The organism is Rhodococcus tibetensis (genome assembly GCF_024438035.1).
Lineage (GTDB): Bacteria > Actinomycetota > Actinomycetes > Mycobacteriales > Mycobacteriaceae > Rhodococcus_F > Rhodococcus_F tibetensis.
In genome coordinates this window covers 1-56,106 of record NZ_JANFQF010000001.1, presented here as the reverse complement: position 1 = coordinate 56,106, position 56,106 = coordinate 1, and the positions used below count along the sequence as shown (strand labels likewise).

The 56,106-nt window shown below is 65.8% G+C and carries 58 protein-coding genes and 2 pseudogenes (1 of these 60 only partly in view); 25 read left to right on the top strand and 35 right to left on the bottom strand.

Annotated elements, in window-relative coordinates:
- Together NOF53_RS00300 and NOF53_RS00295 are read right to left on the bottom strand one after the other, a co-directional pair.
- On the bottom strand, positions 1-195 hold the 5' portion of the coding sequence (locus tag NOF53_RS00300) for an ABC transporter permease (protein WP_255964976.1). The gene continues 627 nt to the left of window position 1, outside the view; 195 of the gene's 822 nt are visible here — the first part of the coding sequence; its start codon is at positions 193-195; the stop codon falls past the left edge of the window.
- Positions 192-1,148, bottom strand: coding sequence for an ATP-binding cassette domain-containing protein (locus NOF53_RS00295; RefSeq protein WP_255964975.1), 957 nt, complete (start codon positions 1,146-1,148; stop codon positions 192-194). The genes NOF53_RS00300 and NOF53_RS00295 overlap by 4 nt, the downstream gene beginning before the upstream one ends.
- Positions 1,149-1,342: 194 nt before the next feature.
- On the opposite strand from NOF53_RS00295, the gene NOF53_RS00290 reads away from it, so the two are divergent.
- Complete coding sequence (locus NOF53_RS00290; protein ID WP_255964974.1) at positions 1,343-2,989, top strand: response regulator transcription factor; 1,647 nt, start codon at positions 1,343-1,345, stop codon at positions 2,987-2,989.
- A 112-nt stretch (positions 2,990-3,101) separates the two neighbouring features.
- The gene (locus NOF53_RS00285; RefSeq protein ID WP_255964973.1) at positions 3,102-4,232 is read left to right on the top strand and encodes a flavin-containing monooxygenase; all 1,131 of its coding nucleotides are present in this window, start codon (positions 3,102-3,104) and stop codon (positions 4,230-4,232) included.
- On the opposite strand, the gene NOF53_RS00280 is transcribed toward NOF53_RS00285, so the two are convergent.
- The 6 genes from NOF53_RS00280 to NOF53_RS00255 all read right to left on the bottom strand — a co-directional run bounded on the left by NOF53_RS00280 (position 4,183) and on the right by NOF53_RS00255 (position 11,212).
- Positions 4,183-5,352, bottom strand: a complete 1,170-nt coding sequence (locus tag NOF53_RS00280; protein WP_255964972.1) for a lipid-transfer protein — start codon at positions 5,350-5,352, stop codon at positions 4,183-4,185. The genes NOF53_RS00285 and NOF53_RS00280 overlap by 50 nt on opposite strands.
- Positions 5,349-5,771, bottom strand: coding sequence for a MaoC family dehydratase (locus NOF53_RS00275; RefSeq protein WP_255964971.1), 423 nt, complete (start codon positions 5,769-5,771; stop codon positions 5,349-5,351). The genes NOF53_RS00280 and NOF53_RS00275 overlap by 4 nt, the downstream gene beginning before the upstream one ends.
- A complete protein-coding gene (locus NOF53_RS00270; protein WP_255964970.1) occupies positions 5,771-6,775 on the bottom strand; it encodes a bifunctional MaoC family dehydratase N-terminal/OB-fold nucleic acid binding domain-containing protein in 1,005 nt (334 codons plus the stop codon). Before NOF53_RS00270 ends, NOF53_RS00275 begins: the two co-directional genes overlap by 1 nt.
- Positions 6,776-6,789: 14 nt before the next feature.
- Positions 6,790-7,941 (bottom strand): acyl-CoA dehydrogenase family protein, encoded by a 1,152-nt coding sequence (locus NOF53_RS00265; RefSeq protein WP_255964969.1) that lies wholly within the window; start codon positions 7,939-7,941, stop codon positions 6,790-6,792.
- Positions 7,926-8,966 carry an acyl-CoA dehydrogenase family protein gene (locus NOF53_RS00260; RefSeq protein ID WP_255964968.1) on the bottom strand — a complete coding sequence of 347 codons (1,041 nt, stop codon included), beginning with the start codon at positions 8,964-8,966 and terminating at the stop codon, positions 7,926-7,928. Before NOF53_RS00260 ends, NOF53_RS00265 begins: the two co-directional genes overlap by 16 nt.
- 83 nt (positions 8,967-9,049) lie before the next feature.
- A complete protein-coding gene (locus NOF53_RS00255; RefSeq protein ID WP_255964967.1) occupies positions 9,050-11,212 on the bottom strand; it encodes an acyl-CoA dehydrogenase family protein in 2,163 nt (720 codons plus the stop codon).
- Positions 11,213-11,305: 93 nt separating this feature from the next.
- Between NOF53_RS00255 and kstR the strand changes: the two genes are divergently transcribed.
- Both kstR and otsB read left to right on the top strand, forming a co-directional pair.
- Positions 11,306-11,944 carry a cholesterol catabolism transcriptional regulator KstR gene (kstR, locus tag NOF53_RS00250; RefSeq protein ID WP_109326538.1) on the top strand — a complete coding sequence of 213 codons (639 nt, stop codon included), beginning with the start codon at positions 11,306-11,308 and terminating at the stop codon, positions 11,942-11,944.
- Positions 11,945-12,012: 68 nt separating this feature from the next.
- Complete coding sequence (gene otsB, locus NOF53_RS00245) at positions 12,013-14,553, top strand: trehalose-phosphatase (RefSeq protein ID WP_255964966.1); 2,541 nt, start codon at positions 12,013-12,015, stop codon at positions 14,551-14,553.
- Between the two features lie 18 nt (positions 14,554-14,571).
- Here the strand turns inward: otsB and NOF53_RS00240 are convergent, their stop codons facing one another.
- Complete coding sequence (locus NOF53_RS00240; RefSeq protein WP_255964965.1) at positions 14,572-15,660, bottom strand: LacI family DNA-binding transcriptional regulator; 1,089 nt, start codon at positions 15,658-15,660, stop codon at positions 14,572-14,574.
- A gap of 137 nt (positions 15,661-15,797) precedes the next feature.
- Here NOF53_RS00240 and NOF53_RS00235 point away from each other — a divergent pair, with 137 nt between their 5' ends.
- From NOF53_RS00235 to NOF53_RS00225, 3 genes are read left to right on the top strand one after another with little or no spacing between them, the layout of a single operon-like run.
- Entirely contained in the window at positions 15,798-16,781 is a 984-nt protein-coding gene (locus NOF53_RS00235) for a metal ABC transporter solute-binding protein, Zn/Mn family (RefSeq protein ID WP_255964964.1), read from the top strand.
- A 55-nt stretch (positions 16,782-16,836) separates the two neighbouring features.
- The gene (locus NOF53_RS00230) at positions 16,837-17,676 is read left to right on the top strand and encodes a metal ABC transporter ATP-binding protein (RefSeq protein WP_255965411.1); all 840 of its coding nucleotides are present in this window, start codon (positions 16,837-16,839) and stop codon (positions 17,674-17,676) included.
- Positions 17,673-18,563: a metal ABC transporter permease gene (locus tag NOF53_RS00225; RefSeq protein WP_255964963.1), complete on the top strand. Its 891-nt coding sequence runs from the start codon at positions 17,673-17,675 to the stop codon at positions 18,561-18,563. The genes NOF53_RS00230 and NOF53_RS00225 overlap by 4 nt, the downstream gene beginning before the upstream one ends.
- Before the next feature lie 77 nt (positions 18,564-18,640).
- On the opposite strand, the gene NOF53_RS00220 is transcribed toward NOF53_RS00225, so the two are convergent.
- The 8 genes from NOF53_RS00220 to NOF53_RS00185 all read right to left on the bottom strand — a co-directional run bounded on the left by NOF53_RS00220 (position 18,641) and on the right by NOF53_RS00185 (position 23,750).
- Positions 18,641-19,168 carry a DUF3558 domain-containing protein gene (locus tag NOF53_RS00220; RefSeq protein WP_255964962.1) on the bottom strand — a complete coding sequence of 176 codons (528 nt, stop codon included), beginning with the start codon at positions 19,166-19,168 and terminating at the stop codon, positions 18,641-18,643.
- On the bottom strand, positions 19,165-19,578 hold the full coding sequence (locus NOF53_RS00215) for a hypothetical protein (RefSeq protein ID WP_255964961.1): 414 nt from the start codon (positions 19,576-19,578) through the stop codon (positions 19,165-19,167). The genes NOF53_RS00220 and NOF53_RS00215 overlap by 4 nt, the downstream gene beginning before the upstream one ends.
- A gap of 156 nt (positions 19,579-19,734) precedes the next feature.
- A complete protein-coding gene (locus NOF53_RS00210) occupies positions 19,735-20,238 on the bottom strand; it encodes a DUF3558 domain-containing protein (protein WP_374212555.1) in 504 nt (167 codons plus the stop codon).
- A 29-nt stretch (positions 20,239-20,267) separates the two neighbouring features.
- Positions 20,268-20,681 carry a hypothetical protein gene (locus NOF53_RS00205; RefSeq protein WP_255964960.1) on the bottom strand — a complete coding sequence of 138 codons (414 nt, stop codon included), beginning with the start codon at positions 20,679-20,681 and terminating at the stop codon, positions 20,268-20,270.
- 156 nt (positions 20,682-20,837) lie between these two features.
- A complete protein-coding gene (locus tag NOF53_RS00200; RefSeq protein ID WP_255964959.1) occupies positions 20,838-21,347 on the bottom strand; it encodes a DUF3558 family protein in 510 nt (169 codons plus the stop codon).
- A 23-nt stretch (positions 21,348-21,370) separates the two neighbouring features.
- Entirely contained in the window at positions 21,371-21,784 is a 414-nt protein-coding gene (locus NOF53_RS00195; RefSeq protein ID WP_255964958.1) for a hypothetical protein, read from the bottom strand.
- Between the two features lie 50 nt (positions 21,785-21,834).
- The gene (locus NOF53_RS00190) at positions 21,835-22,596 is read right to left on the bottom strand and encodes an ESX secretion-associated protein EspG (protein ID WP_255964957.1); all 762 of its coding nucleotides are present in this window, start codon (positions 22,594-22,596) and stop codon (positions 21,835-21,837) included.
- Positions 22,593-23,750 (bottom strand): hypothetical protein, encoded by a 1,158-nt coding sequence (locus NOF53_RS00185; protein WP_255964956.1) that lies wholly within the window; start codon positions 23,748-23,750, stop codon positions 22,593-22,595. Before NOF53_RS00185 ends, NOF53_RS00190 begins: the two co-directional genes overlap by 4 nt.
- A gap of 129 nt (positions 23,751-23,879) precedes the next feature.
- On the opposite strand from NOF53_RS00185, the gene NOF53_RS00180 reads away from it, so the two are divergent.
- Positions 23,880-24,638 carry a LamB/YcsF family protein gene (locus tag NOF53_RS00180; protein WP_255964955.1) on the top strand — a complete coding sequence of 253 codons (759 nt, stop codon included), beginning with the start codon at positions 23,880-23,882 and terminating at the stop codon, positions 24,636-24,638.
- Positions 24,638-25,249, top strand: a complete 612-nt coding sequence (pxpB, locus tag NOF53_RS00175; RefSeq protein WP_255964954.1) for a 5-oxoprolinase subunit PxpB — start codon at positions 24,638-24,640, stop codon at positions 25,247-25,249. The genes NOF53_RS00180 and pxpB overlap by 1 nt, the downstream gene beginning before the upstream one ends.
- Positions 25,250-25,317: 68 nt before the next feature.
- Here the strand turns inward: pxpB and NOF53_RS00170 are convergent, their stop codons facing one another.
- The gene (locus NOF53_RS00170) at positions 25,318-25,965 is read right to left on the bottom strand and encodes a ZIP family metal transporter (RefSeq protein WP_255964953.1); all 648 of its coding nucleotides are present in this window, start codon (positions 25,963-25,965) and stop codon (positions 25,318-25,320) included.
- Positions 25,966-26,030: 65 nt separating this feature from the next.
- Here NOF53_RS00170 and NOF53_RS00165 point away from each other — a divergent pair, with 65 nt between their 5' ends.
- Positions 26,031-26,912, top strand: a complete 882-nt coding sequence (locus NOF53_RS00165) for a 5-oxoprolinase subunit C family protein (RefSeq protein WP_255964952.1) — start codon at positions 26,031-26,033, stop codon at positions 26,910-26,912.
- Between the two features lie 59 nt (positions 26,913-26,971).
- Here the strand turns inward: NOF53_RS00165 and rlmB are convergent, their stop codons facing one another.
- From rlmB to carD, 5 genes are read right to left on the bottom strand one after another with little or no spacing between them, the layout of a single operon-like run.
- A complete protein-coding gene (gene rlmB, locus NOF53_RS00160; RefSeq protein ID WP_255964951.1) occupies positions 26,972-27,940 on the bottom strand; it encodes a 23S rRNA (guanosine(2251)-2'-O)-methyltransferase RlmB in 969 nt (322 codons plus the stop codon).
- A gap of 2 nt (positions 27,941-27,942) precedes the next feature.
- Entirely contained in the window at positions 27,943-29,337 is a 1,395-nt protein-coding gene (gene cysS / locus NOF53_RS00155; RefSeq protein WP_255964950.1) for a cysteine--tRNA ligase, read from the bottom strand.
- 11 nt (positions 29,338-29,348) lie between these two features.
- The gene (gene ispF / locus NOF53_RS00150) at positions 29,349-29,825 is read right to left on the bottom strand and encodes a 2-C-methyl-D-erythritol 2,4-cyclodiphosphate synthase (protein WP_255964949.1); all 477 of its coding nucleotides are present in this window, start codon (positions 29,823-29,825) and stop codon (positions 29,349-29,351) included.
- Positions 29,825-30,505 (bottom strand): 2-C-methyl-D-erythritol 4-phosphate cytidylyltransferase, encoded by a 681-nt coding sequence (ispD, locus tag NOF53_RS00145; RefSeq protein ID WP_255964948.1) that lies wholly within the window; start codon positions 30,503-30,505, stop codon positions 29,825-29,827. Before ispD ends, ispF begins: the two co-directional genes overlap by 1 nt.
- A gap of 17 nt (positions 30,506-30,522) precedes the next feature.
- Positions 30,523-31,011: an RNA polymerase-binding transcription factor CarD gene (gene carD, locus NOF53_RS00140; RefSeq protein ID WP_109326516.1), complete on the bottom strand. Its 489-nt coding sequence runs from the start codon at positions 31,009-31,011 to the stop codon at positions 30,523-30,525.
- Positions 31,012-31,274: 263 nt separating this feature from the next.
- On the opposite strand from carD, the gene NOF53_RS00135 reads away from it, so the two are divergent.
- Together NOF53_RS00135 and radA are read left to right on the top strand one after the other, a co-directional pair.
- Positions 31,275-31,910: a copper chaperone PCu(A)C domain-containing protein gene (locus NOF53_RS00135; protein ID WP_255964947.1), complete on the top strand. Its 636-nt coding sequence runs from the start codon at positions 31,275-31,277 to the stop codon at positions 31,908-31,910.
- A gap of 47 nt (positions 31,911-31,957) precedes the next feature.
- Positions 31,958-33,343 (top strand): DNA repair protein RadA, encoded by a 1,386-nt coding sequence (radA, locus tag NOF53_RS00130; RefSeq protein WP_255964946.1) that lies wholly within the window; start codon positions 31,958-31,960, stop codon positions 33,341-33,343.
- Positions 33,344-33,346: 3 nt separating this feature from the next.
- On the opposite strand, the gene NOF53_RS00125 is transcribed toward radA, so the two are convergent.
- Positions 33,347-33,910, bottom strand: coding sequence for a PaaI family thioesterase (locus NOF53_RS00125; protein ID WP_255964945.1), 564 nt, complete (start codon positions 33,908-33,910; stop codon positions 33,347-33,349).
- An 86-nt stretch (positions 33,911-33,996) separates the two neighbouring features.
- Between NOF53_RS00125 and disA the strand changes: the two genes are divergently transcribed.
- A complete protein-coding gene (gene disA, locus NOF53_RS00120) occupies positions 33,997-35,082 on the top strand; it encodes a DNA integrity scanning diadenylate cyclase DisA (protein WP_255964944.1) in 1,086 nt (361 codons plus the stop codon).
- A gap of 36 nt (positions 35,083-35,118) precedes the next feature.
- Here disA and NOF53_RS00115 read toward each other — a convergent pair whose 3' ends face one another.
- The gene (locus NOF53_RS00115; RefSeq protein ID WP_255964943.1) at positions 35,119-35,838 is read right to left on the bottom strand and encodes a FadR/GntR family transcriptional regulator; all 720 of its coding nucleotides are present in this window, start codon (positions 35,836-35,838) and stop codon (positions 35,119-35,121) included.
- 192 nt (positions 35,839-36,030) lie between these two features.
- Here NOF53_RS00115 and NOF53_RS00110 point away from each other — a divergent pair, with 192 nt between their 5' ends.
- From NOF53_RS00110 to NOF53_RS00100, 3 genes are read left to right on the top strand one after another with little or no spacing between them, the layout of a single operon-like run.
- Positions 36,031-37,476 (top strand): aspartate ammonia-lyase, encoded by a 1,446-nt coding sequence (locus tag NOF53_RS00110; protein WP_255964942.1) that lies wholly within the window; start codon positions 36,031-36,033, stop codon positions 37,474-37,476.
- The gene (locus tag NOF53_RS00105) at positions 37,473-38,963 is read left to right on the top strand and encodes an amino acid permease (protein ID WP_255964941.1); all 1,491 of its coding nucleotides are present in this window, start codon (positions 37,473-37,475) and stop codon (positions 38,961-38,963) included. The genes NOF53_RS00110 and NOF53_RS00105 overlap by 4 nt, the downstream gene beginning before the upstream one ends.
- On the top strand, positions 38,964-39,911 hold the full coding sequence (locus NOF53_RS00100) for an asparaginase (protein WP_255964940.1): 948 nt from the start codon (positions 38,964-38,966) through the stop codon (positions 39,909-39,911). It abuts the gene before it with no gap.
- A gap of 6 nt (positions 39,912-39,917) precedes the next feature.
- On the opposite strand, the gene NOF53_RS00095 is transcribed toward NOF53_RS00100, so the two are convergent.
- Both NOF53_RS00095 and NOF53_RS00090 read right to left on the bottom strand, forming a co-directional pair.
- On the bottom strand, positions 39,918-40,676 hold the full coding sequence (locus NOF53_RS00095; RefSeq protein WP_255964939.1) for a hypothetical protein: 759 nt from the start codon (positions 40,674-40,676) through the stop codon (positions 39,918-39,920).
- Between the two features lie 59 nt (positions 40,677-40,735).
- Positions 40,736-41,362: a carbonic anhydrase gene (locus NOF53_RS00090; RefSeq protein WP_255964938.1), complete on the bottom strand. Its 627-nt coding sequence runs from the start codon at positions 41,360-41,362 to the stop codon at positions 40,736-40,738.
- A gap of 99 nt (positions 41,363-41,461) precedes the next feature.
- Here NOF53_RS00090 and NOF53_RS00085 point away from each other — a divergent pair, with 99 nt between their 5' ends.
- The gene (locus NOF53_RS00085) at positions 41,462-42,373 is read left to right on the top strand and encodes an HhH-GPD family protein (RefSeq protein WP_255964937.1); all 912 of its coding nucleotides are present in this window, start codon (positions 41,462-41,464) and stop codon (positions 42,371-42,373) included.
- A 155-nt stretch (positions 42,374-42,528) separates the two neighbouring features.
- Here the strand turns inward: NOF53_RS00085 and NOF53_RS00080 are convergent, their stop codons facing one another.
- The 3 genes from NOF53_RS00080 to NOF53_RS00070 all read right to left on the bottom strand — a co-directional run bounded on the left by NOF53_RS00080 (position 42,529) and on the right by NOF53_RS00070 (position 43,692).
- Complete coding sequence (locus tag NOF53_RS00080) at positions 42,529-42,735, bottom strand: hypothetical protein (RefSeq protein ID WP_255964936.1); 207 nt, start codon at positions 42,733-42,735, stop codon at positions 42,529-42,531.
- Between the two features lie 172 nt (positions 42,736-42,907).
- Positions 42,908-43,168, bottom strand: a complete 261-nt coding sequence (locus NOF53_RS00075; RefSeq protein WP_255964935.1) for a hypothetical protein — start codon at positions 43,166-43,168, stop codon at positions 42,908-42,910.
- An 11-nt stretch (positions 43,169-43,179) separates the two neighbouring features.
- On the bottom strand, positions 43,180-43,692 hold the full coding sequence (locus tag NOF53_RS00070) for a hypothetical protein (RefSeq protein ID WP_255964934.1): 513 nt from the start codon (positions 43,690-43,692) through the stop codon (positions 43,180-43,182).
- 291 nt (positions 43,693-43,983) lie between these two features.
- On the opposite strand from NOF53_RS00070, the gene NOF53_RS00065 reads away from it, so the two are divergent.
- The gene (locus NOF53_RS00065) at positions 43,984-44,106 is read left to right on the top strand and encodes a hypothetical protein (protein WP_255964933.1); all 123 of its coding nucleotides are present in this window, start codon (positions 43,984-43,986) and stop codon (positions 44,104-44,106) included.
- A gap of 868 nt (positions 44,107-44,974) precedes the next feature.
- On the opposite strand, the gene NOF53_RS00060 is transcribed toward NOF53_RS00065, so the two are convergent.
- The 3 genes from NOF53_RS00060 to NOF53_RS00050 form a co-directional block, all read right to left on the bottom strand.
- On the bottom strand, positions 44,975-45,976 hold the full coding sequence (locus NOF53_RS00060) for an NADP-dependent oxidoreductase (protein WP_255964932.1): 1,002 nt from the start codon (positions 45,974-45,976) through the stop codon (positions 44,975-44,977).
- A gap of 46 nt (positions 45,977-46,022) precedes the next feature.
- On the bottom strand, positions 46,023-46,931 hold the full coding sequence (locus NOF53_RS00055; protein WP_255964931.1) for an SDR family oxidoreductase: 909 nt from the start codon (positions 46,929-46,931) through the stop codon (positions 46,023-46,025).
- Between the two features lie 102 nt (positions 46,932-47,033).
- Entirely contained in the window at positions 47,034-47,735 is a 702-nt protein-coding gene (locus NOF53_RS00050) for a TetR/AcrR family transcriptional regulator (RefSeq protein ID WP_255964930.1), read from the bottom strand.
- 177 nt (positions 47,736-47,912) lie between these two features.
- On the opposite strand from NOF53_RS00050, the gene NOF53_RS00045 reads away from it, so the two are divergent.
- The 5 genes from NOF53_RS00045 to NOF53_RS00025 all read left to right on the top strand — a co-directional run bounded on the left by NOF53_RS00045 (position 47,913) and on the right by NOF53_RS00025 (position 53,603).
- Complete coding sequence (locus tag NOF53_RS00045; protein ID WP_255964929.1) at positions 47,913-48,881, top strand: enoyl-CoA hydratase/isomerase family protein; 969 nt, start codon at positions 47,913-47,915, stop codon at positions 48,879-48,881.
- Between the two features lie 8 nt (positions 48,882-48,889).
- On the top strand, positions 48,890-49,837 hold the full coding sequence (locus tag NOF53_RS00040; RefSeq protein WP_255964928.1) for an alpha/beta hydrolase: 948 nt from the start codon (positions 48,890-48,892) through the stop codon (positions 49,835-49,837).
- Positions 49,838-49,848: 11 nt separating this feature from the next.
- Positions 49,849-51,318: a class I adenylate-forming enzyme family protein gene (locus tag NOF53_RS00035; protein ID WP_255964927.1), complete on the top strand. Its 1,470-nt coding sequence runs from the start codon at positions 49,849-49,851 to the stop codon at positions 51,316-51,318.
- Positions 51,319-51,347: 29 nt separating this feature from the next.
- Entirely contained in the window at positions 51,348-52,592 is a 1,245-nt protein-coding gene (locus NOF53_RS00030; protein WP_255964926.1) for an NADH:flavin oxidoreductase/NADH oxidase family protein, read from the top strand.
- A gap of 144 nt (positions 52,593-52,736) precedes the next feature.
- Positions 52,737-53,603, top strand: coding sequence for an alpha/beta fold hydrolase (locus NOF53_RS00025; RefSeq protein WP_255964925.1), 867 nt, complete (start codon positions 52,737-52,739; stop codon positions 53,601-53,603).
- 48 nt (positions 53,604-53,651) lie between these two features.
- On the opposite strand, the pseudogene NOF53_RS00020 reads toward NOF53_RS00025, so the two are convergent.
- Positions 53,652-54,083, bottom strand: a pseudogene (locus NOF53_RS00020) (helix-turn-helix transcriptional regulator); the annotation flags it as partial.
- A 38-nt stretch (positions 54,084-54,121) separates the two neighbouring features.
- Here NOF53_RS00020 and NOF53_RS00015 point away from each other — a divergent pair.
- Together NOF53_RS00015 and NOF53_RS00010 are read left to right on the top strand one after the other, a co-directional pair.
- Positions 54,122-54,740, top strand: a pseudogene (locus NOF53_RS00015) (SDR family oxidoreductase).
- Positions 54,741-55,532: 792 nt separating this feature from the next.
- A complete protein-coding gene (locus tag NOF53_RS00010; protein WP_255964924.1) occupies positions 55,533-55,688 on the top strand; it encodes a hypothetical protein in 156 nt (51 codons plus the stop codon).
- 226 nt (positions 55,689-55,914) lie between these two features.
- Here the strand turns inward: NOF53_RS00010 and NOF53_RS00005 are convergent.
- Positions 55,915-56,106: hypothetical protein (locus NOF53_RS00005; RefSeq protein ID WP_255964923.1), on the bottom strand; the 192-nt coding region annotated here is incomplete at its 5' end.

Sequence of the window (56,106 nt, the reverse complement as noted above, 5' to 3'; positions counted from 1 at the left end):
GCGGTACGACATTCCGGGAACTTCGATGGCACTGCCGAACACGTACGCGAACAACAACACAAACATGATCGGCGACAGCGTGGTGAAGACGATCAGGTCGGGGACGCGTTTGATCTTGATCATGTTGCGCTTGGCAATGGTGAGACCGTCGGCGAGTGCGGTGTGCGTCGGGGCGCTGGCGGGTGGTGCGGTCATGAGACTTGCTCCTCCTCGGCCTCGTGCCCGGTGAGGGTGAGGAACACGTCGTCGAGCGTCGGCCGGCGCAGCCCGACATCGAACACCTTCACCCCACGATTCGACAGCCGCGACAGCGCCTCGACCAACGCGTCCGAACCTCCGGACACGGGGACGGTGACACGGCGGACGTTGTCTTCGATCGTGATCGCCCCTGCGGCCAGAGGCGTGAGCTCGTCGCGCACCACCGCGAGGTCGACACCCTCCCTGACGGTCAGTTCGATGCGCTCACCACCGACGCGATCCTTCAGCTCGTCGGCGGTCCCACGCGCAATCACCATGCCACGGTCGATGACCGCGATCTGGTCGGCGAGCCGCTCGGCCTCCTCCATGTATTGCGTGGTGAGCAGCAGCGTGGCGCCTTTGGCGACGAGGCTGTCGATGACGTCCCACAATCCCAATCGAGCCCGGGGATCCAGTCCGGTGGTGGGTTCGTCGAGGAAGAGCACCTCGGGCTCGGCGACCAGTGCGCCCGCCAGGTCGAGGCGGCGTCGCATGCCGCCGGAATACCCCTTGACGGGCCGGTCTCCCGCTTCCACCAGATCGAATTGCTCGAGCAACTCACGAGCCCGGGCTTTACTTCGCTTGGCCCCGAGGTGGTAGAGCCGGCCCACCATCTCGAGGTTCTCGAAACCGGTGAGGTACTCGTCGACGGCGGCGTACTGGCCCGACGCACCGATCCGGGACCGCAGAGCGCGGGCGTCGTGGACGACGTCGAGACCTGCCACCCGGGCGTGCCCTTCGTCCGGAACGAGGAGGGTGGTGAAGACACGTACCGCAGTGGTCTTGCCTGCACCGTTCGGCCCCAGCAGGGCCATGACGCTTCCCGCGGGAACCGCGAGATCGACACCACCGAGCGCGGTGACCTTCCCGTACCGTTTCACCAGCCCCTCGGCTGCGATCGCGTCGACCATCAGAACTCCCCGTTCTTCGCATGTGAACCCAGTGTGACTCGAGCCGCCGACAGGGTGAACGAAATAGGGGTCCCGCCTCTTGCGGACCCGGTGACGACGTCTCGAGACTCGATGGCAAGAGCTCAATGGCAAGGACCGCGGCGGTAACCTGGATGCAAGCACCTCGGCGAACTGCGAAGCGGCAGGAGAAGGTGATGTCCGACGACATGTCGGCGCTCCGGGCCGGCCGCGAGGCCTTCACCCGGCGAGACTGGAGCGTCGCCTACACCCGCCTGTCGAGCGCCGACCGGCAGGAGCCGCTCGGGGGTACGGATCTCGAGCGTCTCGCAGTCGCCGCCTATCTGATCGGTGAGGACGACGCCGCCACGCAGTGGTGGACAAGGGCGGTGCAGCAATGGGGACGCGGCAGCGATCCGGTGAGGGCGGCGCGCTGCGCATTCTGGCTCGGACTCGCCTTGTCCCTCCGGGGCGAGCAGGTCCGGGGTGGCGGCTGGTTGGGCAGGGCCCAGAGGCTGCTGGACACCGCGGATGTCGACTGCCCCGAACGCGGCTACCTCCTGGTTCCACTGGGACTCCAGCGCCTGGCCGAGGGAGACGGCGCCGCTGCGCGGGAGGTGTTCTCCACTGCCGCGGAGATCGGTGAACGGTTCACCGACCCGGACCTCATCGCGCTGGGCGCGCTGGGGACGGGCCACGCACTGATCGTGCTGGGACGCCACCGAGACGGCATTGCCGCCTTCGACGAGGCCATGATCGGAGTGACATCCGAGGAGGTGTCTCCCATCGTCACCGGGATCGTGTACTGCGCGGTGATCGAGCAGTGCCAGCGGATCTTCGACCTGCGCCGCTCCCGGGAATGGACTGCCGCACTGACGCAGTGGTGTTCGGCGCAGCCCGACCTCGTGCCCTATCGCGGCCAGTGCCTCGTCCACCGCGCGGAGATCCTGCAGTTGCAGGGCGCATGGGCAGAGTCCATGGAGGTGGCCAGGCGTGCACACCGACGACTCACGCGACCGACCGTGCACGCCGCGGTGGGGTCTGCCAGCTATGTGATGGCCGACCTCCATCGTCTGCGCGGTGAGTTCGCGCAGGCCGAGAAGCTGTACACGGAAGCGAACCGGTGGGGCAGGCCGCCGCGGCCCGGGCTCGCCCTCCTCCGGATGATGCAGGGCAGGATCGGCAGTGCGGTCGCCTGCATCCGGCGTGAGGTGGACGAGACGGTCGATCCACTCGAGCAAGCACGACTCCTCCCGGCATGCGTCGAGATCATGCTGGCCGCCCACGATGTCGCGTCGGCGGATGCTGCCGCTGCGGCCCTCGGTGCGCTCGCCGCGAGCCTCGACATCCCGTATCTGCACGCTGGGGCGGCGCAGGCTTCGGGGGCGGTCCTGCTCGCCGAATCCCGGACGCAGAGTTCAGTGACCGTACTCCGCGAGGCCTGGGAGCGCTGGAACCTGATCGGGGCGCCGTACGAGGCGGCGCGCGTGCGGGAACTGATCGGGCGGGCGTGCCGCGTCCTGGGTGATGAAGACACTGCGCGTATGGAGTTCGACCTCGCCGCGGCGATCTACCGCGACTTGGCCGCCGCTCCCGATCTGGGGCGTGTGCGGACAGAACTCGGAGCCGAGTCCTCGGCATCTCCGCTGACGCCGCGTGAACTGAACGTGCTCCGCCTCGTGGCCGCAGGGAAGACCAATCGGGCCGTTGCCGAAAACCTGTGCCTCAGTGAGAAGACGGTGGCCCGGCATCTGAGCAACATCTTCGTCAAACTGGGAATATCCTCCCGCTCCGCTGCGACCGCGTATGCCTACGAGCATCGTCTCGTCGAGCCGTCTGCATAGAACTACCCATGCCGGGTGGAGCGCTCTGCATCATTCTCCCGAAGCGCCCTGGCCGGGTGCGGTCATAGCGTCGTAGCTGACGATTTCCACTCTCGACGAAGAGGCAATGACCATGACTACAGAACAGTTCGACACCATCGTGATCGGTGCCGGCCAGGCCGGTCTCGCGACCGGCTACCACCTCGCCAGGCGCAAGCAACGGTTCGTGATCCTCGACGCCCACGACCGCGTCGGTGACGTGTGGAGGGAGCGGTTCGACTCGCTCCGTCTCTACAGCCCGGCCAAGTACGACGGTTTGCCCGGCTGGGGCGTGCCTGCACGTTCGTGGACATGGCCTGGCAAAGACGAGGTAGCCGACTACTTCGAGGCTTACGCAGACAAGTTCTCGCTACCAGTTCGCACCGGTGTCACGGTGGATGGGCTTTCGCGCGGCGGCGAACGGTACATCGTCACAGCCGGGGCCCGGACCTTCGAGGCCCCTAATGTCGTCGTCGCGTCCGGTACCTGGCAGACCCCCGTGATCCCGGACCTCGCCGAGCAACTCGACCCCCGGATCAGGCAACTGCATTCCAGCGACTACCGCAATCCCTCCCAGTTGCAGGACGGACCCGTGCTGGTGGTCGGGTGCAGCCACTCCGGAGCGGACATCGCGTTGGAGGTCTCCCCTGGGCATCGGACCACGATCTGTGGACCCGTCCGTGGTGAGGTGCCGTTCGACATCGAGGGACGCGCAGCCCACATCGCGATTCCGATCATGTGGTTCATGGCCAATCACATTCTCACGGAACGCACTCCGATCGGACGGAAGATGCGCCCGCACGTCCGGTCGGGTGGCGGACCGCTTCTGCGGGTCAAGCGAGCCGACCTCGCCGACGCGGGGGTGGAACACTTCCCCGCGAAGGTCACGAGTGTGCGCGACGGCAGGCCCGTCCTCGACGACGGAACCGACCTGGACGTTCGAAATGTCATCTGGTGCACGGGTTTCAGCAAGGACACCTCATGGATCCGGATCCCCGTCACCGGACCCGACGGTTGGCCCGAGCAGTCCCGCGGTGTCTCGCCGGCCCATCCCGGACTGTATTTCGTGGGCCTACCGTTCCTCCGGGCGTTCGCCTCGATGCTCACCGGCGGTGTCGGCAGAGACGCCGAGTTCGTCGCGAATCACATCGCGCGGCGGCGCAACGGGTCCGCACTCAGGCCGTCAACACCAAACCTGACGTCGGGACACCCGTCCCGGCGGTGACGAGCACGTTCTGCACGTCCTGCACCTGGTTCACCGAGGTTCCGCGGATCTGACGCACACCTTCGGCAATGCCGTTCATCCCGTGGATGTAGGCCTCACCCAGCTGGCCGCCGTGGGTGTTGAGGGGCAGTCGGCCGTCGAGGTCGATGGCGCCGTCGGCGATGAAGTCCTTGGCCTCGCCGCGACCGCAGAATCCGAGCTCCTCGAGCTGCATCAATACGTATGGGGTGAAGTGGTCGTAGAGCACCGCCATATCGATGTCCTGCGGCCCGAGCCCGGCCTGATCCCACAGCTGCCGGCCCACCAGTTGCATTTCCGGCAGTCCCGCGAGTTCGGGGCGGTAATAGCTCGTCATGATGTATTGGTCGCTGCCGCTCCCCTGCGCTGCAGCCGCGATCACTGCGGGTTTCTGCTTCAGGTCCTTGGCTCGCTCCGGTGAGGTGACCACGATCGCGATGCCGCCGTCGGACTCCTGGCAGCAGTCGAGAAGATGCAGGGGTTCGGCGATGAAGCGGGAGTTCTGGTGGTCTTCGAGGGTGATCGGCTTGCCGTAGAAGAACGCATTCGGATTGTTGGCCGCGTGCTTCCGGTCGGTGACGGCGATCCGGCCGAAGTCGGCACTCTTCGCGCCGTACTCGTGCATGTAGCGCTGGGCCACCATCGCGACGAACGCCGCGGGCGTGGACAGGCCGTGCGGGTACGAGAATGCGTTGTCCGTCCCCGAGGAGTTCACTTGCTGCACCAGTCCCGAGTTCACCTGGCCGAACCGCATTCCGGAACGTTCGTTGAACGCCCGGTACGCCACCACCACGTCGGCGACACCGGTGGCCACGGCCATCGCAGCCTGTTGCACGGTCGCACACGCCGCTCCGCCGCCGTAGTGGATCCGGCTGAAGAACTTCAGGTCCGCGATACCGGCCGAACGGGCCACCGCCGCTTCGGTATTGGTATCCATGGTGAACGAGGTGAGACCGTCGACGTCGGCCGCCGTCAATCCGGCGTCATCGAGTGCCGCGAGGACCGCCTCGGCTGCCAACCGCAACTCGCTGCGCCCAGAATCCTTGGAAAAATCCGTGGCGCCGATGCCGGCGATCACAGCCTTGCCCGACAACCCGCTCATGCCCCGGCTCCATTCGAGTTTCTGCTCACCACAAGCGTCACCTGCGACGTGATGTGGTTACCCAGAGAGTTCCTGCCGACGACGTCGAGGGAGACGACTCCGTCGTCGATCGCGACCACCGTCCCGCTGAGCGTCAGGGTGTCGTAGGCGTACCACGGAACTCCGAGCCGCAGCGCGATCGACTTGATCAGGGCGTTGGGACCTGCCCAGTCGGTGACGAACCGCTGCACCAGACCCGTGTCGGTGAGGATGTTCACGAAGATGTCCTTCGACCCGCGCTTCTGTGCCAGATCGCGGTCGTGGTGGACGTCCTGAAAATCGCGGGTGGCCAGCGCGGAGGACACCACGAAGGTGGGATCACCCGCAATCGCCAGCTCGGGCAGCGTCGTGCCGACCGCGACATCGAGAGTGGACGTCATCAGTGCTCCTTCGCCGCAGGCTGCCACGCGTACAGGGTCCACGGCGCACCGCCGGTGTCGTCGTCGCCGGGCAAGTCGAGGTAGAGCGCTTCCACGGGCATTCCGACGCTCACTTCGGACGGCTCCACACCGCGCAGTTCACCGAGCATTCGGACACCCTCCTCGAGTTCGACGAGCGCCACCACGAACGGCAGTGAGCGTCCCGGGACCTTCGGTGCGTGATGGACCACGAAGCTGAACACGGTGCCGCGACCCGACGCCACGACGTAGTCCGTCGTCTCCGTCTTGTCCTTCCACAGCGCGGGCACCGGTGGGTGCTGCAGCGAACCGTCCGCCCGCTGCTGGATCCGCAACTCGTGCGCGGCCACGCCGTCCCAGAAGAACTGGGTGTCCTGCGAGGCGCTGGGCCGCATCATCTTCGACGGGTCCAGGTCGTCGATGGGCGCTTGACCGTTCGTCGACTGTGACACCGGTTCAGCGGGTTTCGGCGCGAACTTCAGGATACGGAACAGCATCTCGGCCACGATCTCGTCGGTGCCGTCGCCGCTCGCGACCCGCCACAGGCTGCGGGTAGTGAAGAACCACCCCTCACCGAGGCCCGTCTTCTTCGGACCCACGAGATTCTCGAGGGTCGTGGTGATGGTGACCTCCTCGCCGACCCTCAGGTAGCGGTGGTAGATCTGATCGCAGTTGGTGGCGACGACGGACGTGAACCCGGCCTCGTCGAGGATCGTCGTCATGCGGCCGAGCGGGTCGTCGGGTTGCCGGACGGCGTTCAGCCCCTGCATCGTCCACACCTGCGCCATCGCGGGCGGGGCCACGATGCCGTCGTGTCCCGCTGCCCGCGCCGCCCCCTCGTCGACGTAGATCGGATTCCGGTCGCCGATCGCCTCGACCCAGTTGCGAATCATCGGCAGGTTGACCGGGTCCCGGCCCGGACGCGGTGCGCTGGGACCGGCGGCTCGGACCTTCTCTGCTGCAGCAAGAATCTGTTCGGCACTCATGATGCGCGTCGCTCCTATCGAGGTACTCGGGGAAGCTTCAGGCCGGCCGTCGCGATCAGTTCACGCATCACCTCGTTGACACCACCACCGAAGGTGATCACGAGGTTTCGCTTCGTCTGCATGTCGAGCCACGTCATCAGGTCGGCGGTATCGCGGTCGGAGAGGTCTCCGTGGCGTCCGACGATCTCCTCCACGAGCCGTCCTATGCGCTGGATCCGCTCGGTGGCGAATACTTTCGTCGCAGACGCATCGGCAATGTCGATGGCCTCTGCGTCGCTCGACGCCACCTGCCAGTTGAGCAATTCGTTGAGCCGATACGTCGCGTGGATCTCACCGAGTGCACGCTGTACGTCGGGCTCGGTCAGCAGATCGTGGGCCACTACCCAGTCGCGAATGCGGTCGTAGAGGCCGCCGACGCGGCCTGCCGGCCCCAGCATGACCCGCTCGTGGTTGAGCTGGGTGGTGATCAGTCGCCAGCCCTGATTCTCCTCGCCCACGAGCATGTTGACCGGCACCCGGACATCGGAATAGTAAGTGGCATTGACGTGGTGGGCTCCGTCGCACGTGATGATCGGTGTCCAGCTGTAGCCCGGATCCTTCGTGTCCATGATGAGGATGGAGATCCCGCGGTGACGTGAATCCGCCGAGCCCGTCCGGACAGCGAGCCACAGGTAGTCGGCGTCGTGGCCGCCCGTGGTGAAGATCTTCTGGCCGTTCACGATGTATTCGTCGCCCACCCGGACAGCCGTGGTCCGCAGTGCCGCAAGGTCGGTGCCCGCTTCGGGTTCGGTATAGCCGATCGCGAAATGAACCTCCCCCGCGAGGATTGCCGGAAGGAACTTGCGCTTCTGCTCCTCCGTTCCGTATTTCTGCAGGGTCGGACCCACCGTTTGCAGGGTGACCGCGGGAAGCGGAATGTCGGCTCGCGAGGCCTCGTTGACGAAGATTTGCTGCTCGATCTCCCCGAATCCACGGCCACCGAATTCCACGGGCCAGCCCACGCCGAGCCAGCCGTCCTTGCCCATCCGCCGGATCACCTCACGGTAGGTGGGGCCGTGCCGTTCGGTCCGCATGATCTCGGCCTCCGCGGGCGTGACGAGCCCGGAGAAGTAGCGTCGCAGTTCGGCTTGCAGCTCTCGCTGCTCGTCGGTCAGATCGATGAACACCGGGCCCCCACGAGGTCGAGTCGGTACGAGGCGCCGCCGACGAGGCGAGCCAGGTCTTTGGCGGTCGAGTAGTAACGGTGCAGCGGGTACGTGACGTCCACGCCGATGCCGCCGTGGAGGTGGTGCAGCACCTGCATGGCCGCGGGAACCTCCGCCGCGATCCAGTACGCCATCACATCCAGGTCGTCCTGCGCGTCGAGTCCCTGCGACACCCGCCACGACGCCGACAGTGCGGACACGTGCAAGGTGCGGGACGTGACGTAGACGTCGGCGATCTGCTGGGCGACCGCCTGGAACGTCGCCAGTGGCTTGCCGAACTGATGCCTGGTGGCGAGATGCTCACCGGCCAGAACTGTTGCCCCGGAGAGTAACCCGTCGGCAACGGCACCGATGGAGGCGAGGGCGATCCGGTAGAGTTGCTGGACCGCTTCGGGCCCACCGGCGAGCAATTCGCCCCGTGCTCCCTCGAATGCGATGGCGAATTCGGGACTGCCGGACGACGAGGGTGTGGGGGTCAGCGACACCGCCTCCGAACCCGGCTGCACTAGGACGACGCCGGCGTCGGTCGGGACGAGAATGCGATGGGCACCCTCCGCGAACGGGACCCCCACGACGCGTCCGGTGACGAGGTAATCGTTTCCGTCCGAAACCGCGGTCACCGACGGCGGCGTCGGGAAGGGCCTTCCGGGCTCGGCGAGCGCCGCGGTGAAGGTTCGTCCGTCCGCGAGCCCGGTCAGCAACTCGCCCAGTTGCGTCTCGTCACCGAGCGCGACGAGGGGAAGCACACCGAAGCCCAGCGTCGCGAGGGCTGGGACCACGGCCGCCCTCCGCCCGACCTCGGTGAGCAGCGCACCGACATCAGTGACCGAAAGGCCCTCCCCCCCGAGACGTTCGGGTAACGCGAGCGTGAGCAGGTCGGCTTCGGCAAAGGCGCGCCACAGTGCATCGCCTTCCAGGTCGCGGTCAAGGAGTCCGGCCGCAACCTGCGCGACGGCCTCTTGAGTCTCGTCTCGAGTGAAGTCCACCTGACATTCCCACTTTCGATTTTAGAACGTGTTCTAGTTGTATCACCATCGCCGAACTCGCGAAAGGTCATCGCGTGAGGTGTTCAGGAACGGGGCAGACCGAGGATGCGCTCCGCCGCGACCGTCAGAAGGATCTGCGTCGTTCCCCCCGCGATGGACAGGCAGCGAGTGTTGAGGAACTCCCGCGAGAGGGGACCTTCCACCCAGCCGTCGACACCGCCGAGTTCCATGGCGAATTCCGCCACGTCCTGGCGCTGGCGGACCCCCACCAGCTTGCGCACGCTCGACTCCGCACCGGGATCCTGGCCGTCGAGTTGGCGGAGGGTGGTGCGCAGTTCGAGCAGCGATCCGACCAGCGCGCCGGCGATCAACCGACCGAGTCGATCGTCCGTCACCGGATCGCCGGCACCCGCGAGCGTCAGCAGTTCTTCCATCGCCCCGCCGAGTGACGAACCACCGCCCATCGCCACGCGCTCGTTGGCGAGAGTGGTGCGGGCCAGCTTCCAGCCGTCGCCGAGGTTGCCGACAACGAGGTCGTCGGGCACGAACACGTCTTCCAGATACACCTCGTTGAACAGGGCGTCGCCGGTGATCTCGCGAAGCGGCGAAATCGTGATCCCCGGGCTCGTCATGTCGACGAGGAAGTAGGTGATGCCCTTGTGTTTCGGCCCATCTCGGTCGGTGCGGGCGAGGCAGATCGCCCAGTCCGCCTCGTGAGCCCTCGACGTCCAGACCTTCTGACCGGACAGCGTCCATCCGCCCTCGACTTTCACGGCGGACGTGCGCAGGGCCGCGAGGTCGGAACCTGCCCCCGGCTCACTGAACAGCTGACACCAGATGATGTCGCCGCGCAGTGTGGGCATCGCGAAACGCTCGATCTGCTCCGGACTTCCGTGCTCGAGAATGGTGGGAACCGCCCACCACCCGATCACCAGATCCGGGCGTCCCACACCGACTGCGGCCAACTCTTCCTCGATGACGATCTGTTCGGCAGCCCGCGCTCCCCGCCCGTACGGCTCGGGCCAGTGCGGTGCGAGGTAGCCCGATTCGGCGAGTGCGGTGCGACGCTCGGAGTCGGGCCCTGCGACAAGTGCTGCCACCTCGGCTCGGATTCGGGCCCGCTCGTCGGCGAGTTCCGTGAGGTCGAGGGACAGGTGCCTGCGGACGCCGCCGCGGGTGAGCTCGGCTACCCGTGCCCGCCATGCCGTCGACCCGCCGAGCAACTGTCGCAACGACGTCGCCCTGCGCAGATAGAAGTGGGCGTCGTGTTCCCAGGTGAACCCGATGCCACCGAGAACTTGGATGCAGTCCTTTGCGGTCTCGACCGCCGCGTCGAGGGTGAGGGCCGCAGCGACGGCTGCGGCGATGGGCAGTTCACCGCCGTCGGCATCCCATGCGTCTTCCGCCGCCACCGCGGCGTCCCAGGCTGCGGCGCTCGATGCTTCGACTCGACACAGCATCTCGGCGCACAGATGCTTGATCGCCTGGAATGAGCCGATGGGTTTGCCGAATTGTTCGCGAATCTTGGCGTAGTCCACTGCAGTGCGCAGGCACCAGTGCGCGACCCCCGACGCCTCCGCCGCAGCCAGCGTGGCCGCGAGATCTCGAACCAGCCCTTCCCGCAGCCCGGTGATGACGCGGTCGGGAGCGACAGCGACGCCGTCGCACCGGATGCGTGCGAGCGGACGGCTCTTGTCGATCGTGTCAGCGGAGATGACCTCGAGTCCGGCGGACTCGCCGTCGACCAGGCACCATACGACGCCGTCGCCGGCATCGGCCGACAGCAGCACCGCGACCCCCGAGTCGGCACCGATCGCGAGACCGGCGTCTCCTGTGATCACCACCCCCCCGTCGTCGGTGAGGGTGGCGTTCACCTGCGGATCGCCCAGAACGACGGCGCACGGGATCTTTCCCTCGGAAAGATCCTCGGACCACGTCTTCGCCGCGGCGCCGGAACTGCGACCGACGACCAGAGCCGCTAGCGCGGTGGGCAGAACAGGGCCCGGGACGAGTTCAGTTGCGGCCTGCTCGATCATCGCGGCAAGGTCGACGACTTTCGCGCCCGAGCCACCGACCGCATCCGGGACGGCAACCGAGAAGAGGCCGAGCGACGCGAAGGACGACCAGGACGTGCGCCACGAATCCGCTGGTCCCTGGCGTACTGTGTCGAGCGGGTCCGTCGACCGTGCCCACGCCTGGATCGAACCCGCTGCAGCCCTCTGTTCATCGGTGGTGGCGATAGTCACAACGGGTTTCCGCCTCTCCTGAATGACACATTCGTCTAGAACGTGTTCTAATATGTCACCTGGCCACGAGTCAAGGCGCGAAGGAAAACAGGTATGACGACCAGCTCTCGATCCCGTCCCACGACAGTCGCCGCCGCGACACTGGGCGAGGACGATCTCAGTTCCAACGCGCAGAAGGAACGGCGCAAGCGGATCCTCGACGCCACCCTGGCTCTCGCCTCCAAGGGTGGATACGAAGCCGTGCAGATGCGGGCGGTCGCGGAACGCGCCGACGTCGCGGTCGGGACGCTGTACCGCTACTTCCCATCCAAGGTGCACCTGCTGGTGTCGGCGCTCGCCCGCGAGTTCGAGCGCATCGATTCGCGTGGCAAGAATCCGCCGGGCAGCAACCCCCTCGAGCGCATGCAGCTGATCCTCAGCCAGATCACCCGCGCCATGCAGCGTGACCCGCTGCTGACCGAGGCGATGACGCGCGCGTTCATGTTTGCCGACGCCTCCGCCGCCGCCGAGGTCGACCAGGTGGGCAAGCTCATGGACCGGTTGTTCGCGCGCGCCATGACCGACACCGAACCTACCGAGGACCAGCTGGCCGTCGCCCGCGTCATCTCCGACGTCTGGCTGTCGAATCTGGTGGCGTGGCTCACACGCCGTTCGTCCGCGACGGATGTGGCAAATCGGCTGGAACTCACCGTCGAACTGCTCCTCGGTGACGGAAGCCGCAGACCCGAGTAGGGCACGAACCGCGCACATCCGGGAGCGACAATGCGCTCTCTGCCGCTCCATCACCTAGATTTGAACGCGTGAGCGCTCAAGATCTGCCCATCGAACTCCGTCGTGCCCTCTCCCGGGTCGCGAGGACGCCTCGTCTTCTCGTGGCCTCCGACTACGACGGCACGATGGCCCCCATCGTGTCCGACCCCGAAAGAGCTTTCCCGCACGCCGAATCGGTCCGAGCCCTCCGCGGTCTCGCCGGCCTGGCAGGCACGACTGCGGCTGTCATCTCGGGCCGGGCGCTGAAGGATCTCGCGGCACTGTCCCGTCTGCCCGCGGAGGTTCAGCTCGTCGGCAGCCATGGCTCGGAATTCGACATCGGTTTCATCCACGCCATCGACGCGGACGCGCGGCAACTGCTCGCCGAGATCACCGAGGATCTGCAACAGATCTCCCAACTGCATCCCGGCACCGGGGTGGAGACGAAGCCCGCCAGCGTGGCACTGCACGTCCGCAATGCCGACCCCGAGCACGCGGAGAAGGCACTCGCCGCTGTCCGCGCCGATGCCGCTCAGCGGGTGGGCGTACAGGTCACCGAGGGCAAATCCGTGATCGAGCTGGCCGTGGTGGCCACCGACAAGGGTCACGCCCTCGACCTCATCCGCCATCAGGAAGGCGCCACCGCCGCCGTCTTCGTAGGCGACGATGTCACCGACGAAAAGGCATTCTCCCGGCTCCAGGGCCCGGATGTCGGTGTGAAGGTCGGGTCCGGCGACAGCCTCGCCGAGTTCCGCGTAGACACCACGGAAGAGGTCGCGACCTCCCTGGCGTTCCTGCTCGACGAGCGTCGCACGTGGTTGTCGGGCGCGCACGCCCCGCCGATCGAACGGCTCACCATGCTGGCCAGCCCCCGGACCGTCGCCCTCGTCACCCCCGATGCGACTCTCACCTGGCTGTGCCACCCCGAACCCGACTCCGCCTCCGTCTTCGCGCATCTACTCGGCGGACCGGAAGCCGGTCACTTCAGCGTCGGCCCGCACCGCAGCGCCCTGCCGCTCAGCCAGCGCTACATCGACAGCACCATGACCGTGCAGACACGATGGGCCAGCCTCTCGGTCACCGATTATCTGCCGCACGACGTCCGTCCCGGTCGCACGGATCTGACCCGGGTGATCAGCGGGCAGGCCGCCGCAGTCGTCACGTTCGCACCGCGGCCCGAGTTCGGTCAGGGTCAAGTCATCCTCGAAGCGGTCACCGAGGGGTTGCGTGTCCACGGCACCAACGAGCCGATCGTCCTGCGCTCCCCCGGCGTGCGGTGGAACGTAACCTCCGACGGGAACCAGCAGACGGCCCACGCCGTCGTCGATCCGTCCCGAGGTGACGTCATCCTGGAACTGCGGTGCGGAACCGAGGACATCGGCCCGTCGCAAACCCTCGAAGAAGAACGTCGCGCCGCGTCGGAGTCGTACTGGTCGGACTGGGCGAAGGGGTTGACACTGCCCACGCTGAAGCCCGATCTGATGAAACGCTCGGCGTTGACCCTGCGCGGTCTCGTCCACGTCGATTCGGGATCGATCATGGCCGCGGCCACCACCTCGTTGCCGGAGGAGATCGGCGGCGTCCGCAACTGGGACTACCGTTACTGCTGGCTCCGCGACGCCGCGCTCACCGCGTCCGCGCTCGTGAGCCTCGGCTCACTGAGCGAAGCCGAGGGCTTCTTGGACTGGGTGCACGACGTGCTGGAGACCATTCCCGGCCCCGAGCGTCTGCACCCGCTCTACACCCTGCACGGCACCGGGCTGCCGCCCGAGGCCGTGATCGACTCCCTCCCCGGATATGCCGGGTCGCGTCCGGTGCGAATCGGCAACGCCGCCAATCAGCAGGTCCAGCTCGACGTGTTCGGTCCCATCGTCGAACTGATTTGCGACTTGTCGCACGCCCGCGAGAAGCAGGGCGCCCCGGTCGCGCTGAACGATCGCGACTGGGAACTGGTGTGCGCGATGGTTTCCGCCGTGGAGCGCCGATGGTTCGAACCAGACCACGGCATCTGGGAAATCCGCGACAACCCGCGCCATCACGTGTATTCGAAGGTGATGGGCTGGGTCACCGTCGACCGAGCGGTGACGCTGGCGAAGCACTTCGGCCGCACCATCGAACCGGGGTGGACGCCGTTGCGCGACAAGATTGCGGACGAGGTGCGGGATAAGGGGTGGAAGGACGAGGTTCGCTCGTACACCGCCGCCTACGACGGCACCGACCTCGACGCCGCCACACTCCACATCGGGCTGTCCGGGCTGATCGACCCGCACGACGAGCGGTTCGCCGCCACGGTCACGGCCACGGAAGCGGAACTGCGCAGCGGTTCGACGGTGTACCGGTACCACCACGACGACGGCTTGCCGGGCACCGAGGGCGGATTCCATCTCTGCGCGGCGTGGCTGGTGGAGGCGTATCTGCTGATCGGTCAGCGATCACAGGCGGAGGCGTTGTTCGCGCAGCTCGTCGACGTCGCGGGTCCGACCGGCCTTCTCAGCGAGGAATACGACCCCGTCGCGGAACGCTCGCTCGGAAACCACCCGCAGGCGTACAGCCACCTCGGTCTGCTCCGCTGCGCCCAGCTGTTGGCGTGAGCACGCCGTAGGGCTGCCTCAGCGAGGCGCTGGGCCCGCGGTGGATCCGCGCGACAACTCGGTGTCCAGCATCTCGATCGTGGCGACACCGGAGTGCGACGGAGACATCAGCAGAGCGCCGGCTCGCCGGCCCTTGTCCTCCTGAGGCTGTCGCACGGTGGTGATTCCCTCCCGGAGCGCCTCGTCGACGCCGTCGAATCCGGTGATCGACAACTGGCCGGGCACGTCGATTCCCTGCCAGCGCGCCCAATCCACGGCACCGAGCGCGAGCACGTCGGTAGTGCAGACGAGGGCGGTGATGTTCGGATTGACGCCGAGCGCCTGCGCGGCGGCCTCGTGACCGGATCGGCCGGTGTGTTCGAAACGCTCGACCACGGTGAGCGACTCCGGGTCCAGGTCGGCATCGGACATCGCGTCGCGGACCCCTCCGATTCGCTCACGCTGCACGTGGAAGTGCGGCGACCGCAACCGTTCCCCGTCGGCGATCCCGTCCGAACGGTCGCGCCCCAACCGCATGCTGAGCACTCCGAGGTCGCGGTGGCCGAGCCCGATCAGGTAGTCGGTGAGATTGCGCATTGCGGCCCGATCGTCGATGCCGACGAGCGATGCTCCCGGAATCTCCCGTGGCTGATCACAGATGACGACGGGGAGGTGCCTCTCACAGACCGCCGCGAGGTACGGATCGTCGTCGGCCACCGAGTAGACGACGAACCCGTCGACACCGGCCTGCTGCACGACCGCAGCGGCGTCGGCATCATCACGCCCCGGCCCGGCCGGGATCAGAAGGAGGCCCTGCCCCGCCGACTCACACGACTCCGCGAGCCCGGACAGGAAGCTCATCGCCGCCGGGTCACGGAAGGAATAGCTGAGCGCCTCGGTCAGCAGGAGCCCCACAGCACCCGCCTTCCGTGTGCGCAACGAACGAGCCACCGGATCCGGCCCGGGATAGCCACGGCGTTTCGCGGCTTGCAGTACCCGGTCGCGGAGTTCCGCGGAAAGTTGGTCGGGCCTGTTGTAGGCGTTGGACACCGTCGTTCGCGAGATATTGAGCTCGGCCGCGAGCGACGCCAGCGTGGCTTGGCGGCGCGGCTGTCGAGACCTGGGCATAGGGGGACGTTAGTACCCGAAGTGTTCGACGGTTCGGCGGGGCTCGGCCGAAAGTGCACTACCAGCGACGTATCCGCTAAAGTGCAACGGTAACGGTTTCCAATAGCATTTAGCTCGTCTTCTGTCAGGAGTCTTCTTTGCGCGCTTCCTCAGGCTTACGTGTCGCGACGGCCTCCGTCGGGCTGTCCTTCGCCGCTGCCCTCACCCTCACTGCGTGCAGCTCCGACACGTCGAGCGACGGCGCCTTGACGGTCGTCGCGTCGACGAACGTGTGGGGCAGCGTCGCGCAGGCGGTTGCCGGCGACAAGGTCGAGGTGAGCTCGATCATCACCGAGCCGTCCTCGGATCCACACTCTTTCGAGGCGAGCCCCACCGACGCCGCCAAGCTCACCGACGCGTCCCTCATCGTCTACAACGGCGGCGGATACGACCACTTCGTCGATGACATCATCAACACCGGCAACGGCGACCAGCTCTCGGTCAACGCATTCGAACTCTTCGAAGCCGGTGCACACGCAGGCGAGACCGCGCACGAGGGTGAAGAGGCCGGACACGAAGGCGAAGAGGCCGGCCACGAAGGTGACGTGCACGAACACGGCGAGGTGAACGAGCACGTCTGGTACGACGTCGCGACCGTCGACGCGACCGCACATGCCATCGCGGAGAAGCTCGGCCAACTCGACCCCGACAACGCCGACGTCTACACGGCGAATGCCGAAACCTTCCACGGCCGGCTCGCAGAAATCACTGCAGTCACCGACGGCATCGCGGCCGCGCACAGGGACGCGCCGATCGCCCAGACCGAGCCCATCGCGCATTACCTCGTCGAGTCGGCAGAACTGAACGACGTCACCCCCGCCGACTTCACCAGTGCCATCGAGAACGGCAACGATCCCGCGCCCGCCGCTATCGCAGCCACGCGCCAGTTGATCACCGACAAGCAGGTGAAGGCGGTCGTCTACAACACCCAGACACAGGACAAGGTCACCGAGGACGTGCGGGCCACCGCGGAGGCCGCAGGCATCCCCGTCGTCGAGGTAACCGAAACCCTGCCCGAGGGGTTGGACTACATTCAGTGGCAGACCAACACCGCCCAGGCCCTCGCCAAGGCGCTGCAATAGAACTGATCGGCTTGTGACGGAACTCTCTTCGACGAACACCGAACACAGCAGTCGCATCCCCGCAGTCGAACTGACGGGGGGGCGGCTGTCTTTCGGCGAACGCACTTTATGGCAGCATCTCGATCTCACCGTCGAGCCCGGCGAGTTCGTCGCCGTTCTCGGACCCAACGGCTCCGGCAAGACGTCGCTGCTCAAGGTGCTGCTCGGCCAGCTCGCCCTCAGCTCCGGCACCGCGCGGATCGCTGGGTCACCGGCACGAGCCGGAAATTCGCACGTCGGATACGTCCCGCAGCAGAAGTCGCTCGACGACGGACTCCCCCTTCGGGGACGTGACCTCGTAGGTCTCGGTGTGGACGGCCACCGGTGGGGAACCGGGCTGCTACGCCGAGGACGTCGCCGCGAGATCGTGGACGCGGCGATCGCCGAAGTCGGTGCCGAAAGTTACGCGGGCGCACCCATCGGTTCGCTGTCCGGTGGCGAGCAGCAACGGCTACGGATCGCGCAGGCACTCGTCGGAGACCCGCAGATCTTGCTGTGCGACGAACCACTCCTCAGCTTGGACCTGGCCAACCAGAGTCTCGTGTCGAGCCTCATCGACCGGCGCCGCCGCACCCATGACACCGCAGTGTTGTTCGTCACGCACGAGATCAATCCCATTCTGCCGCTGGTCGACCGGGTGCTGTACCTCGTCGACGGCCAATTCCGAATCGGCACACCCGACGAGGTGATGACCTCCGAGGTGCTGTCCGCGTTGTACCGCACCGAGGTCGAGGTTCTGCATGTGCGGGGTCGTCTCATCGTGATCGGCACCGGCGACGCCATCGACGCACTCGGCAGCGCCGGCGGACTTCGCCCCGGTGAAGGTGTGCACCACACGTGCGAGGAACACGCATGAGCAACAAGTTCACCGATGCGATGTCGCACCTGTTCGATGTCTCCGCCACCATCGACCTCTTGCAGTACGACTTCGTCCAGCAGGCATTGATCGCCGGCGCCATCCTCGGTTTGCTGGCAGGCGTCATCGGGCCCCTGATCGTGAGCAGGCAGATGTCGTTCGCGGTTCACGGGACCAGCGAGCTGTCGCTGACCGGTGCGTCGGCCGCACTGCTCGTCGGTATCAGTGTGGGTGCGGGCGCCATCGTCGGTTCCGTGGTGGCTGCGATCTTGTTCGGCTTACTCGGAGCGAAGGCACGCGACCGCGACTCGGTGATCGGCGTGATCATGGCCTTCGGTCTCGGGCTGTCCGTGCTGTTCATCTGGTCGTACGAAGGCCGTACCGGTACCAGCTTCTCTTTGCTGATCGGTCAGATCGTGGCGCCCGGAAACAGTGGGCTTGCGCTGCTGCTGCTTTGCGCTGTGGTGGTGATCGGCGTTCTCGCCGTCATCTATCGGCCACTACTGTTCGCCAGCACCGACCCTGACGTCGCCGAGGCGCGTGGGGTGCCCGTGCGTGCACTGTCGATCGTGTTCGCCGTGCTCGTCGGCATCACCGCGGCTCTCGGCGTGCAGATCGTCGGTGCGTTGCTCGTGATGGCCCTACTCATCACTCCAGCGGCGGCTGCCGCCTTCGTGACGGCGAGCCCGGTGAAAGCGACGATTCTGTCGATCGTGTTCGCGGAACTCGCGGCCGTGGGCGGCATCCTGCTTTCCCTGGCCCCCGGAGTCCCTGTGTCGAGTTTCGTCACGACGATCTCCTTCGTCATCTACCTGATCTGCCGACTCAGCGGCTCCAGGCGTCGGAAGAATGCGGGACGCGTCAGCGCCCACGCACACACGCACTGAGCAGCCACTCTCCGCGACTCGACGGCCGAATCGGCCCTCACACGTTGAAAAGTGGACGCTCCGTACAAGCTCTGTCCTTACAGGTGGTCGGGGAAATAGGGCGCCAGCGTTGTTGCCACCTTCGTCGCCTGATCGCACGCCGCGTCGACTGTTTTGAAATCCTCCAGCTCGCTGTACCCGATCATGAACTCGAGAATCCCCGGCTCGATCGCCACCGACACCGTGCACGCACTACCGCCGCGGAAATCCGACACGAGAGCAGGGCGGCCACCGATCGTCGTCTCGTCGAGCACAGTGAAGCGGTCGCTGGTCTTGACGCTGTCGAAGGTTTCCCCGATGGCCGAGATGACGACGCCGAAGTCCGGGTCGCGCGAGCGGAATGAGCAGGAACGATTCGCGGCCTCATCTGATAGCCGAGAACCTGCGCGTACATCGATCCCGGCCGCGCTGATCGCTTCTTGCGAAAGGTCGTCACACGGGTGGTAGAGGATCTCATGAACGACCGGAATCGCAGTCCCACCATCTGCGGACTCCGAACAACCGACCAGCGCACCAGCCGTCACTGCGCCGAGTACCATCCCGATGAGGCCCGAGCGCAACCTCACAGGCGGGCTCCAGCCGAACCGAGATTTGCAGCGATGACCGAATCTTGCTCGTTGTAGCGTGCAAGGACTGCCTCAAACATCGATTTCATGTCTTTCGCATAGGCCTGATGTGCTCCAAATAGCCCCACTGCTGTGTTGGTGAACTCGATCTCATCACCGCCGATGGCCTTCTCGTCAAACTTCCGCGCAAGTTCTTCAGCGGAGTCGATATCGAGTTCACCGATCCCTAGATTTGTCGCGCGGAGTTTCTGCCGTGCACTGTCAGCTAGGTCCGCCATCAGCTCCGCATGCTCCTGGCACAACTTGATACATTGCTCTATGCCGGCGGGGTCGAGTTCGAGATTGCCTCCCCCGACCACGTTCTCGGTGAAAGCTTTCCATCCGGCTTCCGGTGCTTGCGGACCAGCCATGTTCGTTTTCCCCCGCGGTTCGTCGTCCCCACCTGTAAGTCGTGGCAAATCTACCAACCGCGCGCGGCCACCGAACCCGCTCGCCACTCTCCGCGACTCGACGGCCGAATCGGCCCCCACACGTTGAAAAGTGGACGCTCCGTACAAGCTCTGTCCTTACAGGTGGTCGGGGAAATAGGGCGCCAGCGTTGTTGCCACCTTCGTCGCCTGATCGCACGCCGCGTCGACTGTTTTGAAATCCTCCAGCTCGCTGTACCCGATCATGAACTCGAGAATCCCCGGCTCGATCGCCACCGACACCGTGCACGCACTACCGCCGCGGAAATCCGACACGAGAGCAGGGCGGCCACCGATCGTCGTCTCGTCGAGCACAGTGAAGCGGTCGCTGGTCTTGACGCTGTCGAAGGTTTCCCCGATGGCCGAGATGACGACGCCCGAGTAGGAGTCCGGGGACTGATACCCGCACCCGAAGGACTGAGGGTTGTTCCGTTCCGGCATACGGTCGGGTGGCGATGCATTCATGCGTGCCGTGGTGATTGCTTCCTGCGAAAATCCATCACAGGGATGGAACGAGATGCTGGGTTTCGGCGCTTCACCTGCTCGTCCGTCCAGCGACTGGGTACAGCCACTAACGCTCAACGTAATGGCGGCGACCGCGATCGAAACCGTACTTGGCCACAAACGACCGCTCACAGCGCGGTTCCCGCGGATCCCAGGCTCACAGCTGTAGCGTCATCTTGCTCGGTATACCTGGCCAGCACCGCTTCGAACATAGACTTCATATCCTTCGCGTAAGACTGGTGCGCGGTGAATAGCCCGACCGCAGTGTTAGATACGCTGATGTCGCTGCCGCCCACTGCTTTCTCATCGAACTTGCGAGCCAAAGCCTTCGCGGACTCGATGTCGTTTTCACCGATTCCCAAGTTCGTTGCTCGTAATTCGAACCGGGCTCGGTTAGCGAGTTCGCCCATGCGACGTGCGTGATCATCGCACAACGTGATGCACTGCTCTATGCCGGCGGGGTCGAGTTCGAGATTGCCTCCCCCGACCACGTTCTCGGTGAAAGCTTTCCATCCGGCTTCCGGTGCTTGCGGACCAGCCATGTTCGTTTTCCCCCGCGGTTCGTCGTCCCCACCTGTAAGTCGTGGCAAATCTACCAACCGCGCGCGGCCACCGAACCCGCTCGCCACTCTCCGCGACTCGACGGCCGAATCGGCCCTCACACGTTGAAGAGTGCAAGCTCAGTACAAGCTCTGTCCTTACAGGTGGTCGGGGAAATAGGGCGCCAGCGTTGTTGCCACCTTCGTCGCCTGATCGCACGCCGCGTCGACTGTTTTGAAATCCTCCAGCTCGCTGTACCCAATCATGAACTCGAGAATCCCCGGCTCGATCGCCACCGACACCGTGCACGCACTACCGCCGCGGAAATCCGACACGAGAGCACGCCGCCCGCCGATCTCGGTCTCACTCAGGACGTCGAATCGGTCGTCGCTCGCGATACCTGTGAAGGGTGCGCCGATCGCGGATACGACAACTACGTAATAAGGGGCCCGAGACACGAATCCGCACGCATGATTTGGCGGGTCATTTCGATCCGGCATCCGGTCAGGCGGGGCCGCATCGATCCTCGCCGCGGCAAGCGCTTCCAGCGAGAAAGCGTCGCAAGGCTGGTAAGAGATCTCGATAGCGGGCTCGCCAGCGGGCTTCCCGTCGACCGGCTGCGAGCATGCGACGACGCCGACCACCGACAGCAGACTCAGCGTCCCCATCGTGCCGCGGTAAACGAAACGCCTCACAGTTGCACTCCAACGGATCCCAATCGCGCAGCGGTTGCAGCGTCCTGCTCTTTGTAGCTCGCCAAGACAGCCTCGAACATCGACTTCATATCCGACGCGTAGGTCTCGTGCGCTAGAAACAAGCCCACCGCAGTGTTTGCGAACTCGATGTCATCTCCGCCGATCGCCTTCTCATCAAACTTTCGTGCAAGCTGCTTGGCCGAGTCGATGTCCTGTTCCCCTAGGCCAAGGTCCGTAGCGCGAAGTTCTCGGCGCGCCCTGCCTCCGAGGAGTTTCATGTGATCCGCATGCTCCTGGCACAACTTGATGCACTGCTCTATGCCGGCGGGGTCGAGTTCGAGATTGCCTCCCCCGACCACGTTCTCGGTGAAAGCTTTCCATCCGGCTTCCGGTGCTTGCGGACCAGCCATGTTCGTTTTCCCCCGCGGTTCGTCGTCCCCACCTGTAAGTCGTGGCAAATCTACCAACCGCGCGCGGCCACCGAACCCGCTCGCTGCGTAGTACCGACACTGATCAGGGTGTCGAGCGCCGCTACGAGTTCTCGAGGTCCTGCCGGGTTGGCTGCGCGGGGATCGTGGGGGCCGATCGCGTACCGCCCGTCTCCTGCGATGTCGATCCAATTGATGGCTCCGACGTCGCGGCCGCTTCCGTAACGAGGTCCCCGGAATACTCGTATCTTTCCGCGGCCGGCATATCCGCGCTGGACGGCGGTTTCGAGACGCGGCGCAGGGGCGGCTGCGTTGACGTCGCGCAGAATTCCGCCCGCGTACTCGGACTCCTCAGCATCCCGTCGGCGGAAGTGCGTGCGTCCGGCTGCGTTCGGCGGGATCAACGCGATCAGCTGAGCACCGAGTTGTCCGGACGGTCCGGCGCCGAGCACGACATCGCCACCGATCTGCGGCGACCGGCCGGGAAGTTGGGTCGCGATCACCGACCACTGTTCCCGCTGCGCACCGATAATTCTCATCGGCATGTCGCCCGTGGTGGACCCGGAGATTTCAGCGTACAGCTCCGGCTCGGCGAGGACGTCCAGCGCCGAACGCAGGTTGTCGTGTTCAGCACCGGAAAAGACCTCGCGGATCGAGGTTTGTTCGGCGGCATAAGCATTGAGTCCAGCGTGTGTGCTGACGACCCGAAACGGGTAGGGCATACGGTCCTGACCGGTGCCGGTCCACAGCGCGTCGAACAGTTCGGGTCGCAGCCGCCAATTGCGCATGCTCATGCGCCGATCACCGGTGGTGAGACGAGGGGCAGTTTGCCGATCAGCTCGTTGCCGTTGTCGAGGGTGATCAGGTAGTCGGGGGTCTTGTGTTCCTTGTCCTCACCGGCACCCTTGGCTCCTCCGGCTCCCCCGCCCATCATTCCCCCGCCCATCGGGCCGGTGCCACGCATACCGGTACCGGAGCGTCCACCGGCAGCCATACCTGCGACACCGGGTTTGCCACCTGCCCCCGTGCCCGCACCCGGTCGTCCGCCGCCGGCGCTGCCACCACCCAGTCCGCCGGCCCCGACACCGATTCCGCCCCCCGATCCACCGCCGCCCACACCACCTGATCGCGAGCCACCGCCCGAGGACGAATCGGTACCTTGCGGCATACCCGTCCGGCTCTGCGCCTGATCACCCGTCACGGAGGCCGGGGCTGTTGTGGGCGGTGCGGTTGCCGCTGACGGTGCGGTTGTTGCATTCTGCTCAGTGCCATCCACAGTGGGTGCGCTGTCCACAGCAGAGGGGTCGCTCGCGGGAGCGTCGCCGGAATTCGGCTGGCCTGCGTTCGGTCCACCGATCCGATCGCTCGAACTCGGGGCACTGTTCACCTGGTCGACACCTGGACCGGACGGACCCGCGGGAACATCCACCCTGCTCTCCGGTTTCGTGAACTCCGGAACAGAGCCGTCCGAGGTGGCGAGGCCTGGGTTGTAGACGGTGGCCATCGCATCCCGTGCTTCATCTTCGCGGCGGTAGACCTCGTCTTCCGTATCGGTGTCCCACGGAGTCAGCTTGTCCCAGAGTCCGGTGCCAACGGTCTGAGGCACTCTGTCGCCGAGAGCGGTGACGGTGTCGATGAGCGGCGTCAGCGCGCCGGCAACACCGTGAAGTTGTTCCCGCGCCTCAGGTGCGGAGGTGGCATAGCGCTCGGTTTCCGCGTACGCCGCAGAGGCCGCGGCACCCTGCCAGCTCGCGCTGATCTGTTTCTTGACGGCGTCACTGAAAGCGACGATGGACTCGCTTGCTGCCGAGCCCAATTCGGCCCATGCCCTGGCGACGTCGTCGATATGATTTCCGTCCATGTTCGCGACGGCGTTCACGATGCGTGCGTGGTCCCATCGGTCGGAGTGAAAGTTCTCCGGGTCCTTGATGTATTGCGGATCAGCCACGATTCCCCTCCGATTGACGCCCTGCCGAACACGCGGTCACTTGTTTCGACGCAGCAGGACCCTCACCGGTTCCACCCGCCCCCGCCACAGAATCTACAAGATGGGGATGAGAACCCTAGTATTGAATACGTGCCGGCCATCGATCTGAACAGTGATCTCGGCGAGAGTTTCGGTGCGTGGACTCTCGGCGACGACGTCGCGATGCTGAAACTCGTGACCAGCGCGAACGTGGCCTGCGGCTTCCATGCAGGTGACCCTACGACGCTTCTGTCCACGTGCAGGTCGGCGACCGACCTGACAGTGCGCATCGGTGCGCAGGTGGGTTACCGCGACCTCGCCGGGTTCGGACGACGATTCATCGACGTCGCTCCGCGAGACCTCACGGCCGATGTCATCTATCAGATCGGTGCACTCGACGGGCTCGCGCAGGTATGCGGTTCGGCGGTGGCATATGTGAAACCGCACGGCGCGCTGTACAACGCGATCGTCCGTCATCGTGAGCAGGCGCGCGCGGTGGTCGACGCCATTCGTGCCTTCGACGACACCCTCCCAGTCCTCGGCCTTCCCGGCTCGGTGTTCCTCGAGGAGGCAGAGAAAGCCGGGCTGCGGACCGTCGCCGAAGCCTTCGCCGACCGTGCCTACACACCCGAAGGCACGCTGGTACCGCGCACGACGGCAGGGTCCGTCCTCCACGATCCGGCGGTCGTTGCCGAGCGGGTGCGCCGGTTGGCGCTCGATTCCACGCTCGAAGCCATCGATGGCACCGTGCTGGCGATTGCACCCGAATCCGTCTGCGTGCACGGCGACACCCCCGCGGCCGTCGAGATGGCTGCGGCCATACGGAAGTTGCTCGATGCCGAGGGCGTCACAGTGGAACCGTTCGTCTGATGCGGGTACTCGACGTCGGAGATGCTGCGGTCCTCGCCGAGTTCGAAGACCTCGATACCGTCCTCGCCCATTTTCGTGCCCTCGACGACGGCAGGCCGCCCGGCGTCGTCGAGCTCGTCCCGGCTGCCCGCACCATCCTCGTCAGATTCGACCGTGCTGCAGCCAGCCGCGACCGCGTCGTCCGATGGTTGCGGACCACCGAACCGCGGCCGGACGCACCCGAGGACACATCGGAGCACGTCCGGATCACCGTCCGTTACGACGGGCCCGACCTCGAAGAAGTGGCTGAGCTGACCGGCCTCGGGGTCGCCGGGGTGATCGAGGCACATACGGGCACATCGTGGACGGTGGCATTCTCGGGGTTCGCGCCGGGGTTCGGCTACCTTGCCGGGGGTGTGCCCGAACTGCACGTGCCCCGGCGCTCGACGCCGAGAACATCTGTTCCGGCCGGTGCTGTCGGCCTCGCCGGAGAGTTCACGGGAATCTATCCGCGAAGCTCCCCCGGTGGATGGCAACTGATCGGCAGCACGGACGAACAGATCTGGGATGCTCGACGAACTCCCCCCGCGCTCCTTCGTCCGGGTGTGATCGTGCGCTTCGAGTCCGAATGACGCTGTAAGTGCTTGTCATCCGTCCGCGGTGTGTTGAGTCTGCGGTGAACAAGTACGGACGGGGGGTTCTACGCCCCGAGACCGAAGGCGACGAGGAAACCCAACGCTGTGGACAGACCCACCCACCAGCCGCCTTCGCGGTAGGCCTCGGGCATCAGCGAATCAGCCAGCACGGCGATGGTCGCTCCACCTGCGAAGGCCTGGATTGTCGCGATGGCACCGTCGGAGATTTCGTCCGATACGAGGTTTGCGGCGACCACGACCACCACGAGCAGCGCGGCCGTGGAGGTCCACACCGCCATCGCACGTCCGCCGCTGAAATTCGGCTGCGACCGCATCGATGCCGCTCCGGCGACCGCCTCGGGCACGTTTCCGACAGCCACGGCAACGAGGAGGACGACGCCACCCGCCCCGCTGATCGTCACCCCCAGAGCGGTGTTCTCCGGAACACCGTCGAGCAAGGATCCGAGCATCAACGCCCATCCGAGCGCACCGGCGCCGAGCTTCAGCTCAATGAGGCGATCCGCGCCGACGTATACGAGTGCGCCGGCCAACAACGCTATCCCCGCAGTCCAGATGCCCTCCGCCTCGAATGCGGGCTGGAACAACTCCGTCGACACCGCGGCCACCATGGTGCCTGCACCGAAGGCCATCAGCGCGGCGATAAGCGGCCGGGGAAGGTTGTAGCGCAAGCCGACAGCAGCACCGATCAGCAAGGGCAGAGCGGTACCGAGGCCGGTGATCGTATCCAGAGCATCGGAAGATGCGAGACAATCGGACAATGGCTTGGCTCGAGGTTGTGCGCACCGGACCCTTCACCACCGTGCAGGATCGGGGTAGGCCCGGATATGCCTCGGTCGGAGTCGGCGAGTCGGGTGCTGCCGACCGGGTCGCGCACAACTGCGCAAACCGGCTCGTGGGCAACGAATCCGGGGCGGCCACGCTGGAGATCACACTGGGCGGCCTCGCGGTGCGCGCCGCGGGTGCCGTGTCGGTTGCGGTCACCGGTGCGCGCGCCCCCGTCACCGTCAACTCCCGACCCCAGCCGGATTACACGATGCTGCATCTCAATTCCGGCGATCTGCTCGAGATCGCCTACGCGTCGGAAGGTCTGCGCAGCTACCTCGCGGTGCGCGGAGGCGTCGATGTTCCTCCCGTGATGGGCAGCCGGTCGAGAGACACGCTGTCCGATCTCGGTCCCGATCCGGTGGCCGAGGGCGATCGAATCCTGGTCGGGGCGGAATGCGGCGACTGGCCTGCCGACGAATTCGCACCCCCACCCACAGTCCCCGAGAATCCGCTGATGATGCGGGTTCGACTGGGACCCCGCGACGACTGGTTCACCCGAGCCTCGGTCGCCGCACTCCTGCGGGAGACGTGGACAGTAAGCCCCGACACCAACCGGGTGGGTGCGCGTCTCGACGGGCCGGGGCCTCTGCATCGAGCGATCACCCGCGAACTGCCCAGTGAGGCGATGGTGGCGGGGGCCTTGCAGGTGCCGCCCGACGGACGGCCGATCTTGTTCCTCGCCGATCATCCGGTCACGGGTGGGTATCCCGTGATCGCGGTCGTCGTCGAAGACGACCTGCCGGTGGCGGCGCAATTGCGCCCCGGCCACCGAATGCGCTTCCATCGGGTGCTCGCGCCGACGATCCCGAGATGACTCTTATTGTGGAGCCCGCGACGCTTCGGCGTCCGTCGTCACAGTGTGGAGGGTTCCAGCTAGCTGCGGCGGCGACGCGCGATGTCGGCCAGCACCACGCCCGCGGCGACGGACGCGTTGAGCGACTCGACGGGCCCGGCCATCGGGATGCTGAGGATGGCGTCACAGTTCTCCCGAACCAGACGTGACAGTCCTTTGCCCTCCGAGCCGACCACGACCACGACGGGACCGCTGCCGTCGAAGTCGTCGAGAGTGGTGTCACCACCGGCGTCGAGACCGACGACCTGAACACCCTTGGACGCCCAATCCTTCAGCGTCCGAGTGAGGTTCGTGGCGCGGGCGATCGGCAACCGGGCTGCCGCTCCCGCACTCGTACGCCAGGCGACCGCGGTGACCGCTGCGCTACGGCGCTCCGGGATGACCACACCGTGTCCGCCGAACGCAGCCACCGATCGCACGACGGCACCGAGGTTACGCGGATCGGTGATGTTGTCGAGGGCCACGAGCAGCGGCGCCTCCTGATGCTTACGGGCCTCTGCGAGGAGGTCGTCGGGGTGCGCGTAGCGGTACGGCGGCACCTGCAATGCGATCCCTTGGTGCAGGCCGTTGGCGCTGAGCCGGTCGAGATCGGTTCGCGGAACCTCGAGAATGGAAATTCCGGCGTCGGCGGCCCGCTGCACGGATTCCTTGAGACGATCGTCGCTCTCGGTGCCGACCGCGACATACAGGGCGGTCGCGGGGACACCGGCGCGCAGACACTCGACGACAGGATTGCGGCCCAGCACGGTCTCGGGTCCGTCGAGGACTTTGCGTCCCGCGGTCTGCCTGCCGCGACCCGGCTGCTTCTCGGCCTCACGGCTGGCTTTCGCGGCCCGCTTGGCAGCGGGATGTTTAGTGCGGGCCTCGGCGGGCGGAGTTGCGCCTCGTCCCTCGAGTCCCCTGCGACGCTGGCCACCGGAGCCGGCGACCTGCCCCTTCTTCGTACCCGACTTGCGGACGGCTCCGCGCCTACTCGAATTTCCAGCCATTACTACTGTCCTGCCTTGAGAGACCACTCGGGCCCGTTGGGGGTATCGGTGACCTCGACGCCCGCCCGGATGAGCCGGTCACGCACCTCGTCGGCCACAGCCCAGTTCTTCTCGGCGCGGGCACTCTGCCTACGCTCCAATTCGGCCCTGACAAGTACGTCCAGGGCATCGGTCGCCGCGGACGCATCCGCGGTGTCCTGAGTCCAGTGCGGATCGAGGGGGTCCACACCGAGGATCCCCATCATGGCCCGTACCTGCGACGCGACCTCACGCGCGCCTTCGAGGTCTCCGCCTTCGAGAGCGATGTTGCCCTCGCGCACCCGGCCGTGTACGTCGGCGAGCGCGGCTGGGACGGCGAGATCGTCGTCGAGCGCACGACCGAACGCCTCCGTCCAACGGCCGACGGGAACGTCACCGGCCCGCTCACAGGTCCGGTTCACGAAAGATTCGACCCGACGGAACGCCGCAGCCCCTTCGTCGAGCGCGGTGTCGGAGTACTCGAGCATCGACCGATAGTGTGCGCTGCCGAGGTAGTACCGAAGTTCCTGCGGCCGCACCTTTTTCAGCACGTTCGGCACCGAAAGAACATTGCCGAGCGACTTCGACATCTTTTCGCCACCCATGGTGACCCAGCCGTTGTGCAACCAGTACTGCGCGAAACCGTCGCCGGCACACTTGGCCTGTGCGATCTCGTTCTCATGGTGGGGGAAAACGAGGTCGAGCCCGCCGCAGTGAATGTCGAACTCGGCACCTAGATAGAACTCGGCCATCGCCGAGCACTCGAGGTGCCATCCCGGACGACCACGACCCCACGGCGTCGGCCACGAAGGCTCGCCGGGCTTAGCCGCCTTCCACAGCGTGAAGTCTCGGGGATCCCGTTTGCATTCGCCGGCACTCTCACCTTGGTGCACGTCGTCGAGCTTGTGCCCGGAGAGGCTGCCGTAGCCCGCGTAACTGCGCACGTCGAAGTAGACGTCACCACCCGAGGCATACGCGTGACCGTTGTCGATCAGTCGCTGCATCATCTCGACCATCTGGGTGACGTGCCCGGTGGCCCGCGGCTCGATCGACGGCGGAAGGACACCGAGCTGCTGATACGCCCAGGTGAAGGACCGCTCGAATGTGGCGGCCCACTCCCACCAGGGGCGACCGGCCTCGGCGGCCTTGTTCAAGATCTTGTCGTCGATGTCGGTGACATTGCGCACGAAGGCCACGTCGAAGTCGTGGGCGAGCAACCAGCGTCGCAGTACGTCGAATGCGACGCCACTGCGTACGTGCCCGATGTGGGGGTCGCCCTGCACCGTGGCCCCACACAGATACACCGATGCGTGTCCAGGGGCCAGCGGAACGAAGTCACGCATGGCCCGCGTCTCGGTGTCGAATAGGCGCAGGGTCACGACCAGCGATCTTACCTGGCGCTTTGAGTAGGAATGACCAACGCGGTGGCCACCGCGGCGATCCCCTCGCCCCGCCCGGTAAGTCCGAGACCATCGGTGGTGGTCGCGGACACCGAAACCGGTGCGCCCAGAATCTCACTCAACACCTTCTGCGCTTCGTCTCTGCGCGGTCCGATCTTCGGTCGATTCCCGATCACCTGGACGGCGGCATTGGCGACACCGAGGTTTTCTTCCCCGAGCAGTCGTCTCACCTCGGCGAGCATTGCGGCGCCACTGACTCCCGACCATTCGGGCCTGCCCGTCCCGAAAACCGAACCGAGATCGCCGAGTCCCGCGGCCGACAGCAACGCGTCACACAGTGCATGGACCGCGACATCTCCGTCCGAGTGCCCGGCGCAACCATCCTCGCCCTCGAAGAGCAGACCGGCCATCCAGCACGGACGCCCCTGCTCGATCGGATGGACGTCCGTACCGATACCAACTCGCACTAGTTCACTCCCTCTTCCACCAGCGCGCGGGCCAGCACGAGGTCCAGCGGTGTGGTGATCTTGAATGCTCTGGGCTCCCCGACGATGCTGCGGACCTGCTCACCGAGGCGCTCCACCAGGCCGGCGTCATCGGTGGCAATGCCGTCCGCGGCGGCGTAGGCCCGTCGGAGCAGTGGTGCCGTGAACCCTTGTGGCGTCTGAACCGCCCGCAATTCGGAACGTTCGGGAGTTCCGGTCACGGCACCAAGCACGTCGACGGTCTTGATCGTGTCCGTTACCGGGAGGACTGGGATGACGGCGTCGCGGCCGCAGCGCAGTTCCGCAACGACCCGCGCGATGAGCGACGGGGGCGTGAGCGCGCGGGCGGCATCGTGGACCAGCACGTATTCGGCATCGTCGGCGACTGCGAGCCCGGCCCTCACCGAATCCGTCCGTTCGCTGCCGCCCGGCACGACGACAACTGCGCCGGGAAGGGTGTCGCGAGTGGAATCGACGAGCTCTTCCGGCACGATCACGACGACGCGGTCGACAGCCCCCGACTGGAGGAGCCCGTCGACCGCGCGTACAAGCATGGTCTTTCCACCGAGATCAACGAATGCCTTGGGCGTCATCTCGCCCAACCGCACTCCCTGACCAGCGGCGGGAACCAGCGCGACTACAGGACCTCGCTCTGCGGTCACTGCGGCGTCGCGGCTGTCTAGGACGCGGCCGCGAGAACCTCGTCGAGGATTGTCTCGGCCTTGTCGCTGTCTGTACCTTCGGCCAACGCCAGCTCTCCGACAAGAATCTGCCGGGCCTTCGCGAGCATGCGCTTCTCTCCCGCGGAAAGGCCGCGATCCTGCTCGCGACGCCACAGGTCACGAACGACCTCGGCGACCTTGTTCACGTCACCCGACGCGAGCTTTTCGAGATTCGCCTTGTAGCGGCGCGACCAGTTGGTGGGTTCCTCGGTGTGCGGTGCCCGCAAGACCTGGAAGACCTTGTCGAGACCTTCCTGACCGACTACGTCACGCACGCCTACATACTCTGCGTTGTCTGCGGGAACCCGTACGGTGAGATCGCCCTGAGCAACCTTGAGAACGAGATATTCCTTCTGCTCACCCTTGATGGTGCGGATTTCGATTGCTTCGATCAACGCCGCACCGTGATGGGGGTATACGACGGTGTCTCCGACCTTAAAAATCATCTGTCCCGTGCCCCTTTCGATCTTTCGAGTTTAACACGTGACCGGATCCAGGTCGCATCAACGGTGCAGGTCAGGGGCCCCGACGCTTGATCGTAGGGGTTGACAGCGCCTGGGATACGTGCATCTCAGGGGCTCCGAACAGGCCGTTCTTCGAGACCGAAAGCGCACGCAGACAACCATTGTGAGTACCCAGCGACCGGGCCGTACGAGGGAACTACTACTCTGCCTAGTTGGAGTGCGAACCTGACACTGGAGGACAACCCGTGACTGCTCTCGACAAGCCGACTCGCCGAGTCGCGACCGCCGTTGCTCTCGCTGCCGGCGCAGCCCTCACGCTGTCCGCTTGCGGTGCGGGACAGATCACCCAGACCTCGAGTCAGGTCGCTGCGGTCAATGGCAACGGCGCCGACCTCGGTTCGATCGCCTTGCGGAACGTGCACGTGGTGTACCCCAACTCGGACGAGTACAGCATCGAGGCCGGCGGCAAAGCGGTCCTCGCCTTCGCGGCGATCAACAACAACGAAGACACCGCCGACAAGTTGACCAAGATCAGCACCGACGTCGCCGAGACCGTCACGATTCGAGATGCCGCCGGCGGCCAGGAGATTCCGCCGCAGACGGCGCTCGTCGCCGGTGACGTCGCACAGGACGCCGTGGAGGGCGGTCACGCCGAGCAGGAACGTGACCAGGCCGCCGAGGTCCCCAGCGATGTCGTCCTGGTCACGCTGGACGACCTGAAGGAGGGTGTGCGCCCCGGCCTCACCTTCCCCGTCACCTTCACGTTCGAGAAGGCCGGTGACGTCACCGTGTCCGTTCCCGTCGATGCCGGTCACGAAACCGAGCGACACGTGTCCGACAAGTCGGCGGGCACCCAGGCCGAGGGCGGCGGCGGACACTGACGGCCGCCCGGGGCCGGTCTGTCGGACCGGCTCTCTAGGCTGCGTCGGTGGCCAAACTCAAGTCCAGTTTCCGGTGCTCGTCGTGTCAGTGCACCGTGCCCAAATGGGTCGGCCGCTGTCCCGAGTGCGGCAGCTGGGGGTCGATGGACGAGGCTCCGATCCTCGCGCCGGTCGCGAGCCGTCCCGGTGCCTCTCTCGCGAAGGCGGGTGCTGGGGCCGTCCTTCCGTCCACGCCGGCAACACCCATCACGCGTATCGACAGCACGTCCACTCGCGCCAAGCCCACCGGAATCGGTGAACTCGACCGTGTCCTCGGCGGTGGCGTGGTTCCGGGGTCGGTCGTTCTGCTCGCGGGCGAACCCGGCGTCGGCAAGTCCACGCTCCTCCTCGAGGTCGTGCACCAGTGGGCGCGGCGGGGTCCGGACGACCGATCCCTCTACGTCACGGGTGAAGAATCCGCCGGGCAGGTACGGCTACGCGCCGATCGGACGGGCGCGGTGCACGAGCGGGTCTATCTCGCCGCCGAATCCGATCTCGCCACCATCCTCGGACACGTCGAGCAGGTACGTCCCACCCTGCTGATCGTCGACTCCGTACAGACCATGCTTGCCGCCGACGTCGACGGCGTCGTCGGTGGCGTCACCCAGGTCAAGGCCGTCACCAGTGCGCTGACGTCGCTCGCGAAAGCCAGCGGGGTCCCGGTTCTGCTGATCGGTCACGTCACGAAGGACGGCGCCGTCGCCGGTCCACGGTCGCTCGAACATCTCGTCGATGTTGTCCTGCACTTCGAGGGCGACAAGCACTCCACGCTCCGCATGGTGCGCGGCGTCAAGAACCGCTTCGGTGCCGCCGACGAGGTCGGGTGCTTCGAACTCCGGGAAGACGGCATCGCCGGCATCAGCGACCCCTCGGGACTGTTCCTGCACCACCGGGCCGAAGCGGTTCCCGGAACCGCGGTCACGGTCATGATGGACGGCAAGCGTCCCCTTCTCGGCGAGGTCCAGGCGCTCGTGGCCGCAACCTCCATGCCCGCCCCCCGGCGCGCGGTGAGCGGGCTCGACAGCGCACGCGTGGCCATGGTGCTGGCCGTGCTGGACCGTCGGTGCGGCGTGCCGATCGCCAAGAACGACGTCTACGCGGCGACGGTCGGCGGCATGCGGATGACCGAGCCGTCCGCAGACCTGGCGCTGGCACTCGCCGTCGCCTCCGCAGTGAAAGACAAGCCCGTTCCCGACGGGCTCGTGATCCTCGGTGAAGTGGGACTGGCCGGCGAGGTCCGGCGCGTTCCCGGCGTCGGGCGACGGCTCGCCGAAGCAGCCCGCCTGGGATTCACCCGGGCCCTCGTTCCCCTCGACTCCGGCGCGGCCCCTCCCGGAATGAAGGTCACCGAGGTCGGGAATCTCGGGGCAGCCATCGCGGCCCTGCGGGTATAGCCATCAAATCGACGATGTGCCGAACGGCATGCCCGGAACCCCGTCGACGAAGTTCTTGGTCTTCTCGAAGTGCGCGGCCGTGACAGTGAGGAACAATCCCCGCGACGTGGCCACTACCACGTCGGGATCGGCGTTCGGACCCTCGACGATGCGCGCCTCCGCACTCGCGTAGACCTTGCGACGGATCGTTCCGTCGATTCGCGCGTGGAATTCCAGCACCGACCCCAGCGGAATTGGCCGCGCGAAGTCGATCTCCAGATGACCGGTGACCACCGGACCGTCCACCGTCGCGCGGCACGCCATGCCCAGCGCTTCGTCGAACGCCGTCGACAGGATGCCGCCGTGGATCACTCCTGGACCGCCCTGGTGGCGGGTGGCCACCTCGAGACGTCCCCACACGTCGAGCCCCTCCCCGGCCGTGAAGCTCATGGACATCCCGGCCGGCGACTGGTCGCCGCACCCGAAGCATCGACTCCAGTGCTGCGGCACGGGCTGACCTGCAGTGGGAAAGGTGGGAACCGGTTCCGGCACGGTCAGGTCGTCGGGCAAAGTCCAGGTACTGCTCATGGATAGGTAATCTAAACGCGGGTCCGAGCCCTATTCCACGACGGTCCCATACAAAGTGACGTCTACCTCAGCGGGAGTGTTTCGCGATGAACGATGCAGAGTCGTCGTCTGCGCTGCGCGAAACGATTGCCCGGTTGGCCCCCGGAACAGCGCTGCGCGACGGCCTCGAACGTATTCTCCGTGGCCGGACGGGCGCCCTGATAGTCCTCGGTTATGACGAGCAGATGGAAGAAATCTGCGACGGCGGCTTCGAGCTCGATGTCGAGTTCGCCCCCACACGGCTGCGGGAGCTGTCGAAAATGGACGGCGCCGTGGTTCTGTCCACGGACGGTTCACGCATCGTCCGGGCCAACGTCCAGCTCGTTCCCGACCACAAGATCCCCACCGTCGAGTCCGGCACCCGGCACCGTGCCGCCGAGCGCACGGCGATGCAGACGGGGTACCCCGTGGTGTCGGTAAGCCAGTCGATGAGCATCGTCAGTGTGTATGTCGGCGGGATACGCCACGTCATCGACGGCTCTGCCACCATCTTGTCCCGGGCCAATCAGGCGGTCGCCACCCTCGAGCGGTACAAGGCTCGCCTCGACGAGGTCACCCGCCAGCTCTCGGTCGTCGAGATCGAGGATTTCGTCACTCTCCGCGACGCGCTCACGGTGGTGCAGCGGCTCGAGATGGTGCGCCGTGTATCCGTGGAAATCGAGCAGGACGTACTCGAACTGGGGACCGACGGCCGTCAGCTCGCCCTCCAACTCGAAGAGCTCGTCGGCGACAACGATGTGGCAAGGGAACTGATCGTCCGCGACTACCTCGCCGGCACGGGCCCCGCCCCTGCCACCGATGTCGAAAAATCGTTGACCGCACTCGACAAGATCACCGACGCCGATCTGCTCGACCTCACGACATTGGCCCGGGCGTTCGGATATCCGGGCACCATCGAAGCACTCGAGGCCCCGATGAGTCCACGCGGTTACCGGGTTCTCACTCGAGTTCCCCGGTTGCAGTTCAACCAGATTCATCGTCTCGTCGGATCATTCGGGACATTGCAGTCGCTGCTCGCCGCGACCGCCGCCGACCTGCAGTCGGTGGAGGGGATCGGCGGGTTGTGGGCTCGACACATCCGAGAGGGCCTCTCCAGGCTCGCCGAAACGTCGATTTCCGGTCCGTACGACTAGCTTTCGGGTGGCCGTGGCGTAGCAACCGACCATCTCTTATGGTTGAGGCGTCGAATACGACTCGCCGACAACGGATTCCAATGCGACACGCACGGCGTCGAGGTGTTCCGCCATGGCCTGCGCCGCCACCTCGTAGCTTCTCGATTCGATTCCGTCGACTATCCGATCGTGCTCGTCGTTCGACTTCTGCTGCCGACCGGCGACCAGGTTGAGCGTTTCCGACTGCCGGGTCAGCGCTTCACGGATATCGACAATCACCGATTCGAATACACGATTGCGGCTTGTCCGGGCGATCAGCGCGTGGAACTGCGCGTCCAGGGACACCCACACCAGGGGGTCGTCCTCCTCGCGCATCTGCTCGGCCAGACCGCGGAGGGCTGCAAGATCTTCGACAGAGTGCCGTTGCGCCGCCCATCCGGCAGCGGGGATCTCCACATGAGGGCGCGCCTCGACGAGCTCGTTGGCGGCATAGTTTCCGAAGTCGAGGTCGCGTGCGATCGAATCACTGACGACAAACGTGCCCAAGCCTGACTTGGTCTCGGTGAGTCCGAGTGCATGACATGAGCGAAGGGCCTCGCGGATGACCGAACGACTGACCCCGTGCCGAGCCGCCAACGACGCCTCCGACGGAAGCCGTTCACCGACCGACAGCTCGCCCGAGGTGATGGCGCCGCGCAGGTCCGCGAGGACGGCTTCTGCGGCGCTGACCCGTGCGGTTACAGGACGCCTGGCTGCCCAGCTGTCTGACAGGTTCATGGCGTTATTCTGCTCACGACCAGGCAAAGGCGTCAACCTGCGTGGCCGAGGGGTTGACGACAGGAAGTGAGCCACGTAACAATTACACCTGTCTGACAGCCTGGCAGGTAGATAGCAGGGTAGCTCTACCAAATGGCTCTCCGAGCGCCGCGGGACCACTGCTAGCGCGAATCCACGTGAGGAAGAAGTCAAGTGCTCGAAACGAGAACAGAACACGACCTGCTCGGGGACCGCCAGGTCCCCACCGAGTCGTACTGGGGAATCCACACGCTGCGTGCGGTGGAGAATTTCCCGATCACCGGTCGGCCGATCTCGACGAACCCCTCGCTGATTCGCGGACTCGCCTTCGTCAAGTGGGCGGCATCGAGCGCCAACGAGAAGCTGGGGATTCTCGACCACCGCCGTGCCGAGGCGATCGGTCAGGCCTGCCGAGAAATCGTCGAAGGCGGCTGGCACGACCAGTTCGTCGTAGATGTCATCCAGGGTGGGGCCGGGACGTCGACCAACATGAACGCAAACGAGGTCATCGCCAACCGCGCGCTCGAGATCCTCGGTCACCGCCGCGGTGAGTACCAGCACCTGCACCCCAACGAGCACGTCAACCTCAGCCAATCGACCAATGACGTCTACCCCACGGCAGTCAACATCGCCACGATCCTGACGATCGAGGATCTGCTCGATGCCCTGCGAGTACTGCAGGAGGCGTTCGCGTCCAAGGCCGTGGAATTTGCCGGCACGGTGAAGATGGGCCGCACCCAATTACAGGACGCGGTCCCGATGACACTCGGACAGGAATTCGCCACGTACTCGGTGATGATCGACGAGGACCGCGCGCGACTCGGGGAAGCAGCACTACTGGTTCACGAGATCAACCTGGGCGCTACCGCAATCGGAACCGGACTCAACGCCCCGGCCGGTTACGCCGAGGCCGCGTGCGAGAAGCTGTGCGAACTCACCGGCCTCCCCCTCGTTCTCGCCACCGACCTGGTGGAAGCCACCCAGGATGTGGGCCAATTCGTGCACTTGTCCGGCGTCCTGAAGAGAATCGCGGTGAAGTTGTCGAAGGTGTGCAACGACCTCCGTCTCCTCTCCTCGGGGCCTCGGGCGGGACTCAACGAAATCAATCTGCCCCCGGTGCAGGCGGGATCGTCGATCATGCCCGGCAAGGTCAACCCCGTGATCCCGGAAGTACTCAACCAGGTGGCCTACGAGGTCATCGGTCACGACGTCACCATCACGATGGCCGCCGAATCAGGCCAGCTGCAACTCAATGCCTTCGAACCGATCATCGTGCACTCGCTGTCGGACGGAATGCGGCATCTCGCCGCCGCCTGCCGCATCCTTGCCGACAAGTGCGTTTTGGGGATCACCGCCAACACCGACCTTCTGCGCGCCCGGGTCGAAGACTCGATCGGGCTCGTCACCGCGCTCAATCCCTACATCGGCTACACCGCTTCGACCCGTATCGCCCAGGAGGCGCTGGTGTCCGGTCGCAGGGTCGCGGACCTCGTGATCGAGGCGGGACTACTCGACCGAGGCGAACTGGATCGACTACTCAGTCCGGAGCACCTCGCCAATCTGAGGGCCGGTAACGCAACTCAGGCTCCTGTTCCTACGACCGCCGGAGTTGTGTCATGACGATTGAAAAAGACGGCACGAGCCAGACGCACGACATCTTCGTCGAAGAAGATCTGGGATATCGGAAAGCACTCGGTCCCCGTCAGGTCCAGATGATCGCAATCGGTGGAGCAATCGGTACCGGTCTGTTCATGGGCGCCGGTGGACGACTGCATCAGGCGGGACCCGCCCTCGTTCTCGTCTATGCCCTCTGCGGATTCTTTGCGTTCCTGATTCTGCGGGCACTGGGTGAACTGGTGATGCACCGTCCCACGTCCGGATCGTTCGTGTCGTACTCTCGCGAATTCTTCGGCGAGAAGATGGCGTTCGCCGCCGGCTGGCTCTACTGGTTGAACTGGGCGATGACCGCAGTCGTCGACGTCACAGCAGTAGCGCTCTACATGAACTTCTTCAAGAAGTACTGGGCCCCACTGGGAGACGTCGACCAATGGGTATTCGCCCTGGCGGCAGTAGCACTCGTACTGACGCTGAACATGGTCTCGGTTCGCGTGTTCGGTGAACTGGAATTCTGGTTCGCGCTCATCAAGGTCGTCGCACTGGCCGCATTCCTCTGCTTCGGCGTCTATTTCGTCTTGTTCGGTACGCCGCTCGAAGGTCACACCTCCGGTTTCAGCATGATCTCCGACAACGGCGGGTGGTTCCCCAACGGCATCCTGCCCGCGATCGTGGTAATCCAAGGTGTCGTCTTCGCTTACGCATCCATCGAATTGGTCGGCACGACAGCCGGGGAGACGAAGAATCCGGAGAAGGTGATCCCCAAGGCGATCAACACGGTGATCCTCCGGATCCTCGTCTTCTACGTCGGATCCGTCCTGCTGCTGGCGCTACTCCTCCCCTACATGGAATACCACGCCGGCGAAAGCCCGTTCGTCACCTTCTTCGGAACGATCAACGTCGAAGGCGCAGACGCGATCATGAATCTCGTCGTACTCACCGCCGCACTGTCTTCACTCAACGCCGGACTGTATTCGACGGGACGAATACTGCACTCGATGGCCATGGCGGGGTCGGCGCCCGCGTTCGCCGCGAAAATGAACAAGGCAGGTGTCCCCTACGGCGGCATCGCTCTCACCGGCTTCGTCATCCTCCTCGGCGTAGGACTCAATGCGATCGTTCCCACCCAGGCATTCGAGATCGTCCTCAACCTCGCTGCCCTCGGGATCATCAGCGCCTGGGCCGTCATCGTGTTGTGCCAGTTGAAACTCTGGAAGTTCGCCAAAGAAGGACGCCTGGTCCGACCGAGCTTCCGGATGTTCGGCGCCCCCTACACGGGACTTCTGACGTTGGCGTTCCTCGTCGGCGTGGTAGTGCTGATGGCCTTCGATCATCCCGTCGGAACGTGGACCGTCGGGTCGATCGCCATCATCGCCCCACTCCTCGTGATCGGCTGGTACGCCTGCAGAAACCGAATCCGTGACCTGGCCGCCGTGCGAGATGGCAGCATCTCCATCGATGCCCACCCGAACGCCTCGCAGGGAGGACAGTAAGTGCCTACAGTTGCCGTCGTCACCACCGGAGGCACCATCGCGAGCAGGCGCGACGAGGACGGTGTGAGCCGCCCCGTCGTTGCGGGTCCGGATCTACTCGCGACCGGCGCCGACCCGGCGGCCACTGAGGTCCACGTCACCGACGTCCTGTCGAAGGACAGCTCGTGCCTGACCTTCGCCGATATGGATCGGGTGCGCGCGGCAATCACGGCGGAACTCAGCAATCCCGATATCGCCGGGGTGGTCGTTCTCCACGGAACCGACACCATGGAGGAAACGGCGTTCCTGGTGGATCTGCATCACGCCGATCGCCGTCCCGTCGTCTTCACCGGCGCGCAACGGACTTTCGATCATCCCGAGTCGGACGCACAGGCCAACTTGTCGTCCGCGATCGCAGCCGCGACCGATCCGGCCATGCGTGGACGGGGGGTTCTGATTTCCTTCGGTGGGGTTCTCCACTCGGTCCCGGGGGTGCGCAAGGCAGACACGACCGCGCTCGATGCGTTCAGGTCCGTCCACAGTCCGACGCACCGACACCGTGCCGAGCCACTACCGTGGCGTCCGATCTCTGGCCTCCGCGTCGATGTCGTCGCGGTTTACCCCGGCGCGGATCGTGTGCAGCTCGACGCGTGCCGCAGCGCCGGCGCGCACGGTCTGGTTCTCGAGGCACTCGGATCCGGCAATGCGAATCCCGTGATCGTCGAAGCGGTACGCGAATCCGTCGCGGCAGGTGTTCCGGTCGCCGTATCCACCCGCGTCCCCCGCGGCTCGATCTTCCCCACTTACGGCGGAGGTGGAGGCGGCTACGACCTCGCAGCGGCCGGGGCCCTCTTCTCGACCGATCTCAGAGCCGGACAGGCCCGCATACTTCTCGCGGCACTGCTCGCCGACCCTGACCTCGACGACCTGGAAAAGGAGTTCGATCGCCGCTCCCGGATCGAACCGTAGCTGCCGTCAGCTCAGGTTGAACGGTTCCGGCGCGCTGCGCAGCTGCCCCAGCTGTCCCACCACGGTGTACGCGCCGGGACCCACCGGGTCGCGCTGCGGTTCCGGCTGTGTGAGGCAATCCGGTGCGGAGGTCTTCGCGGACCACTTCACGGTGAACTGAGCCTGCTCGCCAGGGGCGAGGGTGCGCAGATCGGCCGCGGACTGCGGGAAGCAGTCGATGTTGGACCACAGCCGGACGCTGCCGTCGATCGTGTAGACCAGCACCTGCTGCAAGCTGCTGCCGAGGTCGCGCTGGCACGGGGTGGTGCCGATGTTGGTGACGACCGTGGTGAAACTCGGCTCTTCACCCGGAAGATAGGTCGGCTTGTCGGCAGCCACCTTGATGGCCAGAGACTGGTCCGGGCACTGGCCGGCCGCAACAGGCTGGCCGCTCGCCGCTGCGCTACTCGACGCAGCACTGCTCGTTGCGCCGCTGCTCGAGGAACCGGATGTGGCGGACGCCTCACCGCCGGCAGCTGCAGCGCCACCGCCCCCCGAGCCGCCGGAACCACCACTCGGCGGTGAACCCGAGGCAGTCGGTGAAATCGACACCGGTGTGCTCAACGACGAGCTGGCTGCCGCAGGGTCGGTCTCGGAATCGTCCCCACCACGGAGGGAACTGATCAACCAGACCACCAAAATCAGCACGACGATGGCGCCGCCGATCGCCAGCGCCCTGCGGCGCCAGTAAATCTCGGGGGGCAACGGTCCATTCGGTTCCAGCACGACGTCAACGGTAGTTCGGCAGCGTGCGGGTACGGCTCAGCGGGTGCGGCGTGTCGCGGTCAGTCCGCGAGCTCACCGATGTTCCCGACCGCGCCTTGCAGGTGGGTGCGGCCATCGGACAGCTTGTAGGTGACACCCGCGATGGCGCACGCGCCGCTCTCCACCTTCTCCGCGATGATGCGCGAACGCTGCATGAGCAGCGCCCCGGTCTCCACCACGTGACGACCTTCGAGTTCATCGACGGTACTGAGGCCCTCTCGGCGTCCCATGAGGATCGACGGCGCTACCCGTTCCACGATGCTGCGGATGAACCCGGGGGGGATGTTGCCGTCGTCGAGGGCGTCGAGCGTCGCCTTGACGGCGCCACAGCTGTCGTGACCGAGCACGACGATGAGCGGCACGTTGAGCACACCGACGGCGTACTCGATGGAGCCGAGCACGGCGTCGTCGAGGACGTGGCCTGCGGTGCGGACGACGAACATGTCGCCGAGCCCCTGGTCGAAGATGATCTCGGCGGCGACGCGGGAGTCTCCGCATCCGAACAGGACGGCCGTGGGGTGCTGGCCGTCGACGAGCTTCGCGCGATCGGCGATGCCCTGGCTGGGATGGAGCGACGTTCCATTGACGAACCGCTCGTTACCCTGGCGTAGGGACTTCCATGCAGAAACCGGGTTGGAATTGGGCATGAGGTTATTGTGCACCCCTCCTGTTGCCCCGGCTCGGCGGGAACATTACGTCGACGGAAAATCCGGTCGGCACTCCGGCGAAGGGACTTGTGAGAAGAAGTGACCGTGGACTCGTCTGCGCTGATCAGATGGTATGGCGACCAGGCCAGGGATTTGCCGTGGCGTCGCGAGGGAGTGACCGCCTGGCACATCCTGATGAGCGAGATCATGCTGCAGCAGACGCCGGTCGTCCGGGTGGCTCCGATCTGGGAGGAATGGGTCCGGCGCTGGCCCGTGCCCTCACTCATGGCGGCGTCGAGCCAAGCCGATGTGCTGCGTGCGTGGGGCAAGCTCGGCTATCCGCGGCGAGCACTGCGACTGCACCAGTGCGCCGGGGTGCTGGCCACCGAGCACGGTGACGTGGTCCCGAGCGACGTCGACACCCTCCTCGGACTTCCGGGGATCGGCGCGTACACCGCTCGCGCGGTGGCGTGCTTCGCCTACGGGCAGCGGGTCCCGGTCGTCGACACCAACGTTCGACGAGTGGTGGCGCGCGCAGTGCACGGCAACGCGGAGCCCGGCAACCCGTCGACGGTCCGCGACCTCGCGGACGTGTCCACCCTGCTTCCCCGGACCCGCGCCCGCGCCGCCACGTTCTCGGCTGCACTCATGGAACTCGGCGCCACGATCTGCACTGCACGCTCCCCCGAATGCTCGCGGTGCCCGCTGCCGAGCTGCGCCTGGGTGGACGCCGGGCGTCCCGCGCACACCGGTGAGCGCAGGAAGGTGCAGAAGTTCGCAGGCACGGATCGTCAGGTTCGCGGCAAACTCATGGCCGTGTTGCGTGACAGTTCGAGTCCGGTCGAGCGGGTTCGCCTCGACCAGGTGTGGCTCGACGACCCCGGTCAGCGCGACCGCGCCCTCCACTCGTTGTTGATCGACGGGCTCGTCGAGCAGACCGACGACGGCCTCTTCGCGCTCGCGGGCGAGGGTACATCCGTGTCATGTCAAGTTCGTGAATCGAACGCATAACCCCGGCCTCTGCTGATCCGGCCGCCCTTGTGCCGTCCGTCGGCATGCGCGGACCAGGCCCCGCTTCAACGGGAATACCCCCGCAGCCTCGAGGGCTGCGGGGGTATTCCCACGCATCCAGGGTCGGGGCCGTTGACCGATCGGCCCGATTAGGTCTACTCGGCGAGTTTCGCGACTGCCTGCGCCCAGAGGAAGAACTTGTTGGTGCCCAGGTCCGCGACGGTCTTGATATTGAACGCGGCCGCGAGATGTTCGGCGTCGGACTCGCTCACCCCTTCGAGCGCGGCGACCGGGGCCTGCGCGAGTTCCTCGATCGGAAGGGTTTCGTATGCCTTGTCGAACTTCGACGCAATACCTGCCATGTGCTGACCTCCACTACTCGTTTTGGTTCCATGGTTGGACCGCCGCGCCATTGCGTTGCGCCGACCCATAGTCAGTTAATCCGCTCCCGCACTAGCGCGCACGATTTCGGGCACGCGAGTCACAAAACGGCCACCCTCGACCGCTGGACATCGGCCACTGATGAGATAGCGATCACCAGGTAGGCATGCCGGCAGACCCATTCGGCAGGATCGACACCCGGTCGCGGCGGACCTGAGCGTGGGAGCTCCGCCAGTCCGCGAGGATCCGCCCATGCCGCCGCAGGCGTGCGCGGCTGGGGATCGGTTCGCCGTCGATCCGGCGGACGTACCGGCGGTCGTTGATGGCGTGCGGGGCATCGATCGTCAGCGGGCCACCCGGGGTGCACAGCGAGGCGAGAAAGGCGCGACGATCGTCTAATTCATTGGTCGGCACAGGTCAGTCGGCTAGTCCTCCTCGGTGAGGAACCCATGGCTGAGCGCGCGGCCGACCTGGTGGTTGAAGCCACCCTCCGTGTGGGGGCGGACGTCGTCGACGTCGGGGTCGGCGCTCGGCGCCATCGGCTTGTCGTACTTCCAGCCGATCAGCTCGGCGCGCATCGTCGCCGGATCGATCTCGCCGGCCGCGCACCGCGCGGCGACCTCATAGGCGGTGCCTCCGTGGGTGCCCGGACGGACATCCGGCGCCTCGACGCGGGCCCGCTCCGCGGACGAGGCGGGCCGGGTGGTCGAATACACCACGACGAACCCCAGACCGGCCACCGCCTCCACCAAGTCCCGGCCCGGCTCCACCACTGCCGCTTGCCCGACATTGTCGAGGAACCGCTGCCACGCCTGCCGGCGGCTGCCCTCCGATTCGTCGGTCAAGAGGTGAGCGAATTCCGACAGGTCCGCCAGTCCGCCGTCGATGTCGAAGATCGCCACCCGCTCGTTCCCGGTCGCCTCCCCGACCCTAGCCACCCGGCCGGCAGAGATCCCGGCGCCACGCCCACCCTGTCGAAGGCCACCGGAACGTCCCCTGCGCCGTGCCCACTAGAGACGTAGAGGTCGCAACAACCGTGTTCAACGCACCAGCGGCCCGGAAACTCAAGGACCGATTCCCCAGGGGGTGCACAGTTCACGACGAAGGTGCGTCGATGTGCCCCGGCGAGGGCTGGGTGGGTTCACCATTCCGGGTGCGGCCGACACAGTCCTCGGGATGGTGAAAATCAATCCGCGCCCCGCAGCCGGGCGCGGTCGGGCAGCCCTCCGGTGGACACTGTCAGCCCCCAGCCGCACGACCACGTCGCCGTGACCGATCAGGACTGGCCGGAGGCGATCATCGCTCACGAGAATGCCCGGGCAGCACGGCTCAACGACGGGACTCGGACCTGAAGTCGTACAGCGAGACACCGTCAGAGTCGGCGGGCACCGCCCCCACCGCATCACTTCCCCACCGGCGAGCCACCGTCAGCGGCCAAGACCATGACGAACGCCGACTCCCCGGACGGCGACTGACAGCAATTCTTGGGCCTCACCGGCGCGAAACACGACTGACGCAACCGGTGAGGCGTTAGATCCACCGAACGGTGAGCCCGCTTCGCTACACCACACATCCACAACTGCACAATGTAGGTGCCGGGAGGGAAACCGCATTCCGACCGGGCCAGCCCACACTCCGCTCGCCAAATGCACGTATCCCGTTGAAGCAGTGCATTTTCGGAGCCATAGTTGACGACAAGCCAGCTTCGAAGGAATGCGGTCGACCAGCCACCCGCCGAGCGTCGGCGATCAGTACCACCAGATCGGGATCGCTGATCCTCGCTGGACCACTAACTCATCCTGATGCCCGGCGGATCAGCCCGTGCACCCGGGGCCGACACCAAACCCGTCGGCGGCAGCACCCCCCGATGCATGGTTTCGGCATTCGCGGGCTGTGTGTCACTGAGCGGTCATCGGCGGTCCGTTCGACGAGCCGCCCGTCCTCGCGCGACATCGAGCCCTGGTGCACGACGACTCGGGCAGCGATCGACGGATCCAAGGTCCACGCTCAGCGCTACGACAGCGGCGCCCAAATCCCCGAGCCCGTACAGGCCCGCGGCGGTGCGCGAGCGGGCGTGCACGAAGAGGACGCAAACGCCGGCTCGAACTGGAGAGCCCTGTGTGCGCAGCAGCGCGATCGAGGAAGCGGGCCCCTAGCCCTCAGCGACGGAGGTCGATTCGATGAGCGTCGCAAGCTGGCCGTCACCAGCCCATGACATCGTCATCCGACCTTGACGACGACCTTGCCCTTTGCGCGCCCCTGTTCGACGTACGCCAATGCCTCTTTGGTCGATTCGAGGGAAAAGATCTGATCGACGACCGGGCGTATGGCGCCGCCATCGATGATGGACGCGAGCTGGCGTAGTTCGTCTCCACTCGATTTCATGAACAGGAACGAATAGGTTACCTTGCGTCGTTTCGCTGCCCTTCTGATACGAAAGCTCAGCAGGCGGATCACCTGTTGCATGATCCAGTTCAATCCGGCTTCTTTCGCGAAACTGGGATCGGGCGGACCGGAAATGGAGATGATCTTCCCCCCGGGTTTGAGAACGCGGAGTGACCTGTTGAGCGTCTCGCCGCCGAGGGTGTCTAGGACCAGGTCGTAGTCGTGCAGAATCTCCGCGAAATCATCCTTCTTGTAGTCGATGACGACATCCGCACCTAGGCGCTCGACCCAATCGGCATTCGCGGTGCTCGTTGTCGTGGCGACCGTCGCGCCGAGATGCTTGGCCAGTTGAATCGCGAACGTGCCGACACCGCCTGAGCCGGCATGGATCAGAACCTTCTGTCCCGCTTGCAGATTTGCCCTCTCGATCAGCCCTTGCCACGCGGTCAAACCGACCAGAGGGATTGACGCCGCCTCCTCCATGGTGAGTTCGCGTGGCTTGATCGCCACGTCCTCCTCGTTAACGGAAATTAATTCCGCAAATGTGCCGATCCGATCTTGCCGGGGCCGCGCGTAGACCTCGTCGCCGGGCTTGAATCGCCGCACCGCGGGTCCAACTCGAACGACGACACCGGCCAGGTCATTGCCGAGGACGATCGGTAGGCGGTACGGAAGAATAGGTTTGAGCTTTCCCTTCAGGATCTTCAGATCCAACGGATTCACACTCGCGGCGTGGATTCGAACCAGGACGTCAGAATCTCGCAACTCTGGGTCAGGTACCTCACCCGCCCGTACACCGTCAGTGTTCCCGTATCGTTCGAGAACGACAGCCTTCATCGCGTCTTCCTATCTCTTGTTTTCGCTTGGACTGCAGCGGCTTTCGCTAGATGCGCGCCGGGCTGCGCTGATCGTTTCCGGTGGTGTGCGGCAACTCGGGAACGAGTTGGTCGTTCCTACCCAATGCGGCAACTTCGGTCTCGAGGGCGGGAACCGTCGCGGCGGAGAACCGCCGCGTCCACGGCCAGACCAGCGGTGAATTCAGCAGTGCCTTCGCCCAGTTGGCGACGGCGACCGCCCGGGGAACGTAGACCCGACTGCGCCGGTAAGCGAGCCCATCCACGATGGCAGAGGCCGCTCGGTCGACACTGGTCGTGACGTTCCCCGGATACGGCAGGCGCCGGCGCATCTTCTGGAACGAAGGAATGTCGACCTCGGCGCCTCGGACCAGGTCGGTGTCGATCCAGGACGGATGCACCAGGCCGACGGTGATCCCGAGATGGGCTACTTCGCCGCGGTAGGCGAGCGCGAGCGCCTCGACCCCGGCCTTGCTCGCACCATAAGAGGCGAGGCCGCCTATAGAGGTGAAAGACAACGCGGATGCCACGATCAGGACGTGACCCCCGCTGCGCTGCAGATGAGGTGTCGCATGCTTGAGTGTGCGGAACACGCCGTTCAAGTTGATGTCCACGACTCGCTCGAAGGACGCCTCGTCCGCGTGCCGCACCGTTCCGTAGGCGGCCACTCCGGCGTTGGCGACGACCATGTCCACACCGTTCATGGCGCCGGCGCACTCGTCGATCGCGGACTGCAACGCCGTGCTGTCCCGCACGTCCGCCTCGCACCAATGAGACGACGGCCCCAGTTCCGCGGCCAGGGCGCGCAATCTGTCGGGTTCGAGTCCGATCAGGGAGACTCGGGCTCCCTGGGCCGCGGCCAGGCGCGCCACCTTCTCGCCGATGCCGCGCGCGGCCCCGGTGACAATCACTTTCCGGCCCACCAGATCTCGTTTCATGCCTTGACTGTAACTTCGTTATTGGGCGAGCGCAATGCCCTTACGATCTGGACCTCCCACTGACTGCGGCGAGCTCGCTACGCACCCGAGGCCATTGCCGACTCACCCGCCGAACTTCCCGCCGACTGGGGCCGACCCGTACAGGCGCACCGCCCGCTCGTGTGAGGCCTGCGCGAGTTCGCGCGTGTCGCCAAGGCCGACGGCAAAGTTCACTCCCATCGGCAGCAGAACCTGCAGCACCGCGTCGTCGAACTCGTCGAAATGCTCGCCCAGCTCCAGGGTGATGTAACCGTGGACGTAACTCCACAGCTGCGCAGCGACCACCTCTGGGGCCTGGGGCTCGACCCTGCCGGAGCTCACAAGACGTGCACACGCGTGGATGACGCGTGCGTAGGCTTCGCGAAACGCGAGAGAATGTCCGCTCAATCGCACGTCCGACTCCAGCGGCCGGTAGGTAGCGCGGGTGGACAGTCCGAACATCAGGTCGTACAGATGGGGGTTCTCGCGCGCCAGGCGCCGACATGTCAATGCTAGTGCGAACAGATCCACGATCGGATCGTCAGTCTCCGGCACCCGGTAAAAGGCGGTGCCGAGTTCGGTGAACCCATGGTCTGCGACCGCGCGGACGAGCTCGGGTATTCCGCCGAAGTGGTGGTAGACCACCATCGTCGACAGTCCAGCAGCGGACGCCACCGTTCGCGCCTTGATCGCGGACGGGCCCTGTTCGGCCAGCAGGCCGACTGTGGCCCGAACCAACCGCTCCGGCACACCCTCGGGCGCCGGGGCCGATGACGTCTCTCCCATATCTCCACCTGACTTTGCATTTCCGCCGGTGGGCACCTAAGTGCCCGAGTGACGGTTGCCACTACCGAATAACAAGGTTACAGTACTCTATAACGAAGTTACCGTGCCGTCCGGGCACCGGCTCGGCGCTCGCCAGACGTACTTCCCCTTTCATCCATTCACGGAAGTGAAAATCTCATGACACACGAAAACAAGGGCCATCTCGAGGTCGAGGACCGCGGGGAGCTATTGATCGTGCGGGTCGACGGCGGACCGCACAGCCTGTTCGGCCTCGACATCGCCACCCAGCTCGAGGAATTGGTGAACCGGGTCGACCGGGACCCCAGCATCCGTGCGGTGGTGTTTACCGGGACACGTCCCGGTCGGTTCGTCAGCCATGCCGATGTCCGCTGGCTGCAGGAAGAGGGTGCGGCGGTCCCACCGTTGGGCCGACGCGGCGCATCCGCGATCGCGCGGGTCGCCCGAGGCGCCGATCGCGCCCGCGCCCTCGAGCCCGTGGTGCGCCGAACTCCACTGTGGGGAGCCGTCCAGCTCGACCGGTTGCATGCGACGTTTCTGCGGATGAACGCCAGCGGCGTCATCTTCGTTGCCGCCCTGAATGGTTCGGCTCTCGGCCTCGGCGCCGAGTTCGCCTGGGCGTGCGACCTGCGGGTCATGGCCGACGGGGACTTCTTCATCGGCCAGCCCGAGATACTGCTGGGAATCAATCCGGGCGGTGGCGGTACCCAGCGCCTGACGCGACTGATCGGCACCCACCGGTCCCTGGTCGCCATCCTCGAAGGCAAACCGTTCACCCCCGAGCAGGCCCTCACCAATGGAGCCGTCGACGAGGTCGTCGCGCCCGACGACGTGATCACGCGGGCGACCGAACTCGCCGACTACTTCGGCGCCCGCCCGAGAGAAGCCATTGCGGCGGTCAAGAGATCGGTGTACTTCGGCGGGTCGATGTCACTGGCGGAGGGGTTGCACGTCGAACGCACCGAATTCCTCGGCACCGATCAATCTGACGAAGGACAGCAGCTGATGCTCGACTACCTCGCAACCACCGACGCCGCCGGTGAGCTGCCCCTCTACAACCCGGACATCTACAAGCAGGCCCTCGAATCCGGGCGCGTGCCCGGGTCCCGCTCGACGAACGGACAGTGAGACCAGCCATGGCCACCAAGAAACCTTTCACCCGCCACGACGTCCTCCTCTCCTCCGGTGACAGCTCCTGCGCCGCATGGCTGTATCTGCCCACCGGCGTCACTTCGCCGCCCGTCGTCATCCTCGGACACGGCCTCGGAGCCACCCGCGACATGCGCCTGGACGCCTTCGCCGAGCGTTTCGCCAAGGCAGGCATCGCCGCCTTCGCGTTCACCTATCGGCACTTCGGTGACAGCGGCGGCCATCCCCGTCAGCTGCTGTCGATCAAGCGCCAGCTCGCCGACTGGGATTCCGCCATCGCTTGGGTCAAGGCTCGTGACGGCCTCGACAGCACCCGCATCGCGGTCTGGGGTAGCTCCTTCGGCGGTGGACACGCCATCACCGTCGCCTCCCGTCATCCGGAACTGCGGGCGGCGATCGCGCAGTGCCCGTTCACCGACGGTCTCGCCTCCGCGCTCGCGCTGGGCCCGGCAGCCACCCTGAAGGTGACTCCGTTGATCGCCCGGGATCTCGTGGCCAAGGTCCGCGGCACCGCACCCGCGATGATTCCCCTCGCCGCCGCCCCCGGTTCACTGGCCCTGATGAACGCCCCGGACGCGCTGCCCGGCTACGAGGCGATCGTGCCGACCGGGACGACGTTCCGGAACGAGGTTGCGGCCCGGGTGATTCCCAGTCTGGTCACCTACCGGCCGGGGCGGGCAGCAAAGAACATCGACTTCCCGATCCTCGTCTGCGTCAGCAACACCGACACCGTCACGCCACCCGCCCAGACCCTCCGATACGCGCGGACCGCACCGCAGGGAGAGATCAAGACCTACGACGCCGGCCACTTCGACTTCTACCTCGGTGAACCCTTCGAGGCCTTGGTCCGCGACCAGATCGAGTTCCTCACCCGCCAATTCGACTCGGCACCGGTCACACCCTCACTGGGCCGGACCGCACCACACCGAAGGTGAACACGACCACGATGAACTTCGCATCGCTGCCCGACCGCCGCGCCGATCTCGACCCGCACGGACCCGCGGTCTCCGACGCCACCGGATCGCTCACCAACGCCCAGTTCCTCAACCGAGTCCGAACGGCCACCCGCCACCTCCACTACCGGGGAATCGGTCCGCGCGATTTCGTGGCCCTGAAGCTGACCAACCGCACCGAGTTCGTGGTGCTGCTGTTCGCGACCTGGCGGCTCGGCGCCACCATCACCCCGGTCAACCCGGCCCTGACCGACGTCGAGATAGTTCGGCAACTCGCCGACTCCGCCGCACGGTTGCTCGTCGTCGAGGACGGCACGACCCTAATGGGTGGCGTTGCCACACTCGCCGTCGGTGATCTGCACGACGCGCCGGTGGCGGCGGACCCCGCACCACCTTCGGACACGTCTGCGCCCGCCCTGTTGATCTACACCAGCGGCACTACCGGAGTACCGAAGGGGGTGGTGCTCGACCACACCAATGTCGTCGCCATGGCCGAGATGGGCGCCCACGCGCTGCAGCTGGGGCCGGCCGATCGGTGTCTGCTGATCCTGCCGCTCTTCCACGTCAACGGCATCGTCGTCAGCGTCCTCACCCCGCTGCTCGCCGGCGCGAGCGTCGTCATCGCCGGCCGATTCGATCCCCGCACCTTCTTCGGCCTCGTTGAATCCGAACGCCCGACCTTCTTCAGTGCGGTGCCGACGATCTACAGCATCCTCGCGGCGCTCCCCGACGACGTCCGACCCGACACGTCGTCCCTCCGGTTCGGCATCTGCGGCGCCGCACCCGCCTCAGCGGAGTTGCTGACCCGGTTCGAGGACCGGTACGGGTTTCCCCTCCTCGAAGGCTACGGGCTGTCCGAAGGAACGTGCGCCTCCACCCTCAACCCGGTCTCGGGACCCCGGCGGACCGGAACGGTGGGGATTGCCTTCCCCGGTCAGGAGATTCGCATCGTCGACGCGAACGGCACCGAGATGGGCCCCGGTGTGGACGGTGAGGTCGTCGTGCGTGGCCCTAACGTCATGCGCGGCTACCTCGGCCGTCCGGAGGACACCGCACGGACCGTCGTCGACGGCTGGCTGCACACCGGCGATGTCGGCCACCTCGATCCAGAGGGCTACCTGACCCTGGTCGGGCGATCGAAAGACATGATCATCCGCGGCGGGGAGAACATCTACCCCAAGGAAATCGAAGACGTCCTCGCCGGTGACCCGTCCGTGCTCGAGGCCGCCGTGATCGGGGTACCGGACACCATCTGGGGTGAGGTCGTCGTCGCCTATGTCCAACCGACACCGGGTTCGACCGTCGATCCCGCGGCGTTGCACGCGCTCTGCGCGCGGAAACTCAGCCGCTACAAGCGCCCCACCACGATCGTCGTGGTGGACGCCATCGCCAAGAACGCGGTCGGCAAAATCGACAAGGCCGCACTGCGGGCCGCCCACACCACCGCACCTGCGACGTCGTAACCACCACTCCCCGCGAAAGGTACCGCTCCATGGCATCCCTGCACGACCCACTGCCGCTGCCCTGCGGCCAGATACTCCCGAACCGCATCATGAAGTCCGCGTTGAGCGAAGCGCTCGGTGATGATCGGAACGCTCCCGACGGCCGCCTCGAACGGCTCTACACCACCTGGAGTCGCGGCGGCTATGGCCTGCTCGTCACCGGCAACGTCATGATCGACCGCACCCAACTCGGTGAGCCGAGCAATATCGTCATCGAGGACGAACGCGACCTCGACGCGCTGACCCGCTGGGCCAAGACGACCAAAGATGCCGGCATCCCGATCTGGGTGCAGCTCAACCATCCGGGACGCCAGTCGAACCCGCTCGCGCTCGGGCACACTCCCGTCGCCCCCAGTCCGGTCCCGCTCGATATTCCCCGCGCAGCCACACCGCGTGAGCTGACTCCCGGCGAGATCGAGGACATCATCGAACGTTTCGCCGCCGCCGCTCTCGTTTGCGAGACAGCAGGTTTCGACGGCGTGCAAATTCACGGTGCGCACGGTTACCTCGTCGCCCAGTTTCTCTCACCGTTGGCGAACCGGCGCGACGACGAGTGGGGCGGTGACCCGGAGCGGCGGATGCGGTTCGTCCTCGAGGTCGTGCGCCGCATCCGCGCGCGGGTGTCACCGGGTTTCGCGGTGGGCATCAAACTCAATTCGGCCGACTTCCAGCGCGGCGGATTCACCGAGGACGAGTCGCGCGGCGTGGTCGCGGCGCTGGCCCAGGAAGGTCTCGACCTGATCGAGGTGAGCGGCGGAAGCTACGAGTCTCCCGCCATGATGGGCACCGCCGCGGCCAGTACCCGCGCCCGCGAGGCGTATTTCCTCGAGTACGCCCGCACGGTCCGCGCGCTGGCAGGAGATGTGCCGCTGGCCGTGACCGGCGGTTTCCGCTCCCGCACCGCCATGGAGGCAGCGATCGGTGCCGGCGAGTGCGATGTCGTCGGTATCGGCCGACCCACCGCGACGACCACCGACGCAGCCGACGTGATTCTCACCCGGCGCGCCGACACCCTCACCACTCATCAGTCGCGATCTGGGATGCGCGGCGTCCTGGGCAGGGTGGTCGACATCAAGGCCCTCGACGGGATCCTCGACCTCGGCTGGCACACCGACCAGCTGCACCGCATAAGCGCCGGTCTCGAACCCGATCTGAGTCGGGGTCGCCTCGCCACCACGGTGGCACTGTTGCGCCGCAACGGCCGTACAACCCTGCGCCCCAAACGCGGAGGCTAAAGCAACTGCCCTCCCCACACTCATGGCGGCTACGCCACCGGTACGCGGCCCCCTGTGCCCACGGCTGTCCCGGCAGCAGGGCAGATGGGCCCAGAACGCTCAGGTCAAACCCGGCAGAACATGCCGTTGATTGGAGGAGAAACAATGAACCAGCAAGCCCCGCCCAAAACTGCGAACACCTCTCCGACCCTTTCCGTCGACGTCGACGGAAAGCGGTTCGCCTATCGCGAGTTCGGGCCGAGCACCGGCGTGCCCGTTGTCTTCCTGCACCACTTCACGGCCGTCCTCGACGACTGGGACCCGCGTGTCATCGACGGAATCGCATCGGAACGTCGCGTGATTACCTTCGACAACCGCGGGATCGGCGCAAGCGAGGGTCACACGCCCACCACCGTCGCGGCCATGGCCGACGACGCAATCGCCATCATCCGAGCACTCGGCCTCGAGCAAGTCGACCTGATGGGATTCTCCCTCGGAGGATTCATCGCGCAGGTGATCGTGACACAGCAGCCTGCGCTGGTCCGCCGGATCGTCCTCGCCGGCACAGGCGGAGCCGGCGGCGACGGCGTCGGCAACATCACGGTGAAACTTCTCGGCGACACCGTGCACGGGCTGCTCACCCGCACAGACCCCAAGCGCTACCTGTTCTTTACCAGGACTGCCAACGGCAAGGCAGCGGCAACGGCCTATATGGACCGGCTCACCGAACGCACCCACGACCGCGTCACCCGCACCTCACCTCGGGGAGTCGCCGCGCAGATCCTCGCGATTCGTCGATGGGGAGCGCAGGATCCCATGGACCTGGGCTCGATCGAGCACCCCGTGCTCGTCGCGAACGGAGAGGACGACCGGATGCTCCCGACGAGGGCTTCCTTCGACCTCGCCCACCGCCTCCCGAACGCCTCGCTCCGGATCTACCCGGACGCCGGTCATGGCGGCGTGTTCCAACACCACAAGCAGTTCGTCGAGGAGGTGCTGAAGTTCCTTCGCTCACCGTACGGACCTATCTAGAGCACCCAGTCACACCCGCGCTATCGCGGCGGCCGCCCGGATCACCACTCAGCCGTGGTAGCGCGGTGTTGCAATTGAATTATCGGTAGATACGGTCCGTGGTGACACAGGGCCCTCGTGGCCGATAGACGTTGAGGGTGACCTCCGGCTATGCGTTCGGCGCGGGATGTACGTCTCCTTGAGCACGCTCGCGACATGAAACTTGATCGTGCTCTGGCTGATTCCGAGTTCCTCGGCAATGGCGCGGTTGCGTTTTCCCATCGCGAGATGGGCGAGAACTTCGAGTTCGCGGGGATTCAGGGTGGACAGCAGGTGCTCGTCCGGTCGGACGGCCGGCGGATCCAGTGGGATGGTCAGGGTGACCCGGCTCCCCCACCCGGCGATGGATTCGATGTCGATCCGACCACGAAGGGTCTGCAACCGGCCGGCCAGCTGGCGTGTGAGGGCGGTTCGGTCGATATCGCCGGGCCCTCGCCACCGTCGCGATCGCCGAAATCAACGACACCGCCGGACAAGCATTGGCCGCCGAGCTGACCGACCGTTACGGCCGCCCCGCCACCAGCGACCCCGTCGACGTCGCCTCCGCCCCGCAGGTGCAGGACTGGGTCGACATGATCGCCGACACCCACGGGCGAATCGACGCCCTGGTCAACAATGCCGGGATCATCCGCGACAACCGGATCGAGAGGATGAGTATCGAGGACTGGCACGCCGTCATCGACGTGTCGCTGACCGGATCGTTCCTGTGCGCCCAGGCCGTCCTGCCGCACATGCGCGCCCGCACCTACGGGCGGGTCGTCTCGTTCAGCTCGATGAGCTGGCGCGGGAACTTCGGTCAGGCCAACTATGTTGCCGCCAAGGCCGGCATCGTCGGGCTCACCCATCGCTCTGGAAGCGGCCCGCGAGGGCATCACCGCCAACGCCATCGCCCCCGGCCTCATCGAAACCCCGATGCTGGCCTCCATGAACGGGCCCGCCCGCGACAAACTCGTCTCCAAAGTTCCCCACAAGCGCACCGGCGACCCGAACGACATCGCCGAGGCCGCCGCCTACCTGTGCTCCCCCGCCGCCGGCTACGTCAGCGGCATCGTCCTCGACGTCGACGGCGGATTCGGCATCGGATCGTCGATCGGGTAGCTCCGATCGACTGAATGCCGTCCCCCAGCGCCTGTGCCGCAGTCGTAGTTCGGCAGACACGTTCGCAGGCGCTGGGTGGGCGTCCCCGTTCTCAATTTTTCAGCAGGAGCCGAGAAGACAATGGATGACGGGATCGGCACCAACCGTGAACGCTCGCCGAAGCTGCGAAGGCACACGCCCTTAGGGAGACGAACCGCACCAGGGCAAAATCGTCCTCGTTTTCGAGGGTCACGACACCCCATGATTTGCGCCCGCCACACGAGCAGGTAATTCGCGACATGGCCCGGGCTTTCGCGGACAAACATCTCGCACGGGATGCCTCCGTTCCTTTCAGACCTTTCGTCCCATGGGGATCTGTCCGGCGTACGCGCGTCCTGGAGAGGCGCAACCCGCTGCAGCCGGCGACCGCGAGACTTAGCCGACGAGGTTGGGAATGCTGACCGGGTCGATGAACAACCTCCTCGCTCGGTTGCGGTCCAGGGCCCGGTAGATCCCCCGACCGAATCGGCCCGCAGCGGATGAACGGATCAAAGGGGGCAACGACCCCCAGCATCGGTGTGCACACCCATGAAGTCCTCGGCAGACTGGCCAATGCCGTCGCGGCTGGGCGGTTGCAACGTAGCCCGGAGAACCTGCTCATTCTGGCCGGCGACAACAACGGCAGCACCGGATGTGACGATAGGCTTCGCGACATCGTCCGTGTCGCTATTCCGAGGTGCAGAGCTATCCGCGGGTGCATGTGAGGCCTACCCAGGCAGAGCGCTGACCGGTTCAATCGCAAACGATCCGCCCATGCTCGCCGAGTCGTCGGATCACGACGCCGCGATCTCCCGGGACGATTTGTCTGCGATCAACACTCGCCTGGCCACTCGGGCCGACGCTACGGCGGACACCACCCGGCATATGGGCTTGTTCGTCTCGGCCGGCTCGCTAGCCGGCACCGGATGACGGTACATCTGACCGCGACGGCAAAAATAGCCCGCGCCGGTAGTGTCACCGCCACAGGCAACATTCCCGGACAGGTGCTTGTCTACCTGGCCGAGCCCGAGCGACAGGCCGCGCCCATATGCGCACTCGCCTCCACATGTGGCGAACACAACCCGGCATCAGTTGCGGTCCGGACAGCGCGATGGCGGTGGCCACGTCTGGGACGTCGCCACCGCCGCTGCGGCTGTTAGCTGCCGAACCCACTGAGCAGGTCGAGGAGGCCGTCGAGACCGAAGTCCAGGCCGCCGCCGCCCGCGGCAGTCGAGGTGACGGTGACCCGCACCGGGGCGATCGGGTCCTGGTAGTCGACGTCGCCCTCCTCCTTGCACTTGGTGCGCACCTGGTACTCGCCGTCGGGGAAAACGGCCGACGTGCCGAC

Excerpts from the sequence above, each read along its gene's own strand:
- NOF53_RS00080 (WP_255964936.1), bottom strand. The coding sequence starts at position 42,735 with ATGGCAGGTATTGCGTCGAAGTTCGACAAGGCATACGAAACCCTTCCG.
- NOF53_RS00200 (WP_255964959.1), bottom strand. The coding sequence starts at position 21,347 with ATGGGGACGCTGAGTCTGCTGTCGGTGGTCGGCGTCGTCGCATGCTCG.
- NOF53_RS00025 (WP_255964925.1), top strand. The coding sequence starts at position 52,737 with ATGAACCAGCAAGCCCCGCCCAAAACTGCGAACACCTCTCCGACCCTT.
- carD (WP_109326516.1), bottom strand. The coding sequence starts at position 31,011 with ATGATTTTTAAGGTCGGAGACACCGTCGTATACCCCCATCACGGTGCG.
- NOF53_RS00055 (WP_255964931.1), bottom strand. The coding sequence starts at position 46,931 with ATGAAACGAGATCTGGTGGGCCGGAAAGTGATTGTCACCGGGGCCGCG.
- NOF53_RS00090 (WP_255964938.1), bottom strand. The coding sequence starts at position 41,362 with ATGCCCAATTCCAACCCGGTTTCTGCATGGAAGTCCCTACGCCAGGGT.
- NOF53_RS00060 (WP_255964932.1), bottom strand. The coding sequence starts at position 45,976 with ATGAAGGCTGTCGTTCTCGAACGATACGGGAACACTGACGGTGTACGG.
- NOF53_RS00270 (WP_255964970.1), bottom strand. The coding sequence starts at position 6,775 with ATGAGTGCCGAACAGATTCTTGCTGCAGCAGAGAAGGTCCGAGCCGCC.
- NOF53_RS00040 (WP_255964928.1), top strand. The coding sequence starts at position 48,890 with ATGGCCACCAAGAAACCTTTCACCCGCCACGACGTCCTCCTCTCCTCC.
- NOF53_RS00115 (WP_255964943.1), bottom strand. The coding sequence starts at position 35,838 with ATGAACCTGTCAGACAGCTGGGCAGCCAGGCGTCCTGTAACCGCACGG.
- NOF53_RS00105 (WP_255964941.1), top strand. The coding sequence starts at position 37,473 with ATGACGATTGAAAAAGACGGCACGAGCCAGACGCACGACATCTTCGTC.
- NOF53_RS00190 (WP_255964957.1), bottom strand. The coding sequence starts at position 22,596 with ATGAGCATGCGCAATTGGCGGCTGCGACCCGAACTGTTCGACGCGCTG.
- rlmB (WP_255964951.1), bottom strand. The coding sequence starts at position 27,940 with ATGGCTGGAAATTCGAGTAGGCGCGGAGCCGTCCGCAAGTCGGGTACG.
- NOF53_RS00030 (WP_255964926.1), top strand. The coding sequence starts at position 51,348 with ATGGCATCCCTGCACGACCCACTGCCGCTGCCCTGCGGCCAGATACTC.
- NOF53_RS00195 (WP_255964958.1), bottom strand. The coding sequence starts at position 21,784 with ATGGCTGGTCCGCAAGCACCGGAAGCCGGATGGAAAGCTTTCACCGAG.
- NOF53_RS00205 (WP_255964960.1), bottom strand. The coding sequence starts at position 20,681 with ATGGCTGGTCCGCAAGCACCGGAAGCCGGATGGAAAGCTTTCACCGAG.
- NOF53_RS00165 (WP_255964952.1), top strand. The coding sequence starts at position 26,031 with ATGGCTTGGCTCGAGGTTGTGCGCACCGGACCCTTCACCACCGTGCAG.
- kstR (WP_109326538.1), top strand. The coding sequence starts at position 11,306 with ATGACGACCAGCTCTCGATCCCGTCCCACGACAGTCGCCGCCGCGACA.
- NOF53_RS00295 (WP_255964975.1), bottom strand. The coding sequence starts at position 1,148 with ATGGTCGACGCGATCGCAGCCGAGGGGCTGGTGAAACGGTACGGGAAG.
- NOF53_RS00125 (WP_255964945.1), bottom strand. The coding sequence starts at position 33,910 with ATGAGCAGTACCTGGACTTTGCCCGACGACCTGACCGTGCCGGAACCG.
- NOF53_RS00045 (WP_255964929.1), top strand. The coding sequence starts at position 47,913 with ATGACACACGAAAACAAGGGCCATCTCGAGGTCGAGGACCGCGGGGAG.
- NOF53_RS00225 (WP_255964963.1), top strand. The coding sequence starts at position 17,673 with ATGAGCAACAAGTTCACCGATGCGATGTCGCACCTGTTCGATGTCTCC.
- NOF53_RS00290 (WP_255964974.1), top strand. The coding sequence starts at position 1,343 with ATGTCCGACGACATGTCGGCGCTCCGGGCCGGCCGCGAGGCCTTCACC.
- NOF53_RS00240 (WP_255964965.1), bottom strand. The coding sequence starts at position 15,660 with ATGCCCAGGTCTCGACAGCCGCGCCGCCAAGCCACGCTGGCGTCGCTC.
- NOF53_RS00010 (WP_255964924.1), top strand. The coding sequence starts at position 55,533 with ATGCTCGCCGAGTCGTCGGATCACGACGCCGCGATCTCCCGGGACGAT.
- pxpB (WP_255964954.1), top strand. The coding sequence starts at position 24,638 with ATGCGGGTACTCGACGTCGGAGATGCTGCGGTCCTCGCCGAGTTCGAA.
- NOF53_RS00285 (WP_255964973.1), top strand. The coding sequence starts at position 3,102 with ATGACTACAGAACAGTTCGACACCATCGTGATCGGTGCCGGCCAGGCC.
- NOF53_RS00280 (WP_255964972.1), bottom strand. The coding sequence starts at position 5,352 with ATGAGCGGGTTGTCGGGCAAGGCTGTGATCGCCGGCATCGGCGCCACG.
- NOF53_RS00215 (WP_255964961.1), bottom strand. The coding sequence starts at position 19,578 with ATGGCTGGTCCGCAAGCACCGGAAGCCGGATGGAAAGCTTTCACCGAG.
- NOF53_RS00050 (WP_255964930.1), bottom strand. The coding sequence starts at position 47,735 with ATGGGAGAGACGTCATCGGCCCCGGCGCCCGAGGGTGTGCCGGAGCGG.
- disA (WP_255964944.1), top strand. The coding sequence starts at position 33,997 with ATGAACGATGCAGAGTCGTCGTCTGCGCTGCGCGAAACGATTGCCCGG.
- NOF53_RS00275 (WP_255964971.1), bottom strand. The coding sequence starts at position 5,771 with ATGACGTCCACTCTCGATGTCGCGGTCGGCACGACGCTGCCCGAGCTG.
- NOF53_RS00035 (WP_255964927.1), top strand. The coding sequence starts at position 49,849 with ATGAACTTCGCATCGCTGCCCGACCGCCGCGCCGATCTCGACCCGCAC.